This is a genomic window from Mesorhizobium sp. M1078, assembly GCF_040318615.1.
Taxonomy (GTDB): domain Bacteria; phylum Pseudomonadota; class Alphaproteobacteria; order Rhizobiales; family Rhizobiaceae; genus Mesorhizobium.
Genome location: NZ_JAMYMP010000011.1, coordinates 1 through 56,507 on the forward strand (window position 1 = coordinate 1; position 56,507 = coordinate 56,507).

The following is a 56,507-nucleotide window of genomic DNA, read 5'->3' on the forward strand; positions in this document are numbered from 1 at the left end:
GCCTCGTCCATCTCGGCCTCAAGCACCTCCTGCATCACCGCACGGAGCACTTCGTGCAATCCATCCGGGTTCGAAAGCAAAATGTCTTTGACGGCAGCGCTGGCGGTCTAACTTCAGTCTTGGTCATGGTGGCGTTCCTTCGCGGGAATCAGGTGACGTGAACAATCACCAGCCTGCCATGACCGCCCCCTCTCAGCGAATTTGCAGAACTCTCAGCACACTACCCGCTCGTCCTGCAACGCTGGAGATTGCGAAAGCCAGTGTGACGTCCAATCTCCCTCCTTGCGGGGGAGATGGCCGGCAGGCCAGAGGGGGGTGCTGTCCCGCTGGCCTTCGTCTAACTGATATCTCGTCCTGTTCGAAAATGTGAATAGGATTTTTGCGACGGCGCGGCATCAGATAGGATGCCAGCGGAGAGAAGGTCCGCTCGGTTTGCCATTGAGGAGGAACACATGCGCTGGAACATGATGGTCTTGGTGTCTTGCCTGGCAATGACCGGCTGCAGCAGCTCGATGTCGGAGCGGCAGGACCAGGACGTGCAATCGTCGCTGCAATATGACAACGTGCCTTGCGACCAGTTGCTGGCGCAGCGCAACGAACTGGCGCAGCAATACCGTCTGTCGACGGACGCCAAGCCGAGCTTCTCCAATCCGGCGATGGGCTTCGGCCCGTTCACGCCGGATATGCGCTCCAAAAGCAAGCGCGATACTGATCTGGCAAGTGGCAAGATCTACGCCATGAACCGCTCGATCGTCCGCCGCGACTGCGGCAAGCCCAACAAACAGAAGAAGTTCACCCTGCCGAGCTGAACCTGAACTTCCTCAGTACCCCGCCTTGCGGTCGACCACGTTATCAAGCTTTTCGCCGCGCTCGAAGGCATCCATCTGCCGCAACATGCTCGGCGCCAGGTGGACAGGGTCGGAGGTCGCCGCCGCGTGCGGCGTCACGAACACTTTCGGGTGACTCCAAAGCGGACTGGTCTTCGGCAGCGGCTCGACCTCGAACACGTCGAGGCTCGCCTCCTTCAGCGTGCCGTCGTCCAGCGCTCGCAAGATGTCGGCGTCCTTCTGCAGCCGGCCGCGCCCGGCATTGATCAGCACCGAGCCGCCGAGGCCGTTTCGCTTGCGCAATTCCTTCAGCACGCCGTAATTGATGATGCCGTGCGTGTCCGGCGTCAGCGGCAACAGCACCACCAGGATGTCGGTGGCGTTGAGGAAGGGGATCAGCCCGGCCTCTCCGGCATAGGTCGCAACGCCTTTCATGGCCTTGTCGCTCCGCGACCAGCCATTGACGGCAAAGCCGAGCGACAACAGCACCGATGCCGCCGCGCGGCCGAGATTGCCGAGCCCCATAATGCCGACCGAGATGTCACCGGCCGGCCGCTGCGGCGGTTCGTGCCAGGTCTTCTTCGGCTGCTGCGCACGATAGAGCATGCCCTGGCGGTGATGGTCGAGCACGCGCCAGACGACATATTCGGTCATGTACTGCGTCAGGTTCTCGGCGACCACTTTGACGATCGGCACATCGGGCAGGCCGGGATCGGCGAAGATGTGGTCGACGCCGGCGCCGATCGAGAAGATTGCGCGCAGATTGGGCAGCAATTTCAGTAGGTTCGGCTTCTGCTTCCACACCACCGCATAGGTGATCGACGGATCCGAAGCGCCGTCCGGCTCCAGCACCACTTCGCGCTCGGCCGACAGCAGCTCGCGCCAGCGCTGCGGATGAAAGCCGGTGACGGCAAGCAGGATTTTGCCTTTTTCCATTTGCGGATTCTATTCCCTGTTATTCGCTGACGATGCCGACCGGCGCCGTCTCGATCTTGAACGCGGCCGAGATCAGCGCCTTGGTATAGTCGGTCTGCGGCCGTTCGAAAATCTGTTCGGAAGGGCCGGCTTCGACGATCTTGCCATTGCGCATGACGATGACGTCATTGGCAAGGGCGCGAATGACTTTCAGATCGTGGCTGATGAACAGATAGGCAAGGTCGTGCTTGGCCTGCAGATTGCGCAAGAGGTCGACCACCTGTGCCTGCACGCTCATGTCGAGCGCCGAGGTCGGTTCGTCCAGCATGACGAAGCGCGGATTGAGCACCATGGCGCGCGCAATGGCGACGCGCTGGCGCTGGCCGCCGGAGAATTCATGCGGATAGCGGTTCCTGGTCGCCGGATCGAGCCCGACCTCCTTCAGCACGGCGACGACCTTGTCGTCGCGTTGGTCGGGCGACAGCTTCGGCTCGTGGATCTTCAAGCCTTCCTCGATGATCTCCGAGACCGACATGCGCGGGCTGAGCGAGCCGAACGGGTCCTGGAAAACGATCTGCAACTCGCGGCGCAGCGGCCGCATGGCGTTGAAGGAAAGCTGGTTGATGTCGCTGCCATTGAACTGGATGGTGCCGGTCGATGAGATCATCCGCGCCAGCGCCAGCCCGAGCGTCGTCTTGCCGGAGCCGGATTCGCCGACGACGCCTAGCGTCTGGCCGGCGCGTACGGTGACGTCGATGCCGTCAACTGCCTTCACATTGTCGACGGTGGTGCGAAAGAAACCCTTTTTGATCGGGAACCAAACCTTGATGTCCTTGCCGGTCATAACCGGCTTGGCGGCGTCGTTGGCGGCCGGCGGCTTGCCCTTCGGCTCGGCGGCCAGGAGGTGCTTGGTATAAGCGTGCTGCGGGTTGGCGAAGATGTCCCTGGTCGGCCCGGTCTCGACGATCTTGCCTTTGGTCATCACGCAGACGCGGTCGGCGATCTTTCTGACAATGCCGAGATCATGGGTGATGAACAGCATCGACATGCCCTTGCGGCTCTTCAGCCCCGCCAGCAATTCGAGGATCTGCGCCTGGACAGTGACGTCGAGCGCCGTCGTCGGCTCGTCGGCGATCAGCAGTTCAGGCTCGTTGGCCAGCGCCATGGCGATCATGACGCGCTGGCGTTGGCCGCCGGACAGCTGGTGCGGATAGGCGTCGAGCCGCTTTTCCGGTTCGCGAATGCCGACCTCGTTGAGCAGCGCCAGCGTGCGCGCCTTGGCCTGGCGGTCGCCCATGCCCTGATGCAGCGCCAGGATCTCGACGATCTGCTGCTCGATCGTGTGCAGCGGATTGAGCGAGGTCATCGGCTCCTGGAAGACCATGGTGATCTTGTTGCCGCGCACGCTGCGCAACTGCTTTTCGTTCATCGCCAAAAGGTCGGCGCCCTGGAACAGGATCTTGCCCGAGGGATGGCTGGCCGTCGGGTAGGGCAGAAGCTTCAGCACCGACAGCGCCGAGACCGATTTGCCGGAACCGGATTCGCCCACAAGCGCCACCGTCTCGCCCTTGGCGAGATCGAAGGAGATGTGGTCGACGGCGGTCGACTCGTTGCCGCCTTGGGTGAAGGCAACGCTGAGATCGCGGACGGAGAGCAGGAGTTCGCTGCTCATCGGAACGCCTTGCGCGGGTCGAAAGCATCGCGCGTTGCTTCACCGATGAACACCAACAGCGACAGCATCAGCGAGATGACGATGAAGCCCGATATACCGAGCCAGGGGGCATTGAGGTTACTCTGCGCCTGTTTTAGCAGTTCGCCGAGCGACGCGGTGCCGGGCGGCAGGCCGAAGCCGAGATAGTCGAGCGAGGTCAGTGTCGAGATCGAGGCGCTGACCAGAAAAGGCATGAAGGTCAGCGTCGCCACCATGGCATTGGGCAGAAGATGGCGCAGCATGATGGTGCGGTTGGACACACCAAGCGCGCGGGCCGCGTTGACATATTCGAAGTTGCGCGCGCGCAGGAATTCGGCGCGCACCACGCTGACAAGCGACGTCCAGGAGAAGAGCAGCATCAGCCCGAGCAGGATGAAGAAGCCCGGCGGCAGGATGGCGGCGACGATCAGCAGCAGATACAGCAGCGGTATCGCCGACCAGATTTCTATGAAGCGTTGAAAGAGAAGGTCGGTCCAGCCGCCGAAATACCCTTGCAGCGCGCCGGCGGCGACGCCGATAACCGACGAACCCGCGGTCAGGATCAACCCGAACAGCACGGAAATCCTGAACCCGTAGATGATGCGCGCCAGCACGTCGCGCGCCTGGTCATCGGTACCCAGCCAGTTCCAGTTGCCGACAATGCAGTCAGGATCGGCAGCGCCTTGCGGATATTGGCTGCATCGCCTCTGCGCGTCGTATTCCCATGACGGTTTTGCGGGAGCGGCGTCGGGGATCGCATTGTTGACGGTGCGGTAGGAATAGCGGATTGGCGGCCAGATCATCCAGCCATTGGCGTTGATCTCGTCGCGGATGACCGGGTCGCGATAGTCGGTGACGGCGTAGAAGCCGCCGAATTTTTCCTCGGGGTAGGCAACCGCCACCGGGAACAGGATCTCGCCTTTGTAGTAGGCGACGATCGGTCTGTCGTTGGCGATCAGTTCGGCAAACAGCGACAGCACGAACAGAGCGAGGAATATCCACAACGACCAGTAGCCGCGCCTGTTGGCCTTGAAGTTCTGCCAGCGCCGCTTGTTGAGCGGCGACAGCCAGGGGCGGGCGATCCTTGTCGGTGTGATCTCGGCTGCAGCCTGCGTCATCAGACGTCTCTCCGCTCGAAATCGATGCGCGGATCGACCCATGTGTAGATCAGGTCGGACAACAGCGTCACGAACAGGCCAAGCAGCGAAAATATATAGAGGTTGGCGAACACGACCGGATAGTCGCGCGCCAACACGGACCTGAAACCGAGCAGCCCGAGACCGTCGAGGGAAAAGATGTTCTCGATCAAAAGCGAGCCGGTGAAGAAGGCCGAGATGAAGGCCGCTGGAAAGCCGGCAATGACGATCAGCATTGCGTTGCGGAACACATGTCCGTAAAGCACCCGCCGCTCCGACAGGCCCTTGGCACGGGCCGTCACCACATACTGTTTGCGTATCTCTTCCAGGAAGGAGTTCTTGGTCAGCAGCGTCGTCGTCGCGAAGGCCGACAGCACCAGCGCCGTCAGCGGCAAGGTCATGTGCCAGAAATAATCGACGATCTTGTCAGGCCACGACAATTGGTCCCAATTGTCGGAGACGATGCCGCGCAGTGGGAACCAGTCCCAGAACGAGCCGCCGGCGAAAAGCACCATCAGCAATATGCCGAACAGGAAGGCCGGTATGGCATAGCCGACGATGATCACGCCGCTGGTCCAGATGTCGAAGGCGGAGCCGTCCTTGACCGCTTTGCGGATGCCAAGGGGAATCGAAATCAGATAGGAGAGCAGCGTGATCCACAGCCCGAGCGAGATTGAAACCGGCATCTTCTCCAGGATCAGGTTGAGTACCGAAATGTCACGGAAATAGCTGTCGCCGAAATCGAAGCGCGCGTAGTTCCACAGCATCATGCCGAAGCGTTCGAGAGGCGGTTTGTCGAAGCCGAACTGCTTTTCCAGCTTCTTGATGAATTCAGGATCGAGCCCTTGCGCGCCGCGGTACTTCGAACCGACATCGCCGGCCACATCGAAATTGCCGCCACCTCCTGCATCGCCGCCGCCACTGCCGAGCCGATCGTTGCCGCCCTGGTTGGTCAGGCTGGCAATGACCTGCTCGACCGGTCCACCCGGTGCGAATTGAGTGACGACGAAAGCAACCGCCATGATGCCGAACAGGGTCGGTATCATCAGCAGGATACGGCGCAGTATGTAGGCGCCCATCAGCTTTCACCCTCCCCCTTGTGGGGAGGGTCGATCCGCGAAGCGGAGCGGGGTGGGGGTAGTCTCGATCCGGCGTACGCCGTCACACCGCCACCCCGGTTCGCCATTCGTGCTGCGCACGAAGTGCTCACCGACCCTCCCCACGAGGGGGAGGGTAAAGTGCCGCGCAACAGCCTACCCTTTGCCAATTTTTGCCGCCTTGCCCTTGTCGACCCACCACAGCGCTTCGACCGGGAAGTCGAAATCGGGTTTCCGCTCGGGAAAACCGAACATGTCCCAATAGGCGCTTCGATGATTCGCCAGGAACCAACTTGGAATCCAATCCCTCCGTGCACGCAAGACCCGGTCGAGCGCGCGCATGGCAATTGTCAGGCTTTCGCGATCCTCGGCGGCACCTGCGGCGTCAACGAGGGCGTCGATGGCCGGGCTCGACGTTCCCGGCAGATTGCGTGTGCCCGACAGGGTAGCGGTTCGCGAGTGGAAAAACGTTTCGAGGTCGTCGCGGGTCGGTGTCGCCGGAAACCGGGCCGCAACCGAGATAAGATCGTAATCGAACAAATTCTGCCGCAACTGATACTGCGCCGCATCGACCAGCCGGATTGAGGCGTCGATGCCGACCGCCTTCATGTTTTCGATCCAGGGCGAGTAAACCTGTTCGAAGACCTCGTCGTCGACAAGAAACTCTGCCGACAGCCGACCGCCCTTGTCGTTCACGACGAAATTACCGGACCGTTTCCAGCCGGCCTCGGCCAGAAGCTTGGCCGCCTTGCTAAGCATCTGCCGGTCACGGCCGGAGCCGTTCGACACGGCCTGGGTCACGGCTTCGCCGAAAGTCTCGGCGGGAATCTGGTCGCGCAGCGGTTCGAGGAGAGCCAATTCCCTAGGCGAGGGCACGCCTTCGGCGCGAAAATCGGATTGCTCGAAGCAGGATTGCGAGCGCTCATAGGAACCGTAAAAGAAATTGCGCCGCGTCCATTCGAAGTCGAAGCACAGCCCGATCGCCTGCCGCACGCGCGGGTCGCGGAATTGCTCGCGTCGCTGGTTGACGGCGGTGGCCTGCATGGAGGGCATGGTTTCAGCCGGGAATTCGTGTTTCACCACCTTGCCGGCAATGAAAGCGGGGAAGTCATAACCCGTCGCCCAAATGCGAGAGACGGCTTCCTCCTTGTAGAGGATCTCGCCCTTCTTGAACGCCTCGAAGGAAGCGTTGCGGTCCTGATAGAACTCGATCCGGATGCGCCCGAAATTGCTCTGGCCACGATTGACCGGCAGGTCATTGCCCCAATAATCAGCCACACGCTCATATTCGATCCAGGCCCCTGCCGACCAGCGATCGACCTTGTACGCGGCTGACCCCAGCGGCGGGTTCATCTGCGAGGAATCGAACGGGTTGGCCGTATAGAAAGCCTTCGACAGGATCGGGAACGCTACGACGTTGAGGATGGTGCGGCTTGTCTGCTTGCCGGAGAAGTTAAGCTTCAACGTGTGAGCGTCAATGGCGATCGCGTCGTTCAGGTGAGTAAGCGGCAGCGAATAGTCCGGATGGCCCTTGTCCTTCAGCAGCTTGAAGGTAGAGGCGGCGTCCTCAGCCGTCAGCGGCGTGCCGTCATGGAAACGGGCCTGCGGGCGCAGTGAGAAGGTGAAACCGTTGCGGTCGTCGGAAATCGTCACGCCGTCTGCGATCAGCCCGTAGACGGCGTCAGGCTCGTCGAAAGCCCTCACCATCAGTGAATCGAAACACATCTCCATGCGCTGAGGCGAATCGCCCTTGGGGACGAACGAATTCAGCGTGTTGAAGGTCAGCGGCGTCTGGTTGGAGCCCCAGGTGCGCGGCAGGAAGTTGAAGGTGCCGCCTTGCGGCGCATCGACATTGACATAGTCGAAATGAGTGAAGTCCGGCTTGTATTTGAGGTCGCCGAAAGCCGACAGTCCATGCAGTTTCACGCCGGTTGGGCTGGCGGCGAAAGCCTTGCCCGGCAGCAGCGCAGCAACGGCCGCGGCGCCACTGAGGGCCAGGAAATCGCGGCGAGGGAGCCCCGCCATCAATTGCTGCCCTTGTACTTGGCGGCCAGGGCCTTTTCCTTGTCCGCATCGATCCACCAGGAATCGATATCGGCGCCACGGTAGCCGGGCTGCTTTTCCGGGATGCCGAACTTGTTCCAGTAAGCAAGCCACACAACGGCGCGATAGTATTGCGGCACCACATAGTAATTCCACAGCAGCACGCGATCGAGCGCATGGGTGGTGGCGACGAGGTCATCGCGATCCGTGGCAAAAATGATGCGGTCGACAAGGGCGTCAACGACCGGGTTCTTGATGCCGGAATAATTGCGCGATGCCGGTGTGTCGGCGGCCTTGGAGCTCCAGAAATCGCGCTGCTCGTTACCGGGCGATTCCGACTGTTGGAGCTGTCCTGTGATGACGTCGTAATCGAAATTTCTGACGCGGTTGGTGTACTGGCTCGGGTCGACGATGCGCAGTGTCGCATCGACGCCGATCTTGCGCAGATTGGCGATCCAGGGGCTGGAAATGACCTGGTCGGTTTCATTCGAGCCTAGGATTTCAAACTTGAATGGCTCGTCGGTCTTGGCGTTGACCATCTTGCCGCCCTTGATCACCCAGCCGGCCTGGGCGAACAGGTCGACCGCCTGCTTCAGATATTTGCGCTCCGCCTGCGGCGAATCGTAGACCGGCAACTTGAATTCCTGGGTGAATACTTCCGGCGGCAGCTTGTCGCGGTACTTCTCCAGGATCTCCAATTCCTTGCCTTGCGGCAAGCCGCTGGAGGCTAGGTCCGTACCCTGGAAATAGCTGTGGGTGCGAGTGTTGAAACCGAAGAACAGCGTGCGGTTCATCGATTCAAAATCGAAGGGGTAGGTGAGCGCGGCCCTGACCAGACGATCGGCAAACAGCCTATGTCTCTGGTTGAGCATGAAAGCCTGCATCGGCTCGGGCGAGGTGGTCTTGAACTCCTGCTTGATCACATCGCCGGCCTTGATCGCCGCGAAATCATAAAACGTCGCCCAGCGCTTCGAGCTGTTTTCCGGCTTGATATCGTCGAGGCCACCTTTCTTGAACGCCTCCCAGGAGGCGTTGTCGTCAAGAATGTAGGTGAAGTGCTGCGTGTCGAAATTCTCCCGGCCGATCTTCACAGCCAGCTTGGCGCCCCAATAGTCGGGGACGCGCTGCCAGACGATTTCCGACCCCGCCTTGAAGCTGGCGATCTTGTATGCAGCCGAGCCCAGCGGCGGCTCCAGCGTCCCCTTGGTGATGTCGCGCTTCTTGCCATTGGCGTCGGTGCCTTCCCACCAATGCTTGGGCAGCACGACAAGGTCGCCGAGGATCTTGGGCAGTTCGCGATTGCCCTTCTGGTCGAAGTGGAACTCGACCTCACGGTCCGAGACAGCGACGGCGTCGGTGACGTTTTCGAAATAGCGGCTGTACATCGGGCTGTTGGCCTTCAGCACCTGGAACGACCAGATCACGTCGTCAGTGGTGATCGGCTGTCCGTCATGCCATTTCGCCCGTGGGTCGAGCCGGTAGGTGGCCGAGGAATAGTCGGTCGGGTACTTGTAGGCATCGGCGATGAGCGGGTGGCTGACGCTGCCTTCGTCAGTCGCTTGATCCATGAGCGTGTCGTAGAGCAGGCCGCCGCCAAATGGCTGCAGGCCGGCCGCTGGCGATCCCTGAACGATATAGGGATTGAAGCTGTCGAACGTGCCGGAAACGACCGAATTGTAGGTGCCGCCCTTCGGTGCGTCCGGATTCACATAATCGTAGCGCTGGAAACTCTCGCCATATTTGGAGGGGCCGATCAGCGAAGAGGTGGTGTGCCATTCATCCGCGGCTGCTGCTTGCAACCCGGCAGCCACAACGGTTGCTGCCAGCAGGGACCTCAGAAGCGTTCGGCCAACCGTCATACGTTCTCCTCTTCGCGATGCCCGGCAATCCTAAATGATTTGACGCCGGTGAAAACCGCCATGCGGCGGCTTTGTCGCCGCATATGCGATTTTCCTAACAAAAAGCCGGGCTGAACCCGGCTTTTTTGAGATCATGGAGATGACAATTCGGTTATTTGGCGGGCGCCGGTGCCGGCGCCACAGGGGCGGGAGCTCCACCTTCAGCCGGCTTGGCCGGAGCGGCACCCTCGGCCGGCTTGGCCGGCGCCGTTGCATCGGCGGCGGCACCTGGCGTCGGCAGCGGCTTCGGACTATCCGACAGCGTGCGCAGATAGGCGATGACGTTGGCGCGGTCCTCGTCCTTTGGCAGGCCGGCAAAGCCCATCGCCGTGCCCTTCACGAATTTCTTCGGCGAGGTGATGAAGTGGTTGAGGTTGTCATAGGTCCACTTCTCGGCGCCGCCCTTGGAAAACTCCTTCATGCCGGCCGAATAGGCAAAGCCCTCATGCTCGGCGACGGGGCGGTCGACGATGTCCCAGAGATCCGGGCCGACCTTGTTCGGGCCGCCTTTTTCGCCGGAATGGCAGGCCTGGCATTTCTTGAAGACGGCCGCACCTTGCTCGACATTGGCGGTGGCTAAAAGGTCGGAGATCGGCTTGGCCTCTGCCGCGGGTCCGGCGGCCCCGCCTTCGGCAGGCTCCGTCGCCTCGATGGCGAAGCCGGGCTTTTCCGGCGCCGGCGAGGCAAACAGGGCGTCGGACACCAAACCGACCGAGAAGACGACGAAACAGGTTCCAAGCAACCCGGCGAGCAGTTTGTTGACTTCGTTGGAATCCATACGCCCCAGGGCTCCCTTTTCCGGCGGACCTCTCCGTCCACTCCGTCCGTCGGTATCGTGACCCACCCCGTCGAGCCGGTCAAATCGGGCGGAAACTAGGTCTTTTGCTTGGGCGTTGCAACACCTATAAGGGCGCTTCCAGTGAGACCTTTTGCCACTTTCCCCATCCTCTTTCGAACGCCTTGCAACCTTGATGTCCACGCTCATCCTGATCCCGGCCCGCATGGCCTCGACGCGCCTGCCGGGCAAGCCGCTGGCCGACATAGCCGGCGCGCCGATGATCGTCCATGTCGCCCGCCGCGCCGCTGAGGCTGGGCTTGGCCGGGTGGTGGTGGCAACCGACACGCGCAGCGTGGCCGAAGCGGTGCGCGCGCACGGTTTCGAGGCGGTGATGACGCGCACCGACCACGAATCCGGTTCCGACCGTATCTTCGAGGCGCTGACCGCGCTCGACCCCGATCGCAAGGTCGAAACCATCGTCAATGTGCAGGGCGACCTGCCGACCATCGATCCCAAGATCATCGGTGCGGCGCTGAAACCGTTCGAGGAGGCTGCGGTCGACATCGCCACGCTCGGCGTCGAGATCGTCCGCGACGAGGAAAAGGCCAACCCCAACGTCGTCAAGATCGTCGGTTCGCCGTTGTCGGCGACGCGGCTGAAGGCGCTCTATTTCACCCGCGCCACCGCGCCCTGGGGCGAGGGGCCGCTCTATCACCATGTCGGCCTTTACGCCTATCGGCGCTCAGCCCTCGAACGCTTCGTCGCGCTAAAACCGTCGCCGCTCGAACGGCGCGAGCGGCTGGAGCAGTTGCGGGCGGTGGAGGCCGGTATGCGCATCGATGCCGAGATCGTGCAATCGCTGCCGCTCGGCGTCGACACGCCGGAAGACCTCGAACGCGCCCGACAAATTCTTTCCTGAGACCTTCAACCTGAGATATCGGCATGCCTGACAAGACCAACAGAATAGCCTTCCAGGGCGAACCGGGCGCCAATTCCGACACCGCCAGCCGCAACATGTTCCCTTCGATGGAGCCGTTGCCGTGCCCCACCTTCGAGGATGCCTTCAACGCGGTCGAGACCAACAAGGCCGACCTCGCCATGATCCCGATCGAAAACACCATCGCCGGCCGCGTCGCCGACATCCATCATCTCTTGCCGGAATCGAAACTCCACATCGTCGGCGAATATTTCCTGCCGATCCATTTCCAGCTGATGGTGCTGCCCGGCGTCAAACGCGAAGAGATCAAGACCGTGCACAGCCATATCCATGCGCTGGGACAGTGCCGCAAATACATCCGCAAGAACGGTTGGAAACCGGTGATCGCCGGCGACACGGCGGGTTCGGCGAAGCTGGTCTCGGAGCTCAAGGACCGCAGCATGGCCTCGCTGGCGCCTGCGCTCGCCGCAGAACTCTACGGCCTCGACATCATCGAGAAGAATGTCGAGGACACGGACTCGAATGTCACCCGCTTCGTCGTCCTGACCAAGGACAAGCGATTGGCCGAACGGCCCTCGGCCGACACCAAGATGATGACGACCTTCATGTTCCGTGTCCGCAACGTGCCGGCCGCGCTCTACAAGGCGATGGGCGGTTTCGCCACGAACGGCGTCAACATGACGAAGCTGGAGAGCTATCAGTTGGGCGCCTTCACCGCGACGCTGTTCTACGCCGATATCGAGGGCCATCCCGACGATCCGCTGGTCAAGCTGGCGCTGGATGAACTGCGCTTCTTCTCGCGCGAAGTGCGCATCCTGGGTGTCTATCCCGCCAGCGAGTCGCGCGAGCAGTGGAAGGTCGCCGACTAAAGGTTCCCCTAAACCAGCAGGGTCAGCGGCACATAGTCGATTTCCATGAAGGTTTCGACTTCCGGAATCCAGCGGTCGCGCACGAAGGCAACGTGGTCGGGATGCTCGTTATATCTGGTGTAGGCGGCCTGATCGACGAACTCCATCGAGAAGCCGAAGTGATAGTCGTTCTTCGGGCTGACTTGCCGCAGCGGCTCGAAATGGGTGACGCCCTTGATTGCGCTGAGGATGCGCTTGGCATCGGAGAGGAACCGCTTTTCCTCCAGCGAGTACTGCGGGTGCTTCAGGGTGAAAACCACGGTGTGACGGATCATTTTTTGCTCCCGTTAAGCAATTCCAGGAAAAGTGTGAAGCGGTTTTCCGTCCGGAATTGCGTAAAATAACAAGTCTTATTCGCTGTCGACCCAGGCGCGGATCAGATGATGCGCGATCGCGCCTTTCGGCGGCGTGACCAGATTGTCCTTGTGCGTCCTCTCCAGCATGGAACGCACCTCGTCGCGAAAAAACCAGCGGCAATCTTCCAACTCGTTGAGATCGGCCTGGATGTCGTCATTGAGCGGTTCGCCGAAACAGCCAATCATCAGCGAATAGGGGAACGGCCAGGGTTGGCTGGCATGGTAGACGACGCGGCCGAGCCGGATGCCGGCTTCCTCCAGCGTTTCGCGGCGCACCGCCGCCTCGATCGTCTCGCCCGGCTCGATGAAGCCGGCAAGCGCCGAGTACATGCCGGGCCCGAAATGCCGGCCGCGGCCGAGCAGGCATTTTTCCCGCGTCGCCGTCAGCATAATCGCCACCGGATCGGTGCGTGGAAAGTGCTCGGTGCCGCAATTTGGGCAATGGCGCTTGTAGCCGCCGGCCCGCATTTGCGATTCATGGCCGCATTTGCTGCAGAAGCGATGGGTGGCATGCCAGGCAAGCAGGGCGGCGCCTTGCGCCAGCGCGCCCGCTGCCGCCTCGTCGATCAGCCCCTGAATATAGACCGAGCGATAATCGATCGCCTTCATGGTCTCCGGTAGCTGTTCGGGATCGAGGCCGACCGGCACGGCAAGTACCGGGCCGCTCTCGGCAAAGCCAAGCAGCACGCCTTGTGCGAGTGATGGCTGCAGCTTCTGGCTCTCAGCCAGATCGAACCAAGGGTCGAAGCTGCCATCGTGCAATTTCAGATACAGCCGTCCGCCATGCATCGGCAGAAGACGTGCCGAGGGATCGGCCAACGCCCTTTCGACGGAATCGTCGGCGCGGTTCTCGGATTGCCGATCAATCGTGTTTCCGGCGAAGCCGACGAACTGGCTCGGTTCGCGCAAGGGCGCGTCAAAAAGGCGAAAGGTCATGGAAGCTCGAACGTCTAGGAATGGACACAGGCGGCTTATAGCGCCGCCTTGATCTGTTGCGCAAACTGGCGGATGCCTGAACGCTCATAGGGCTCGCGCATGCCGTGCCCCCACACCGGCCCCGGCCAGCCCGGATCGCCTTCCGAGCGGGCGATGACGTGGACATGCAATTGCCGAACGATGTTGCCGAGCGCGCCGGTGTTGATCTTGGTGCAGCCCGTGGTTCTTTTCAGCGCCTGCGCCACCATGTTGGTCTCGAAGGTCAACATCGCCTGGTCGAGCGGCGTCATGTCGTGGATTTCTTCGGCCCCCGGCCGCTGCGGCACCAGGATAAGCCATGGCCAGCGGCTATCGTTCATCACCCTGAGCTCGCACAGGCCGAGCCACATCAGCTGCTCGCTATCCGCCTCCAACCTCGAGTCGAGCGTGAATCCGGCCTTGAGGCCCGGTAGCATTGGCGTTTCCCTTGCGCTTCTCGCATTATTCCCAAACTCATGACGCTAGAGCGGCTGCACGGGGGCTGCAAGCGATTCATTGAGCGGCGGAGTTCAAGGGCATCCGATTCTCAATGCACCCTTGCATTTGATCGCTGAATTGCCGATATGGAACGCGGGAGGTTGGTGGTGGACGATCCACTCGCCAACCGGGTCAGGTCCGGAAGGAAGCAGCCCTAACGAGCCCGGAACGGGTCATTGTTCCAGCCTCCCACCTCATCGGCCCCTCTCGCGACATTGACGACGCATTGCAGCGCGGGCGAGACTATTAGCAGGAATCGGCTACGCTGAGACGCGGCCTTTTGGAGCTTTACGGGCGAATGAGCGAAGCCGGAAATTCGGACCCCGAAACCCTGGAGAAGCAAAAGGCCGTCGCCTATCGCGTGCTGGCGCGCAAATATCGTCCGTCGAATTTCTCCGAACTGATCGGCCAGGAGCCGATGGTCCGCACTTTGACCAACGCTTTCTCCACAGGCCGCATCGCTCAGGCCTGGATGCTGACCGGCGTGCGCGGCGTCGGTAAGACCACGACGGCGCGCATCCTGGCGCGGGCGCTCAACTACAAGACGCCGACGGTCGACCATCCCTCGGTCGACCTCGCCCTCCTGGGCGAGCACTGCCAGGCGATCATGGAAGGCCGCCATGTCGACGTCATCGAGATGGACGCCGCGTCGCATACCGGCATCGACGACATCAGGGACATTATCGAGCGCGTGCGCTATGCCCCGGTGTCGGCGCGCTACAAAGTCTACATCATCGACGAAGTGCACATGCTCTCCACCCAGGCCTTCAACGGCCTGTTGAAGACGCTGGAAGAGCCGCCGCCGCACGTCAAATTCATCTTTGCCACCACCGAAATCCGCAAAGTGCCGATCACCGTGCTGTCGCGCTGCCAGCGTTTCGACCTGAGACGCATCGATGCCGGCGCGCTGGTCGCGCATCTCGCCTCGATTGCCGGCAAGGAAGGCATATCGGTCGACGAGGACGCGCTGGCGATGATCGCGCGCGCCGCCGAAGGCTCGGCCCGCGATTCGCTCTCCATCCTCGACCAGGCAATCGCCCATGGCGGCGGCGCCGTCAGCGCCGAAGCGGTGCGCGCCATGCTGGGTCTCGCCGACCGCGCCCGCATCGTCGACCTGTTCGAACATGTCATGAAAGGCGATGTGGCGGCCGCCCTTGCCGAATTCCGCAACCAGTACGACACCGGCGCCGATCCGGCTGCCGTGCTGACCGATCTGGCCGAATTCAACCACCTCGTCACCCGGCTGCGCTTCGTGCCGACGGCTGCCGACGACGCTTCCCTGTCCGAGGATGAGCGCCGCCGCGGCGCCGACTTCGCCAGCACGCTGTCGGTCAAGGTTCTGTCGCGAACCTGGCAGATGCTCTTGAAAGGCATTCCCGAGGTGCAGTCGTCCAACCGACCGGTCAGCGCCGGCGAGATGGTGCTGATCCGGCTGGCGCATGCCGCCGACCTGCCGACGCTGGACGAGGCGCTGAAATCTCTGGAGAGCGGCGCTCCGGCGTCCGGTGGTGCGTCACGCCCGAATGGTGCGCCGGTAAATGCCGGCAATGGCGGCGGCGCCAGCGCCGTAGCGCAGACCCGGGTGCCGTCCGGGCCAGCCGGTGCGCAAATCATGCGGCTGGTCGACGCGCCCCCGGTCGCCTTTGTCGCGCCTCCGCAGCCGGTCGTGGAGCCGCAATCGCCGCCGCTGAAATCGCTGGCCGATATTGTCGCTCTTGCCGACGCGCAGCGTGACATCGCCTTCAAGGTGCTGGTCAAGAGCTGTATTCGCCTGGTGCGCATCGAGCCCGGCCGTATCGACGTCGGCCTGACCGCCGATGCGCCCAAGATGCTGCTGAACGACTTGACGACGAAGCTGCGGGCCTGGACCGGCCGCAACTGGCTGGTGTCATTGTCGAAGGAAGAGGGCGGCCAAACGCTGGCCGAGATGGAATCGACCAGGCGCGAGACTGCTTTCTCCGACGCGAAAAGCGATCCGGCTGTGGCCGCCATCCTGGCGCGCTTTCCCGGCGCCAAGATCATCGACGTGCGCATTCCCGACGCGCCGGAAGTCGACACCGACAAGGCCGAAGCGCCGGTCGAGCCGCCGTCCGACGACGACGAAACCTGACCATAGCCACGAATCCGCAAAGGACCCGACCATGAAAGATCTTCTCGGCCTGATGGGCAAGGCGAAGGAAATGCAGGCCAAGTTCCAGGCCATGCAGGACGAGATCGCGACGATTGAAGCAAGCGGGCAGGCGGGCGGCGGGCTGGTCAATGTCACGCTGACCGGCAAGTTCGAAATGAAGTCGCTGAAGATCGATCCGTCGCTGTTCAAGGAGGACGAGGTCGAGATTCTCGAAGACCTGCTGCTGGCCGCTCACAATGACGCCAAAAATAAGGTCGAGCAGATTATGCAGGAGAAGACCAAGGCGCTGACGGCAGGCTTGCCGATCCCGCCCGGAATGAAATTGCCGTTCTGAGCCGTCTCCAACCAGTTAATTGATTATGAAGGGAAATCGGCTGCGGAGGCTGTTGTTAAGACTTTCTCCGGCTTTGCTCACGCGGACATATCCGGGCATTTATAAAGTTTTACCTATGCTGCACGAAAGCTAATCCTTTAGCCATCTTTTTGCCTTTAAGAGTCTCATTCTTGCCACATCTCGGGGCGGGCTGGCATCTGGACAATGAGGCATTTTTGTTGATCGCGACGCGATGGAAGACGCCGCTTCTGCTCGGCATCATCTTCTCCCCTATGTTCCTGGCCGGTTGCAGCCAGACCACGTCTTCGCACGGCCTGTCGGTCGCCAGCCTGACCGACGCCATCACGCCCAGTTTCCTTTCGACGCGCGCCTACCGCAACACGCCGAAGGAGAAGGAATGCCTGGAGCGGGCGATGTTCTTCGAGTCCAACCGCTCGAGCCGTGACGGCATGATCGCCGTCGGCACGGTGGTGATGAACCGGCTGCGCTCCGGCAATCATGGCAGCACCATTTGCCAAGTGGTTGGCGAACCGGGCCAGTTCGCGCCCGGCGTGATGACGCGGGCGATGAATTCGAAAGCGATGCCCGATGTCGAGGAGGCCGCCGATGCGGTGCTCAAGGGCGAGCGCAAGGCCAAGCTGAAGAACACGATGTACTTCCACACCGCCGGCCTGAGGTTCCCCTACAAGAACATGCATTACACCATGGTTGCCGGCGGCAACGCCTTCTACGAGAAGCGCGGTCGCAACTGGCAGCCGCTGCCGGATGAATCCACGACCATGGTTGCCTCGGCGCAGCCGCGCGCGCCTGTGCCTGAAGCGCCGTTGCAGGTTGCCTACGCCGAGCCGGTGGTGAAGACCATTGTCCGTCCAGATCCGGCCAAGCAGGCCGCGGCGGTTCGCGCAGCCAAGGCGACACGTGCCCCGGCCGAGCAGACCTATGTGACGGCTTCCGCGGCGCCCGCCAAGAGCGCCCGCGTCGCCGCCAAGCAGACGGAGGTGGCGATGCAGGAGCCGATGGCCGAGCCCGATGCCTCGCGTTTCGGCGGCACGCTGAACGCCCGCTACATCACCTCGGTTCCATCGGCAACGCAGGAAGCGTCGATGGGCTTCCAGTCAACGCCTGAGAATACCGACGCTATCGGCGCGATGATTATCGACCAGACCCGGCCAGCGTCAGCTTACTGACGCCTAAAACAGTTTCCGAGCCCGCCATGGCAGCATGGCGGGCTCGGTGCGTATGCGCATGTTTCAAAGCGCGCGGAAAAATCCTAGATCAGTGCGATGTCGAAGCGAATCGCCGGTCCCGAGATCGAACGCCTGATCCAACTCCTGGCCAAGGTGCCGGGGCTAGGGCCTCGTTCGGCCAGGCGTGCGGCACTGCACCTCATCAAGAAGAAGGAGCAGCTTTTGTCGCCGCTCGCCGCCGCCATGGCTGAAGCCGCCGCCAAGGTGCGCATCTGCACGACCTGCGGCAACGTCGATACCTCCGACCCTTGCATGATCTGCACCGATCCGCGCCGCGATGCCTCGACGCTGATCGTCGTCGAGGATGTCTCCGACCTCTGGGCGCTGGAGCGGGCGGCGGCCATGAATGTGCGCTACCATGTGCTCGGCGGCACGCTGTCGCCGCTCGACGGCATCGGCCCCGACCAGCTCAATGTCCGCTCGCTGGTCGACCGCGTCGCCGGCGGCGAGGTGAAGGAGGTGATCCTCGCCGTCAACGCCACGGTCGAGGGCCAGACGACGGCGCATTATCTCACCGACCAGCTCTCGGGTTTCAAGATCAAGGTCACCAGGCTTGCACATGGCGTGCCGGTCGGCGGCGAACTCGACTATCTGGATGAGGGGACGCTGGCGGCGGCCTTGCGCTCGCGGACGGCGTTTTGACGCAATTGGCGGGCAGGATGTGCGACATGAAAGCTTCGCATTCTTCGAGGTTTGCGCCAAACACCCCCCTCTGTCCTGCCGGACATCTCCCCCTCAAGGGGGGAGATTGGCTGTCGCTTCGGTTTTCGCCTACCACCTGCGTTGAAAGAAGAATGCCGTCCGAGAAGCTGCTGATCTCCCCCCGCGAGGGGGAGATGTCCGGCAGGACAGAGGGGGGTGTGAGGGAACGCAAGCCTCCAAGGCTGCTGCTATTTTCATTCCTTGCGGCTCTGCTCGCCCTCCTCCTCATCTCCCCCGCCTCCGCCGCCAAAATCGACGACCAGTTCCGCGCCTGGCTGCAAACCGATCTCTGGCCGGAAGCCCAGACCAAAGGCATCTCCAAATCCACCTTCGACGCCGCTTTCAACGGCGTGAAGCCGAACCTCAAATTGCCCGACCTCGTCCTGCCCGGCGAGAAACCCAAAACCCCGCAAAAACAGCATCAGGCCGAGTTCGGTTCGCCCGGCGCCTATTTCGCCGAAAAGACGGTGCGCGCCGTCACGTCAGGTGGGCGCACGCGCGAGGCGGCCAACGCCAAGACGCTGGCTGCGATCGAAAAGCGCTACGGTGTCCCGGGCGAGATACTGTTGGCGATCTGGGGCCGCGAGACCGGCTTCGGCGCGGCGAAAATGCCCTACGACGCCTTCGAGGTTCTCGGCACCAAGGCGTTCATGTCGACCAAGAAGGACTTCTTCCGCACCGAGGTACTGGCGGCGCTCGAGATCGTCGAGCATGGGTTGGCGCCGGTCGGCGCCATGAAATCGTCCTGGGCCGGCGCGCTCGGCCAGCCGCAATTCATGCCGACCTCGTTCCTGAAGCACGCCGTCGACTACGACGGTGATGGGCACCCGGACATCTGGAATTCGACGCCGGACGTGCTGGCCTCGATCGCCAACTATCTCGTCCACTATGGCTGGGTGAAGGGGCGTGGCTGGGGTTTCGAGGTGACGGTTCCGGAAAGCGTTTCCTGCTCGCTCGAAGGTCCCGACCAAGGCAAGAAGATCTCAGCCTGGGTGGCGATGGGAATCAGCCGCGTCGGCGGCAAAGCCTTTCCGGCCAACGAACTGAAGGCGGAAGGGTTCCTTTTGATGCCGGCCGGACGCAGCGGTCCGGCCTTCATCGCCACGACGAATTTCTACGTGCTGAAGCAATACAACACCAGCGACCTCTACGCCCTGTTCATCGGCCATGGCGCTGACCGCATCGCCCATGGCGATGCTGATTTCGTCGGCAGCTGGGGTGCGGTCGGCGGCCTGCATCGTTCCGACATCGCCGCGCTGCAACGGGCGCTGGAGGCCAAGGGCTACGATGTCGGCAGCGCCGACGGCCTGCCCGGCTTCAAGACCCGCCGCTCGATCGGCTCCTGGCAGGAAAAGAACGGCCGCCCCGCCACCTGCTTCCCCGACGCCGATCTGGTTGCTGCCGTCAAGTAGCACCGAAAAGAGCAGATTTTTCCCCATCGGCGGCTGCAATTGGCTCGCCCATGCTTCGACGCGCACAGCATATTCCGGTCCAGTATGCCGGCTCGCAAAATGCCCGTTGCCGGTTGGAGGGCTGCCGGATAGGTGTTGACCAACTGGAAAAAAATCAACACGGTATGTGTCTAACGGTCGTCCTCCGGCCGCGAAAAAGATTACTGCAGCCCTGAGCCGGGAACTCGGGGTCAACAATCAACAAAACAGGGAACAATCATCATGATGATGGAAAAGTTTGCTCTACGTTCGCGCGTCTGGCTCGCAGGTGCAGCCATGTCCGCTCTGCTCATTGGCGTTGCGCCCGCCTTCGCCGTGACGCCCGCCGACACGCTGGTCGAAGGTTTTGCCATCGACGACATCATATCCATGGATCCGGGCGAGGCCTTCGAACTGTCGACCGCAGAGGTCACCGGCAACACCTATGATCTGCTGGTCCGCCTCGATCTCAGCGACACCTCCAAGGTCAAGGGCGACCTTGCCGATAGCTGGACCGTCTCCGACGACGGCCTGGTCTATACGTTCAAGCTCAAGCCCGGCCTAAAGTTCGCTTCGGGCAATCCACTGACGGCCGCCGATGTCGCCTATTCCTTCGAGCGCGCCATCAAGCTGGACAAGCCGCCGGCATTCATCATCAACCAGTTCGGCATCAGCGGCGACAATGTTGCCGACAAGGCCAAGGCCGTCGACGATACCACCTTCCAGTTCACCGTCGACAAGGCCTATGCGCCGAGCTTCGTGTTAAACTGCCTGTCGGCAACGGTCGCTTCGGTCGTCGACGCAAAGCTGGTGAAGGAACATGTCGCCGCGGTGACACCGAGTGCCGACTACAAATGGGACAACGATTTCGGCAACGCCTTCCTGAAGACCGGTTATGCCGGCTCCGGCGCCTACAAGCTGCGCGAATGGCGGGCCAATGAGGTCGTCGTGCTCGAGCGCAACGACAATTACAATGGCGAGAAGGCCAAGCTCGCCCGCGTCATCTACCGCAACATGAAGGAAAGCTCCGCACAGCGCCTGGCGCTCGAAGCAGGCGACATCGACGTTGCCCGCAACCTCGAGCCGAACGATCTCGACGCCATCGCCAAGAATGCCGATCTCACCACGACCAGCGCGCCGAAGGGCACGGTCTTTTACATCAGTCTCAACCAGAAGAATCCGAACCTCGCCAAGCCCGAGGTTCGCCAGGCGTTCAAATATCTGGTCGACTACGATGCGCTGAGCACGACCATCCTCAAGGGCATTGGCGAGATTCACCAGACCTTCCTGCCCAAGGGCGTGCTGGGCGAACTGGACGAAAATCCGTTCAAGTTCGACGTCGCCAAGGCCAAGGAACTGCTGACCAAGGCCGGCCTGGCCGACGGCTTCAGCGTAACCATGGACGTACGCACGGGACAGCCGACAACGGGCATGGCGGAATCGATCCAGCAGACGCTTGGCCAGGCCGGCATCAAGCTGGAAATTGTCCCGGGCGACGGCAAGCAGACGCTGACCAAATACCGCGCCCGCAATCATGACATCTATATCGGCCAGTGGGGCCAGGACTATTTCGATCCGAACTCCAACGCCCAGACCTTTGCCTCAAACCCGGACAATTCGGATGAAGGCAAGACCAAGACGCTGGCCTGGCGCAATGCCTGGGACATCCCGGACCTGACAAAGCAGACCGAAGCAGCCTTGCTGGAGAAGGATGCCGGCAAGCGCGCCGATATGTACAAGAGCCTTGAAAAGACGATCCTCGACACCAGCCCCTTCGTCATCATCCACCAGCAATTGGAAGTGGCAGGCCTGCGCAAAAACCTGAAAGGCTTTGCGCTCGGTCCGAGCTTCGACACCAACTTCGTCGGCCCGGTCTCCAAGGAATAGCGCCGGCGGACGCGCCCTGATGAGCGCGATTGAAAACCAGGCGACGGCGGGGCAGAAAAGCGCCCGCGCCGTCGCTATCTTGTTGGCGATCGGCCGCTTCCTGGTCATCGCCGTCACCACCTATCTCGGCCTGCTCGCGGTGACCTTTTTCATCGGCCGCGTCATCCCGATCGATCCGGTGCTGGCGGTGCTCGGCGACCGCGCACCGGCCAATGTCGTCGAGCGCACCCGCCGCGAGATGGGGCTCGATCTTCCGTTGATCGAGCAATTCTATATCTATCTCAAGCATGCGCTGAACGGTGATTTCGGCACCTCTGTGCTGACCACCAATCCTGTGATGACCGACATCCGCCGTGCCTTTCCGGCAACGATCGAACTGGCGACTTTGGGCACTCTGATAGGCTCGTTGATCGGCGTGCCACTCGGCGTGCTGGCAGCGGTAAAACGCGGCAGTCTCATCGACCAGATCGTTCGCATTGTCGGCCTGATTGGCTATTCCGTGCCTATCTTCTGGATCGGGCTTTTGGGGCTTGTCCTATTCTACGCCAAGCTCCAATGGGTGGCTTTTCCCGGCCGCCTCGACATCGTCTACGAGTACACATTCACACCGATCACCGGCTTCTACCTGCTCGACGCCGCGCTGCAGGGCCAGTGGGATGTCTTCTACGACGCTTACCGCCACATCATCCTGCCGGCAGGGCTGCTGGGCTATTTCTCGCTCGCCTATATCAGCCGAATGACGCGCTCCTTCATGCTGAATGAGCTGTCGCAGGAATACATCGTCGCCGCGCGCGCCAAGGGCCTGTCTGAAACGCGAATCATCTGGGGCCATGCGCTGCGCAACGCCGCGGTGCCGATGGTCACGGTGATCGCGCTGTCCTATGCCGGGCTGCTCGAAGGTTCGGTGCTGACCGAGACGGTGTTCTCCTGGCCCGGCATCGGCCTCTACATCACCAATTCGCTGCAGAACGCCGACATGAACGCCGTGCTCGGCGGCACCATCGTCATCGGTTCGGTGTTCATCGGCATCAATCTCCTGTCCGACGTTCTCTACAAGGTGCTCGATCCGAGGACGAAGACAGGATGAGCGCCGAAGCAATCCAAACGCGCCGCGATTGGCTGCTCAGCGATCGGCCGGCCTCGCGCATGCAGGCACGGCTCGGCCGCGCCTACGTCGCTTGGCGGCGCTTTTCCGCCAACCGGCTGGCGTTTCTCGGCCTGCTCATCATCATCGCGCTGCTGCTGGTCGCCGCCTTTGCCGATGTGCTGGCGCCCTATTCGCCGACTATCGGCGATCTCAAGAATGCCCGGCTTTTGGCGCCGAGTGCGGCGCATTGGTTCGGCACCGACGATCTCGGCCGCGATATCTATTCGCGCATTCTTTTCGGCTCGCGCTGGACCCTCTATGTCGTCATTCTCGTCGCTGTCATAGCGGCCCCCATCGGCCTTTTGGTCGGCACCGTCGCCGGCTATGCCGGCGGCTGGACCGATGCCATTCTGATGCGCATTACCGATATCTTCCTCGCCTTCCCCAAGCTGATCCTGGCACTGGCCTTTGTCGCCGCCCTTGGCCCCGGGATCGAAAACGCGGTGCTGGCCATCGCCATCACCTCGTGGCCGCCTTACGCCCGAATTGCGCGGGCCGAGACGATGACCGTGCGCAATTCGGATTACATCAAGGCGGTGCAATTGATGGGCGCCTCTCCGTTCCGCATCGTGCTGCGCCACATCATGCCGCTCTGCATCTCTTCGCTCATCATCCGGGTGACGCTCGATATGGCCGGCATCATCCTCACCGCCGCCGGCCTCGGATTCCTCGGCCTGGGCGCCCAGCCGCCGCTGCCGGAATGGGGCACGATGATCGCGTCCGGCCGCCGCTTCGTGCTCGACCAATGGTGGGTGGCCGGCGCGCCGGGCTTCGCCATCCTCATCGTCAGCCTCGGCTTCAACCTGCTTGGCGACGGCCTGCGCGATGCGCTCGATCCCCGGAGTGGCGACCAATGAGTGGTGACCAATGAGCGGTGCACTTCTCGATGTCGACGACCTGCGCGTCACCTTCCCGACTCGGACCGGCCTCATCCAGGCGGTGCGCGGCGTCACTTTTTCGCTTGGCCGAGAGCGGCTGGGCATTGTCGGCGAAAGCGGCTCCGGCAAGTCGCAGACCGGCCGCGCCATCATGGGCCTGACGCCGCCGCAGGCGCTAGTGTCGGCCAAGAAGCTCGCCCTCGACGGCATCGACCTTCTGGCCATACCGGCCCGTCAGCGCCGGGCGCTGCGCGGCAAACGCATCGCCATGATCCTGCAGGATCCGAAATATTCGCTCGACCCCGTGATGAGCATCGGCCGCCAGATCGTCGAGACGCTGCGCACGCATGAAAAGGTCTCCAAGGCCGAAGCGCGCGAGCGGGCGCTGGCCATGCTGGAAGCTGTGCAGATCCGCGATCCCTCGCGTGTCTTCGACCTGCATCCGCACGAGGTGTCCGGCGGGATGGGCCAGCGCGCCATGATCGCAATGATGCTGATCGCCGGACCGGAACTGATGATCGCCGACGAGCCGACCTCGGCGCTCGACGTCACCGTGCAGCTCGATGTGCTCGGCATCCTCGACCGCTTGGTCAGTGAGCGCGGCATGGGCCTGATCTTCATCTCGCACGATCTGCGGCTGGTCGCCTCCTTCTGCGACCGCGTCATCGTCATGTATGCCGGCAAGGTGGTCGAGCAGCTCAAGGCGTCGGAGCTGCGCGACGCCCAGCATCCCTACACGCGCGGCCTGCTCAACTGCATGCCCAGGATCGGTTACGAACGCCACCCGCTGCCGGTGCTCGACCGCAAGCCGGAGTGGGCGGCATGACGCCAGCCATTTCGATTGAAGGGCTGGAGGTGGTGTTCGACCGTTTTCGCGCGCTGAAAGGGGCGAACCTCGAGGTGAAGTCCGGCGAATCCTTCGGCCTGGTCGGCGAGAGCGGTTCCGGCAAGTCGACGCTGCTCAAAGCCATTGCCGGCCTGGTGCCGGCCAAATCCGGCACTATCACGGTCAACGGCAAGACGCTGGGAGCGCGCCGCGACAAGGCTTTTTATCGCGAAGTGCAGATGGTCTTCCAGGACCCGTATGGTTCGCTGCACCCGCGCCAGACCGTAGACCGCCTGCTACAGGAACCGCTCGCCATTCACGGCTTTGCCGATGGCGAGCAACGCATCCAGCGCGCCCTTGACGAGGTCGGATTAGGCAACGGTTTCCGTTTCCGCTACGCGCACCAGCTCTCCGGAGGTCAGCGTCAGCGCGTGGCGATCGCGCGGGCGCTCATCCTCGAACCGTCGATACTGCTGCTCGACGAACCGACATCGGCGCTCGACGCTTCGGTGCAGGCCGAAGTGCTCAACCTGCTCGAAGAAATTCGCCGGCGGCGCAAGCTGACCTTCCTGATGGTCAGCCACGACCTCGCCATCATCACCCATATGTGCGAGCGCCTGATGGTGATGCAGAATGGCGAAGCGGTGGAAAATCTCACCGCGGGCCAGCTGATCGGGCATCGGGTGGAGAAGGATTATACGCGCAATCTGTTGAGGGCGAGCGAGGGGTTTGTGCGGACCGCTTGAATCTGGGGTTTCCTATGGCGGAATGGAAGTTCGAAGACCCACCCAACGTCGCGGTGTTGTCGGACACAAGCATATTTAAACGTGGTGACTGGATCGCATACGTTGTGCACGAAGCTGATGACGACGATAACCACAACGATGAGGGTGGCAGTTGGCAATTTCATAGCAGCGACAAGAAAAATCGAGATGAACCCGAGATAATGCTCGTCAGCCTCCAGAATGTGGTTCAGCGGGATGAGAGCATCCTGGAATTGGCCGATTTGCCAAAAGGCTGGCATGCTTGGCGCGATTCAAAATTGTCCCCCTGGCAGCGCGCTAAATCACTCCCTGTACCCTCCAACGACAACGAGTGATGCAGCAGGGCTAAGTCGAGCTTTGCGCCAGTTCGCCGTTCTCCGGAACAGATGGTTCGTCCCCCTGCTTAGGCTCCTTGATCCTGAACCACGTCACATAAAGCGCCGGCAGGAACAGCAGCGTGATCGCCGTGCCGGCGATGATGCCGCCCATCATGGCGTAGGCCATCGGGCCCCAGAACACTTCGCGCGCGATCGGGATCAGCGCTAGGCTGGCGGCCGCGGCCGTCAGCGCGATCGGCCGCATGCGGTGCTCGGTCGCTTCGATCACGGCTTCCCAGCGGTCTTGGCCCTCGGCCACCAGATCCTCGATCTGCACGATCAGGATCACCTGAGTTGCGGATCAGGATGCCGATCAGCGCCAGGACGCCCAGAATGGCGACGAAGCCGAGCGGTGCGCCGCTCGGCACCAGGGCCGCGACCACGCCGATCAGGCCGAGCGGCGCCACCGCCACGACCAGGAACAGGCGCTGAAAACTTTGCAACTGGATCATCAGGATGGTCGCCATCACGAACAGCATCAGCGGCACCACCGCTGCGATCGGTCCCTGGCTTTTGGCGCTTTCCTCGACCGAGCCGGCGGTTGCAACGGAATAGCCGGGCGGCAGTTTGGCGATGAAGGCGTCGACCGACGGCTTCAATTCGTTGACGACGGTGGCCGGCAGCACGTCGCCAACGAGGCCTGCGCGAACGGTGATCATCGGGATGCGGTTGCGCCGCCACACCGTCGGCTGTTCGAGGTCGTAGCGGAAGTTCGCCACCGCGGCGAGCGGGATCGCTTCGCCGTTCCCGGTGACGGGTGAGCTGTCACGGACTGCCCCGTACGTGTATCGGTCGGCTGGTTAAGACCGGTCTGTCGAAGTGGCCCGCATCGACGACAGGCCCAATCGCCCGGCGGCGGTGCCAACTTGAGGAAAACGTGAAATAAGGTCAGAAGAGGCCTTGGCATTCATCTAACGAGAACGGGCGTCGGCCCGATGAGGGACGAAATGAAGAACGCAGCCATTTCTGAGCGCAAGAACCAGTCGATCTCGCGCGGCGTCGGCATGACGACGCAGATCTATGCCGACCGCGCCGAGAATTCGGAGATCTGGGATGTAGAAGGCCGCCGATACATCGATTTCTCCTCGGGCATCGCCGTCGTCAACACCGGCCACCGCCATCCCAGGGTGATCGAGGCGGTCAAGGTACAGCTCGACCGCTTCACCCATACCTGCCACCAGGTCGTGCCCTATGAGAGCTATGTGCGGCTGGCCGAACGGCTGAACGGCATGCTGCCCGGCAAGTTCGAGAAGAAGACCATCTTCGTCACCACGGGCGCTGAAGCCGTCGAGAACGCCATCAAGATCGCCCGCAACGCCACTGGCCGCCAAGCCGTCATCGCCTTTGCCGGCGGCTTCCACGGCCGCACCTTCATGGGCATGGCGCTGACCGGCAAGGTCGTGCCCTACAAGGTCGGCTTCGGCGCCATGCCGGGCGACGTCTACCACGCGCCGTTTCCGGTGCCGCTGCACGGCGTGTCTACAGCCGATTCGCTGGCCGCACTCGACAAACTGTTCAAGGCCGATGTCGATCCGGCTCGCGTTGCCGCCATCATCATCGAGCCGGTCCAGGGCGAGGGCGGCTTCTACGACGCGCCGCGCGAATTCCTGACGGCGCTGCGCAAGCTCTGCGACCAGCACGGCATGCTGCTGATCGCCGATGAGGTGCAGACCGGCTTTGCCCGCACCGGCAAGATGTTCGCCATGGATCATCATGAGGTCGCGGCCGACATTACCACCATGGCGAAAAGCCTGGCCGGCGGCTTCCCGCTGGCGGCGGTCACCGGCCGCGCCGACATCATGGATGCGCCCGGTCCTGGCGGGCTCGGCGGCACCTATGGCGGCAGCCCGATCGGTGTCGCCGCAGCACACGCCGTGCTTGACGTCATCGAGGACGAAAAGCTGTGCGACCGCGCCAATACGCTGGGCGCCCGGCTGAAGCAGCGGCTGCAGTCGATCCGCGACGACGTGCCCGAGATTGTCGACATCAGGGGTCTCGGCTTCATGAACGCGGTCGAGTTCAACGACGTCAAGAAGGGCCTGCCGTCGGCCGAGATCGCCAATGCGATCCGGCTGAAGGCGCTCGACAAGGGGCTGATCCTGCTGACCTGCGGCGTCTACGGCAACGTCATCCGTTTCCTGGCTCCGATCACCATCCAGGACAATGTCATGAACGAGGCGCTCGACATTCTGGAAAGCTCGATCCGCGAAGTCTGCGCTGCCTAGTGCAAACCCCTACCTCGCCCTTGTGGGGAGGTCGGACCGCAGGTCCGGGTGGGGGCCTCGCGCCGACCCCAACCCCGCTGCTTCGCACTTACCCTCCCCACAAGGGGGAGGGTAAGTGCGTCTAGCCCGCAGCCCGTGCCGGCTCATCCTGCTGGAACGCGGCCAGCGCCGCCTTCAGCCCATCAGGCCCTTCCGCAACAGTCTGCGCCATCGGCGAAAACCCGGCCCCGAGCATCTTGCGGCCCAGCATATGGTCGCCCGGCCTGTTGACGGATTCGATGCCGAGCAGCCGGCTTCCAGCATAGTGGTAGATCGAGAACTTGTTCTCAGCGAGGTCGCCCAGCACGACATGGCTGTCGCCGCCCGAGGTCAGCCCGACCATCTGCAGTTTCATGTCGCCGATGTCAGACCAGAACCACGGCACCGCCGCATAGGCGTCCGTATGGCCGGTGATCGTGCGTGCGGCAAGCCGCGCCTGGTCGGTGGCGTTCTGCACCGATTCCAGCCGCACGTCGCCGCCGGTCGACCAGTGGCGGTAGGAAGCGGCGTCGCCGATGGCCAGAATATCAGGCACTGAGGTGCGCATCTGTTGGTCGACGCGGATGCCATTGGCGACAGTCAGTCCGGCAGCCTGAGCAAGTTCGACATTCGGCACGGCGCCGATGCCGACGATGACCATGCGCGCGGGCAGCCTTTCGTCGGTGGAGGTGATGGCAGCGCAGACATGGCCGTTTTCCCCTTCCAGCCTGGCAATGGTGGTGCCGGTGAGGATACGCACGCCGATCGCCTCCAGCCGTTGGCGGACATGGCTCGCCACCACCGGCGCCACGGCGCGGCCAAGCAGCCGGTCGACAGCCTCGACCAGGGTGACGTTGCGGCCGGCGGCCCTCAGCGTAGCCGCGATCTCCAGCCCGATGAAGCCGCCGCCGAGGATGACCACGTCTTCGCTTTGGGCGCTGAGCTGGCGGATCAGCCGCGCATCGGCGATCGAGCGCAGCGACAGCACGCCCGAGAGGTCGGCGCCCGGCAGCGGCAGGAGCCGCGGCCGCGAACCGGTGGCCAGGATGAGCCGGTCGAACGGCAGCACGCCGCCGCCTGCTATGTCCAGCTTGCGGCCTGCCGTATCGATGCTGTCGATTCGGACGCCCGGCCTGAAGTCGATGGCGCTGCCGGTGTAAAAGGCCTCGCCGCGCAAGGGTTGCGGCTTGGCATCGGCGTCCTTGATGAAGGTCTTCGACAGCGGTGGCTTGTGATAGGGCAGATCGGTTTCGTCGCCGATCAGTACGACAGGCCCGTCATAGCCTTCCTCGCGCAGGCTGGCGGCCGCTTGCACGCCCGCATGACCCGCACCGAGAATGACGACCCCGTTCTTCATCGCAAACCGAATTCCTGTTTCAAATCTGGAGCATGATGCCGAAAGTGTGAAGCGGTTTTCGGACGACATCATGCTTTGATTGTGAGCCGTTCCGCCAGATGGCGATTGTCTGCCGCCGTCGCAAGAGCCCCGGTCCGGGTCGCACCCGGAACGGTCGCTTGTCAATCGCGCCGTCTCTCATCTTGGCTGCTGGCTATACGATTTAAAGTTGACAGTCCTAGTTTAGAATAATTCTAAACTGTTGTTTCAATTGAATTTTCTAGGGTTCACCAGTTGACTTCCGGCCTCGCCATCGTTTTATGGAGGCTCGCGCGTCAGCGCATCCCTTTGATGTTTGGGCCTTGAACCCGTTCGATTGGAGGCATTTGGTGTCTTTCTCCCGTGAGCCGCAGAGCGGCGCGGCATCTGTGGTGTCCTACGGCATGCCTATGTCCCGGCACCGTTTGGCACGCGCGCCTTTTACCGAATCCCCTTTGAACTGGAGACTGATGATGACAGCGCGATATGGCGGCAGACTGGCTGCGATCGGTGCCACGGCTATGTTGACGGCGGCGGTTTTCATCCTGCCGGCCAAGGCGGCGGAGATCGATGCCAAGGCGGTCATCAAGACCTATTCCGACATCGCGCTGGCCAAGTACGAGGATTCGCTGACCACGGCGCAGGCGCTCGACAAGGCTGTCGACGCGCTGCTTGCCAACCCGTCGGCGGACACGCTGAATGCCGCCCGCGATGCCTGGAAGGCGTCGCGCGTGCCCTACCAGCAGACCGAGGTCTACCGCTTCGGCAACAAGATCGTCGACGACTGGGAAGGCAAGGTGAACTCCTGGCCGCTGGACGAAGGGCTGATCGACTACGTCGCCAAGAGCTACGGCACCGAGTCCGACGCCAACGCGCTCTACACCGCCAATGTCATCGCCAACAAGGAAATCGAGATCAACGGCAAGAAGGTCGACGCCTCCAGGCTGACGCCGGAATTCCTCTCCGGCACGCTGCAGGAGGCCGGCGGCATCGAGGCCAATGTCGCCACCGGCTATCACGCCATCGAATTCCTGCTCTGGGGCCAGGATTTGCACGGCACCGGCCCGGGCGCCGGCGAGCGTCCGTACACCGACTATGACCTCAAGAACTGCACCGGCGGCAATTGCGATCGCCGGGCCGAGTATCTGAAGTCGGCCAGCGATCTTCTGGTCTCCGACCTGCAGGAGATGGTCGGCAACTGGAAGGAAGACGGCGCCGCCCGCAAGAACCTCGTCGATGGCCAGCCGAACACCGCTATCTCGGTGATCTTCACCGGCATGGGCTCGCTGTCCTACGGCGAACTGGCCGGGGAGCGCATGAAACTCGGCCTGCTGCTGCACGATCCCGAAGAGGAGCACGACTGCTTCTCGGATAATACCTACAACTCGCATCTCTATGACGCCATCGGCATCCGCACCGCCTATCTCGCCAGCTACACGCGCATCGACGGCACCGTCGTTTCAGGCCCGTCGGTGCACGATATGGTCAAGGCGGCCGATCCGGCGATCGACAAGGAACTGTCCGACAAGCTCGATGTCTCGGTCGCCAAGATGGAGGCGATCAAGGCGCGGGGAGTGGCCGGCGAGGCCTACGACCAGCAGATCGCCGAGGGCAACACCGAAGGCAATGCTACCGTGCAAGCGGCAATCGACGCGCTGGTCGACCAGACCAAGTCGATCGAACGCGCCGTCGGCGCGCTGAAGCTGAACAACATAGCCTTCGAGGGGTCCGACAGCCTCGACGCACCGGACAAGGTGTTCAAGTAGCACCCCAACCAACCACCAGCCAAACGGCGCGGAGGGGCGCCGTCAGCCAGAGCCAATCCATGCTGATCTGCCATTGCAACATCATCACCGAAAAGGAGATTGAGCAGACGATCGTCGATCTGCTGGATCAGGACCCCTGGCAACTGATCGTGCCGGCGAAGGTCTATCACACGATGCAAAAGCGCGGTCGCTGTTGCGGCTGCTTCCCAAATGTGGTCGAAACGATCATTCGGGTCACCGAAAATTACCACGCCCGTTCGGAGGCGAGCGGCGTGGACATCGTTTCACACCTGGATCGCGTCAGAGGCCTGCGCGTCCAATATGGGAGCAGAATCCATGAAAGGCGAACCGCAGATCATCGAGCGGCTTAACGAGGCTCTGTTCCTGGAGCTTGGCGCCGTCAATCAATACTGGGTGCATTTCCGCCTGCTCGAAGATTGGGGATATGCCAAGCTGGCAAAGAAGGAACGCGCCGAATCGATCGAGGAGATGCACCATGCCGACCGGCTGGTGGCCCGTATCATCTTCCTCGAAGGGCATCCCAATTTGCAGTCCGTGGCGCCGTTGCGCATCGGCCAGAACGTCAAGGAAGTGCTCGAATCCGATCTCGCCGGCGAATATGACGCACGCACCGCCTACAAGCGTTCGCGCGAGATCTGCAACGAAGCCGGCGACTACGTGACGATGAAGCTGTTCGAGGAATTGCTGGCGGATGAGGAAGGTCACATCGACTTCCTCGAGACGCAGCTCGACCTCCTTGCCTCGATCGGTGAGGAAAAATACGGCCAGCTCAACGCCGCATCGGCGGACGAGGCGGAATAGGACCATGCAGGAATGCGGCGCCCCCTAGATATTCTGCGCCGCTTGCGGCGGGCCGCCGGCCCGCTGCTCCTCAAAAACCCGCGATATCAGGCCTTTCGCGGGCTTTCGGTTGTAACCCTGGCGGCAATTTTGGCCCCGGCCCTGGCCGGATCGTCGGAACCGGTCGGCCTCGCCACGAGCCGCACCGACCTGACGCCGAAGGACCGGTCCCGCGTCCTTGCCGTTACCAGGCCAACCCAGGATTTCTCCAAGCCCGAATCCTTCGAAACGATGCAAGGCGGCGCCGGCACGTCGCGCAAGCAGGTCAACCGCGACGCCTTCTCGCAACCCTCTGAAAACATCACCTTCGAGGAACAGGGCAATTTCAAGCTCGGCAATGCGCTTTTCCGCAAGAACTGGGTGTCGTCGCCATCGTCGACCCAGGCCTCGGATGGTCTCGGACCGCTGTTCAACGAGCGCGCCTGCCAGAATTGCCATTTGAAGGATGGCCGCGGCCGACCGCCGGCCGCCGACCGCCGCACCACGTCGATGTTCCTGCGGCTGGCGCGCGATGCGAGCACGGCCGAGGAAAAAGCCGAGATTGCCGTGCACAAGGTGCTGAACTTCCCCGATCCGGTCTACGGCGCGCAGTTGCAGGAACTGGCGGTGCCCGGCCTCAAGGGCGAAGGCCGCATGTATGTCGATTATCGCGAGGAAAAGGTCACGCTCGGCGACGGTAGCATCGTTTCGCTGCGCAAGCCGAGCTATTCGCTCGACGGGCTTGGCTACGGCCCGCTTGACCCGCGCACCACGCTGTCGCCACGTCTGACCCCGCCCATGATCGGCCTTGGCCTGATCGAACAGATCGCGCCGGCCGACATCCTTGCCCATGCCGATCCCGACGACCGCGATGGCATTTCCGGCAAGGCAAACATGGTGCGCGATGTCACCACCGACGCCCTGACGCTTGGCCGCTTCGGCTGGAAGGCCCAGACAGCATCGATCCGCCAGCAGGCGGCGGACGCCTTTGCCGGCGACATCGGCATTTCGACGCCGGAAGAGCCCAGTCACTGGGGCGATTGCACCTCCGCAGAAAAGGCCTGCCTCGACATGCCCAATGGCGTGCAGAAGCGGCTCGGCCCGGTCGAGGCGCCACCACCGGTGATGGACCTCGTCACCTTCTATTCGCAGAACCTTGCGGTGCCGGCGCGGCGCGATGTCGGCGCACCCGCCGTGCTCGCCGGCAAGAAGCTGTTCTACGAGATGGGCTGCATTGCCTGCCATACGCCGAAATTCGTCACCATGCGCGGGAACAAGGCGCAGGCGTTCCAACTGATCTGGCCCTATTCCGACTTTCTGCTGCACGACATGGGGCCTGGCCTTGCCGACGGCCAGGCGGTGGGCGATGCCACGGGCAGTGAATGGCGCACCCCGCCGCTATGGGGCATCGGCCTGACAAAGACCGTCAACGGCAACGCTTTCTTCCTGCATGACGGGCGTGCGCGCACGCTTGCCGAAGCGATCCTGTGGCATGGCGGCGAGGGGCAGAAGGCGCGCGATCGCTTTGCCGCCGCCAATACGGCCGACCGCGATGCTCTCATCAAATTCCTGGAGTCATTCTGATGCTCAAGCGGGTTTTGCCTGTTCTACTCCTCCCATTGGCTCTGTTCGGTGCGTCCCCGGCATCGGCCTCGGTGAAAGCCTCCGATGTCATTCAAAGAGCGATCGACGGATTTGTCCGCCCCGCCTATGCCAGCCTGCATGGCCATGCCGGCACCTTGGCGAAGGCCATGGACGCGCTCTGCCAGGCGCCGTCGCAGGGCAACCTCGATGCCGCGCATGCCGGATTCTCGGCCACGGTCGCGGCCTGGTCGTCGGCTGAAATCATCGGCTTCGGGCCAATCAAGGAGAACAACCGGCTGGAGCGCATGCTCTACTGGCCGGACCGAAAGAGCATCGGCCTGAAGCAGGTGCAGGCGGCGCTGGCCGGCAAGGATCCGACCGCCACCGATCCGGCGCAGCTGGCGGGCAAGAGTGTCGCGATGCAGGGATTAGGGGCGCTTGAGTTCGTGCTTTACGGCGATGGCGCCGAGACGCTCGTCGGCAAGGACGAGCCCTATCGCTGCGCCTATGGCGCGGCAGTCGCCAAGAACATCGAGACCATGGCGGCCGATGTCGACGCGGCCTGGAAAAAACCGGACGGTTTTGCAGCCTTGTGGGCTAATCCTGGACCCGACAATGCGCTTTACCGCGACGGCACCGAAGCGGTGACCGAACTGGTCGGCGTCTTCATCAACGAGCTGGAAATGGTCCGCGACGTGCGCCTCAAAGGTTTTCTCGGCGCCAAACCGCAGGGTGACAAGCTGAGGCAAGCGATCTACTGGCGCTCGCAAAACACCGGCCTTTCATTAGCCGGCAACCTCTCCGGCATTGATTCGCTGTTCCAGGCCTCGAAGCTCGGCGACGCGCTGCCCGAGGATAGCAGATGGATGGCGGAATCCATCCATGTCCAGCTCATCAATGGCGTTGCCACTGCCAAATCCATCCAGGGTCGGATCGACAAGACGCTCGCCGATCCCGCGGAGCGCGGAAAACTCGAACATTTCGCGCTGATCACCTCCAGCCTGTCGGGCTTGATCGGCACCCGGCTAACCGCCGAGTTCGGCCTGACCGCCGGCTTTTCGTCACTGGACGGGGACTGACCAATGGTTGCGACACGCACGCCGCTGATGGACCGCCGCGATTTTCTCAGAGCTGCCGGCGCCGGCTTCGTCGCGTCAATGGCGCCGCGGGCCTGGGCGGACACGCTTGCCGCCGATGCCGTCTTTGCCACCGCCTTCGTCAAGCGCGACGGCAGCTTTGGCGCCGCTGTGTTGTCGGAAGCCGGAAAAGTATTGCATGCGATCGACCTGCCCGACCGTGGCCACGACGTCACCTTCGATCCGGTCTCGAAGCGCTCCGTGGTCTTCGCCCGGCAACCCGGCACCTTCGCCGTGGTCTTCGACCATGCCGGCCGCGAGCCGCCGCTGACCATCGCCAGCATCACCGGTCGGCATTTCTTCGGCCACGGTGTGTTTTCCACCGACGGCGCGCTGCTTTACGCCACCGAAAACAATTTCGACAATGCCGCCGGCGTCGTCGGGATCTACGACGCACGGGCCAAGTTCAGCCGCATCGGCGAGTTTCCGACCTATGGCATGGGGCCGCATGAGCTCTTGCTGCTCGGAGACGGCCGGACGATCGCCATCGCCAATGGCGGCATCGAGACCCATCCCGACTATGGCCGCGCCGAGCTCAACATCGCCACCATGAAGCCGTCCTATGTGCTGGTCGATCGCACAACCGGCGATCTCATCGAAAAGCACGAACTGCCGCCGGCTCTGCACCAGCTGTCGATTCGCCACATGGATGCCGACCCCACAGGCACCATCTGGTTCGGCTGCCAGTACCGCGGGCCGGGCACCGAGCGGCCACCGCTGGTCGGCCGCGCCACGCGCGGCAAGGGGCTGCAGCTGCTCGACATGCCGCAGGACGTGCTATCCGGCTTCCGGAATTACATCGGCTCGGTCGCCGCCAACCCGATTGCCGGCACGGTCGCGGTGTCTTCGCCGGAAGGCAATTCGCTGGCCGTCATCGACGCCGCCAGCGGCAAGATCGTCGCCACCAAGGCGCTGGTCGAGGTCTGCGGCCTGGCGCCCGACGGCCCGGGCTTCATGGCAACCACGGGTGCCGGCGAAATCATCGAAGGCAGCGGCGCGACGCGCTCCGAGCCCGACTATGTCTGGGACAACCACATGCTGCGCATCGCGCCGGCGGCGTAAGCCGTCCGGCCTGCACCGAAGCGAAGCCGCTTAACAATTTACGCGCTGGCTCTTGCGGCGGCGCGCCGTGGCGGGCAGAGGGAGACTGTTTTTCGAACCGGTCGCCCATGAAACTGCTCGCCATCGACTGTGCCGCCAATCTCTGCGCCGCTTGCGTCTATGACGCATCGGGCGGCAGAGAGCTCGGCCGCTCGGTACTCGATCTCGGCAAAGGCCACGCCGAACACCTGATGGCTGTCATTGACGAAGCGTTGAAAGCGGACGGCACCGATTATGCCGGCCTTGGCGCCGTTGCGGTCTCCATCGGTCCGGGTTCCTTCACCGGCCTGCGGGTGGGCGTCTCGGCGGCGCGCGGCCTGGCGCTGGCGCTGAAGATCCCGGCGATCGGGGTAACGACACTGGAGGCGCTGGCGGCCGAGGCGAGGGCGGCATTTCCCGGCCGCCCGATCCTGGCCGCTCTCGATGCAGGCCGCGAGGAGATCCATGCCGCGTTTTACGATGCGGAAGCGATTTTGCGCTATGGTCCGGCTGTGACCACACTTGCCCAAGCCGCGGGAATGGCGGCGGACAATCGTCCGGTGCTTGCCGGCACGGCCGCCGTGCAGATCGCAGCCGCGGCCGGTCGCGATTTCGATATCGGCCCGACGGCTGCCACCGCCGACATTGCCGTCTACGCCCGGCTCGCCGCTGCAAAAGGTGAGGGCGACAAGCCGAAGCCACTCTATCTGCGCGGCGCCGATGCCAAGGCGCAGGCCGGGTTCATCCTGTTGAGGCAGGAAAAGTGATGCGCATCCCTTTCCTCCAGCCGCGCCGCAGGGACTATGCGCTCGAGCCGCTGACCATCGCCGACAGCCCGGCAGCGTCGGTGCTGCATCGCGAGGATTTCGTCCGGCCCTGGACCGATGGCGAGTTCGCCGCGTTGCTCGAACAGGAAACCGTGTTCGGCTATGCCGCGCGCGAAATCGGCCAGGGCGCCAAGCCGCCGGTCGGCTTCGTGCTGGCCAGGCTTGCAGCCGGCGAGGGCGAGATTCTGACCGTGGCGGTGGCGCGCTCGCATCGCCGCCAGGGGCTCGGCTGGCAATTGATGGACGCCGTGCTGCGCGAATTGCATGCGCAGCGCGCCGAGGCGCTGTTCCTTGAGGTCGACGAGACCAATGTCGCTGCCATCGCCCTCTACCGGCGGCTCGGCTTCCGCCAGGTGGGCCACCGCGCCAATTATTACCGCTCGACCGAACATGGTCCTACCGGCGCGCTTGTCATGCGCCGCGATCTTCGCTAGCCAAAGTTTTGGGGCAGGGCCAAGCTGCATGATCGGAAAAATCAGGATTTTCCTGGCGCTGAGCCTCGTTGTCGTCGGTTCGCTGGTCCTTGTGCCTTTGCAGCTGCTGTCGATGAAGACCGGAATTTGGCGCGAGACGGTCATTCTGAAGGTCTGGCACAGCCTCATCGTCCGGACGCTCGGCCTGCGCATCCATGTCAAAGGCGCACTGTCCAGCCAGCGCCCGCTGCTGGTCGCCTCGAACCATATCTCCTGGACCGACATCATGGTGCTCGGCTCCTTTGCCGATGTGACATTCATCGCCCGGGCGGACATGGAGGGATGGCCGCTGATCGGCTGGCTGTCGAAACTGCAGCGTACGGTCTTCATCGAACGCGAGCGCAAGCGGACAGCTGGCGACCAGGCCAGCGAGATCGCCAGCCGCATGGCCAAGGGCGACGCCATGGTGCTGTTTGCCGAGGGCTCTACCGGCGACGGCAACACCATCCTGCCGTTCAAGAGCACCTTGTTCGGCGCCGCCTCGATGGCGATTTCGGAAGGCGCGGCCGAGCAGGTCTTCATCCAGCCGCTGGCGATTGCCTACACGCGGGTGCACGGCGTGCCTCTCGGCCGTCGCCACCGGCCGCTCGCTGCCTGGATCGGCGATCAGGACCTGATGCCGCATCTCAAGGTGCTGATGGCCGAAGGCGCCATTGACGTCGAGGTGCATTTCGGCGAGCCCATCGCCTTTTCCAAGGGCTCGAACCGCAAGGAAACGTCGAGGATGATGGAAAGCCAGGTGCGCGCCATGATGCAGGCCGCGCTCGCCGATCCCCGACCGAGCCGCTAGCGCAGGCCGAGCGCCTACAGGCCGATGCCCGAGAATCGTCTGTTTTTTGTCACGGAAAGGCGTTAGAAGCCGCCGGATGGATTTGAACACGATAGAGCGGAACGAAACCGACAGCGCCTCGCAAAGCGCTGCTGCGGCGTCCGCCCCGGCCAAAAAGGTCTTCGTCAAGACCTATGGCTGCCAGATGAATGTCTATGACTCACAGCGCATGACCGATGCGCTGGCCGCCGACGGCTACACCGCGACCGATGTCATCGCCGACGCCGACCTGGTGCTGCTCAACACCTGCCATATCAGGGAGAAGGCGGCGGAAAAGGTCTATTCCGAGCTCGGCCGCATCCGCGACATGAAGGCTGAACGCGCAGCAGTTGGGCGCGAAATGCTGATCGGCGTCGCCGGTTGCGTCGCGCAGGCCGAAGGCGCGGAAATCATCCGCCGTTCGCCTGCTGTCGATCTGGTCATCGGCCCGCAGACCTATCACCGGCTGCCCGATGTGCTGGCCCGGGTGCGTGGCGGCGAGAAGATCGTCGAGACAGAATACGCCATCGAGGACAAGTTCGAGCATCTGCCGAAGCCGAAGCGTGCCGAAATGATCAAGCGCGGCGTCACCGCCTTCCTCACGGTACAGGAAGGCTGCGACAAATTCTGCACCTTCTGCGTCGTGCCCTATACCAGGGGCTCGGAAGTGTCGCGGCCGGTGGCGCAGATCGTCGCCGAAGCCGAGCGGCTGGCCGATGCCGGTGTGCGCGAGGTGACGCTGCTGGGGCAGAACGTCAATGCATGGCACGGCAAGGGTGAGGATGGCATGGAATGGGGGCTTGGTCGCCTGCTGTTCCGGCTGGCCGAAATTCCTGGCCTGGCGCGGCTGCGCTACACCACCAGCCATCCGCGCGACATGGACGACGAATTGATCGCTGCCCATCGCGATCTCCCGGCTTTGATGCCTTATCTGCACCTGCCGGTGCAATCCGGGTCAGACCGCATCCTCAAGGCGATGAACCGCAGGCACACGGCCAAGGACTATCTGGCGCTGCTCGAGCGCATCCGCGCTGCACGCGGCGACATCGCGCTGTCCGGTGACTTCATCGTCGGCTTCCCCGGCGAAACCGAGGCGGATTTCGAGGCGACGATGGGTCTGGTGGGCCAGGTGAACTACGCCTCGGCCTTCTCGTTCAAATATTCGCCGCGTCCCGGCACGCCGGGCGCCGATATGCCCGATCACGTGCCGGAAGCGGTCAAGGATGAACGTTTGCAACAGCTGCAGGCATTGTTGCTCAAGCAGCAGCAGGATTTCGGCCTGGGCCTGGTCGGCAGCACCATCGACACGCTGATCGAGAAGCCCGGCCGTCAGGCCGGCCAGAAGGTCGGCCGCTCGCCCTGGCTGCAGCCGGTTATTGTTGATGAAAAGGCCGGCGAAATCGGTGACATTATCCGGGTGCGAATCACGAAGACGGGCTACAATAGCCTGTTCGCCGAGTTGGCTTGATGGCCTCGGCAGATGAGGAGAGACGGTTGAGCGCTGCTGAAGTGAAGACTCTGCCCCAGAACCAGACATCCGGGGCCTCTGACATGGCGCACATCGTTCTGACTTTCGACAACAACAAGCTTGCCAGCGCCCTGTACGGTCAGTTCGACGAGAATTTGGCCCGGCTTGAGCAGAAGCTCGGCGTCGACATCCGCTCGCGCGGCAACCAGTTGACCATCAAGGGCTCGGCCTCGGCGGCCGAGCAGGCGCGCCGCGCGCTCGACAATCTCTACGGCATTCTCCAGAAAGGCACCGATATCGGCCAGTCCGACGTCGATGGCGCCGTGCGCATGGCGATTGCCGCCGACGACCAGCTGACGCTGCCGACGCTGGAACGCAAGGGCAAAGTTTCGGCCGCCCAGATCTCCACCCGCAAGAAGACGATCTATGCCCGTTCGCTCAATCAGGACGCCTATATGCGGGCACTGGAGCGTTCGGAACTTGTCTTCGGCATTGGCCCCGCCGGCACCGGCAAGACCTATCTGGCGGTGGCGCATGCGGCGATGCTGCTCGAACGCGGCATGGTCGAGCGCATCATCCTGTCACGGCCAGCGGTCGAGGCCGGCGAGCGGCTGGGTTTTCTGCCCGGCGATATGAAGGAAAAGGTCGATCCGTACCTGCGGCCCCTCTATGACGCGCTCTACGGCATGATGCCGGCCGACAAGGTCGAGCGCGCCATTGCCGCCGAGGTCATCGAGATCGCGCCGCTGGCCTTCATGCGCGGCCGCACGCTGGCGCATGCCGCCGTCATCCTCGACGAGGCGCAGAACACCACGCCGATGCAGATGAAGATGTTTTTGACCCGCCTCGGCGAGAATTCGCGCATGATCGTCACCGGCGATCCGACGCAGATCGATCTGCCTCCAAGCACCAAGTCGGGCCTCGTCGAAGCCTTGCGTGTCCTTGACGGCGTGGCCGGCGCGGTGACCGTGCGCTTCAACGATGTCGACGTTGTGCGCCACCCGCTGGTGGCCGAAATCGTCAGGGCCTATGACCGCGACGCCAAGCTGGCGCGCGGCCTCGGCGCCGAGAGCTGATGTGACGATGCGGGCTCATGCCTGAAGACATAAGACCTGGCGGCGGGGATAGTTCGGTTCCCGTCGAGATCGATATGTCGGTCGGGGCCGGCGACTGGCCCGATGAGGCGGCGCTGACGCGTCTGGTCGATCGCGCCGTGTCGGCTGCCTTTGCCGAAACCGCTGCTGCCGGTCCTTCCGAACTCAGCATCGTCTTTTCCAACGATGCCCATATCCGTACCCTCAATGCCGGCTGGCGCGGCAAGGACAAGGCGACCAACGTCTTGTCCTTCCCTGCTTTTCCGTTCCCCAGGGGTGGCAAGCTGCCGCCCATGCTGGGTGACATCGTGCTGGCCGCCGAGACGGTGGCGCGCGAAGCAGCCCTGGAAGACAAGCCCTTCGAGAACCATATCACCCATCTCGTCATCCACGGCCTGCTGCATTTGCTGGGCTACGATCACGAGACCGATGCAGAGGCCGAGGAGATGGAAGCCATCGAGCGCTCAGCGCTCGCAAGGCTTGCCATTCCCGATCCCTACACGTAATGACAAAAGACCAATTGACCGGACGACGATGAACGACAAACCAGAAACTGCCGCCCGCCCCGAGGCTGGCAGTGCGACAAAGCCTTCCGATACGACGGAAGAGGGATCGAGTCCGAGTCCCAGTTCCGGCAGCCCCGCTTCTGGTAGTATTGCCAGCGAGCCATCGCCTGCCGGTCCGTCCCTGTTCGACCGCGTCTTGGGCCTTTTCAGGCAGCGGAACGGCACCAGCCTGCGCGAGGAAATCGCCGGCGCGCTTGCCGAAACGACCAGCGATGCCGGGTCTTTCTCGCCTGGCGAACGCGCCATGCTCAACAACATATTGCGCCTGCGCGAGGTACGCGTCGAGGACGTCATGGTGCCGCGCGCCGATATTGAGGCCGTCGAGATCACCACGACGTTGGGCGATCTGCTCGGTCTGTTCGAGCAGTCCGGCCATTCCCGCATGCCGGTCTATTCCGAGACGCTCGACGATCCGCGCGGCATGGTTCACATCCGCGACGTGCTGGCCCACATCACCAAGGTTGCCCGCGTCAAGAAGGGCAGAACATCCAGGAAGACGCCGGCAACGACGCTTCTCGACCTCGCCCAGGTCGATCTCGGCCGCACCATCGGCGACCTCAATCTGATCCGCCCGGTGCTTTTCGTGCCGCCATCGATGCTTGCCTCCGACCTGATGGGTCATATGCAGACGACGCGAACCCAGATGGCGCTGGTCATCGACGAATATGGCGGCACCGATGGTCTCGCCTCGCTGGAAGACATCGTCGAGATGGTCGTCGGCGATATCGAGGACGAGCATGACGAGGACGAGCCGCTGATCACCCAGACCGGCGAGGGCGTATTCGTCGTCGACGGCAAGGCCGAGATCGACGAGGTCGCCAAGATGATCGGCGAGGACTTTACCGCCGGCGAGCATGGCGAGTATGTCGACACGATCGGCGGCATGATCTTCAACACGCTGGGCCGCGTGCCCGCGCGTGGTGAGGTTGTGCAAGCCATCCCCGGCTTCGAATTCCACGTGCTCGACGCCGATCCGCGCCGCGTCAAGCGGGTGCGCATCGTCCAGAACCAGAAGGGCGAGCGTCGCCGCCGCGCTACCGCTCGCACCGAGCAGGCCTAGAGCAGAACGTCGCTCGGTACATGACGATCGACGATCCCTTCAAGCACTCAACCTTTGGCTCCGGTGTCTTCTACAAGGACCGCGAGCCGCATTGAAATGGCTCGAAACGGCCTTCGGCTTCGAGCCGAGCATGGTGGTCAGCGATGCCGACGGACGGCTGGTCCATGCCGAAATGCGTTTTGGCGACGGCTATATCATCGTCGATTCCGAATGGGCCGATCATATTGCCAGTCCGGTAAGCGTCGGCGGCAAGAACACTCAGTCGGTCTGTGTGCGTCTGAAAGACGGCCTGGACGTGCATTGTGAGCGGGCAATGGCGGCTGGAGCCCAAATCGTCGAGGAGCCTGCCGACCATTTCTACGGCGAACGGCAGTATCGGGCGCGCGACCCCGAAGGCCACTCTGGACCTTCTCCCAGACCTTGCGCACCGTGCCGCGCGAGGAGGCCGAGCAACTGAGCGGGCTAACCATCGAGGGATGGCACCGATAGCGCAGCGATCGGCCGGTTCGCGTTTCAATAAATCTGATAAATCTTGGCTCTTGATTCGCGCGACCTGGGAAGTCTGTATGGAGCGCCTTGCCGGCCGGATAATTCTGCTTTGGGGCTGGCGGCGCGCGCTGGTGGCGTTTCTTGCCGGGGCGCTGGCGGTGCTCGCCCAGGCGCCTTACGATTTCTTCGCCGTCTGTTTCGTCTCGTTTCCACTGCTGGTCTGGCTGCTCGACGGCGCCACCGGCGAGGCTTCCGACGGCTGGCTCAGGCGCCTGCGGCCGGCCTTTGCCATTGGCTGGTGGTTCGGCTTCGGCTATTTCCTCGCCGGCCTGTGGTGGATCGGTGAGGCGCTTCTGGTCGAGGCCGACAGTTTCGCCTGGGCCTTACCCTTCGCGGTCGTCGGCATTCCTTTGGCGCTGGCATTTTTCTACGGCTTCGCCACCGTCGTCGCGCGGCTGTTATGGACCAACGACATTGGCCGCATTGCCGCCCTTGCCTTTGCTTTTGGCCTGACGGAATGGCTGCGCGGCTTCCTGTTCACCGGCTTTCCCTGGAATGCCGTCGGGTATGCGGCGATGCCCGTGCCGCTGTTGATGCAAAGCGTGTCGGTGACCGGCATGGTCGGCATGAACGCGCTGGCGGTCTTTGTCTTCGCCATGCCGGCCTTGCTTGCAGCACGCCGGCATGTCCGTCTCGGTGTGGTCCTGCTTGCCATTCTCGTCGCCGCCCATGCCGGCTTCGGCTATGTCAGGCTCGCGACCCCCGACAAGCCGGCAACCCGCACTCTCGATGTCCGTATCGTGCAACCGGATGTCGACCTCAGCGAAAAATGGGACGCCTCGGTGCGCGACCGCATCTTCGCCACGATGATGGGCCTGTCGGCCGCAGCGCCCGATCCCGGTCATGACAAACCGCAACTTATCCTGTGGCCGGAGACCTCGGTACCGTTCCTGTTCACCGAGCGTCCGGACGCGCTGACCGCGCTCGGCGACATGCTGCAGCCTGGTCAGATGCTGATTGCCGGCGTCGTGCGCGAGGAGCGCGGATCCGGGGCGGATGCCGACAGCCGCTACTACAATTCGGTGGTGGCGATCGACGACAAGGGTGAAATCGCTGATGCCGTCGACAAGGTCCATCTGGTGCCGTTCGGCGAGTATCTGCCGTTTTCCGGTCTGCTCAGCCGCTTCGGCATCGGACAGTTCGTCGCCGGGCCGATGAACTTCGCCGCCGGCAACGAGCGCCATCCGATCGCTCTGCCCGGCGGCATCAGCGCCTTGCCGTTTATTTGCTACGAGGTGATCTTTCCTGATCTGGTGGCTGTTGACGCAACGTCATCCCAGCTTATTGTAAACGTCACCAACGACGCATGGTTCGGCGACACGCCCGGGCCGTACCAGCATTTCAGGCAGGCTCAGATTCGCGCGGTGGAAAACGGATTGCCGCTGTTGCGCGCCGCCAACAACGGCATTTCCGCCGTTGTCGATACGCGCGGACGCATCGTCGACGCATTGGCGGTCGATGCACGTGGCGCCATCGACGTGCGGGTGCCGATCTCCGGCCAAGCCTTCATCTCCGCCGCGGGGCGGCGCATTAACGGAATGCTGATCATGTTGGTGTTTGCCGCAATCGCCCTCAGCTTGAACGTAAGGCAACGGCTACGGGTGAATTGACAGTCGACACATTAGAAACTCATACTGTTACCGCCTAATTTTCTCGAAGTCGGTTGGTGTTTCTGTTGGGGCAGTTGGCTCCGGCTTCGTTTGGGCGAGAAAAATAGAAAAGGCCGGAAAAATTCGGCGAGGAAAAAATGACAGAAGAAAACAAGAAGAAACCGAATCCGATCGACATCCATGTCGGAAGTCGCGTCCGCCTTCGGCGCAATATGCTTGGAATGAGCCAGGAAAAGCTCGGTGAAAATCTCGGTATTACGTTTCAGCAGATCCAAAAATATGAAAAAGGAACGAACCGCGTCGGCGCCAGCCGTCTGCAGGCAATAGCCTCGATACTCAGCGTGCCTGTTGCCTTCTTTTTCGAGGATGCGCCAGGGCAGGAGCCGGTGGGTAATAGAGGATTTGCCGAGGACACTTCGATGGCTTTCGCCGTCGAATTCTGCGGCAGTCCGGAAGGGCTTCAGCTCAACCGCGCGTTCGTCAAGATCGCGGATGTGAAGGTGCGCCGCCGGATTATCGACCTTGTGAAGTCCCTTTCTGCCGAAGATGCCGAGTGATTCGGTGGTTCGATTGACCCATTGGCCCCAGTAATCCCCCGGGCCCGAGTAGCCCAGAGGCTCGACTGCCGGAGGCGCCAAGCCGCCGGTGGTACAAGATATATTGCTGCGACACTCATGCCAGAACCGCGGCACCGCTTGACGAGCGGCGCCCGGCACCGTTAACACGTGGCGCGCCAAAATCGGCAGCCCTGCCGATCGTTTTTTCAAGAGGGGACACCCGTGACGCGGCAGAACTACTTCTTCACCTCGGAATCCGTGGCCGAGGGTCATCCGGATAAAGTCTGTGACCGCATCTCGGACGAGATCGTCGATCTGGTCTATCGCGAGGCCAAGAAGACCGGCATGGACCCGTGGAAAGTCCGCGTCGCCTGCGAGACGCTCGCCACCACCAACCGCGTCGTCATCGCCGGCGAAGTAAGGGTTCCCGATACTCTGCTGAAGCGGGACAAAGCCGGCAACATCCTCAAGGACGCCGCCGGGCATTCGGTCGTCAACCCGGCCAAGTTCAAGTCGGTCGCCCGCAAGGCGATCCGCGAAATCGGCTACGAGCAGGCCGGCTTCCACTGGAAGACGGCAAAGATCGAGGTTCTGCTGCACGGCCAGTCGCCCGACATCGGCCAGGGCGTCGACAGCGCCGCCGACCGCCAGGGCGAAGAGGGTGCCGGCGACCAGGGCATCATGTTCGGCTATGCCTGCCGCGAGACCCCGGATCTGATGCCGGCGCCGATCTATTACAGCCACAAGATTCTCGAACTGCTCGCCGCTGCCCGTCACGAAAACAACGGCGAAGCCGGCAAGCTCGGACCCGACGCCAAGAGCCAGGTCACCGTTCGCTATGTCGATGGCAAAGCCGCCGAAGCGACGCAGATCGTGCTGTCGACGCAGCATCTCGACGCGACCTGGGATTCCAAGAAGGTCCGCAAGGTCGTTGAGCCTTACATCCGTGAGGCGCTCGGCGACCTCAAGATCGCCGACGATTGCATGTGGTACATCAACCCGACGGGCAAGTTCGTCATCGGTGGACCGGACGGCGACGCCGGCCTGACCGGCCGCAAGATCATCGTCGACACCTACGGTGGTGCTGCCCCGCACGGCGGCGGCGCCTTCTCCGGCAAGGACACCACCAAGGTCGACCGCTCCGCCGCCTATGCGGCGCGCTATCTCGCCAAAAATGTAGTGGCGGCCAAGCTCGCCGACCGCTGCACCATCCAGCTGTCCTACGCCATCGGCGTTGCCCAGCCGCTGTCGGTCTATGTCGACCTGCACGGCACCGGCAAGGTCGACGAGGCCAAGCTCGAGGAAGCGCTGCGCACGGTGATGGATTTGTCGCCATCCGGCATCCGCAGGCATCTCGACCTCAACAAGCCGATCTACGCAAAGACCTCGTCCTACGGCCATTTCGGCCGCAAGGCCGGCCGAGACGGGTCCTTCTCCTGGGAAAAGACCGATCTGGCCAAGGCGCTCAAGGACGCGATCGCTGCTTAGGCATGATTCCAAAAAGTGGGTACCGGTTTTTTGGAAAAGATCATGCTCCAACAAAGGATTAGATTGAGATGAGATTTCAGCCAAATCTCATCTCAATCCCAAATCTCATCTCAATCTAAGCGCGGCGCGCGACCAGGCCATGGATCCACAGGACAGGCGGAGCCGGGCGACCGAAGGGTTCTTCGGCCGCCGGCACGGCAAGACCATTCGCCCGCAGCAGGCGGCGGCGCTGGAAAGCGGTCTTGGGGCCTATGGCCTCGACCTCTCCGTCCAGGCACCGGCAGAATTGCGCGCGCTATTCTCAGCGGATGTTTCAACGGTTCGGCTGGAAATCGGCTTCGGCGGCGGTGAGCATCTGCTGCACCGTGCCACGGAGGCACCGGCGACCGGCTTCATCGGTGTCGAGCCGTTCGTCAACGGCATGGCCAAGCTGATGATGGCGGTGCGGGAAAAGCCGCTTGCCAATCTTCGCGTTTATGACGACGACGCCACGCGCCTGCTCGATTGGTTGCCGCAGGCGTCGCTCGACGGCATCGATCTGCTCTACCCCGATCCCTGGCCGAAGAAAAAGCACTGGAAGCGGCGTTTCGTCAGCCCGCTCAACCTCGATCGGTTCGCGCGCGTGCTGAAGCCGGGCGGAAAATTCCGCTTCGCATCCGACATCGACACCTATGTGAACTGGACCTTGTTGCACTGTCGGGCGCATGGCGGGCTCCTCTGGCAGGTGCAAGATGGGGCCGACTGGCATCGGCCCTATGAAGGCTGGCCGGGCACACGCTACGAGGCAAAAGCCATTCGCGAGGGCCGACGGCCGGCCTATCTCACCTTCATCAGAAAATAGTTCGATGCGGGAAAGTGTCCCGCATCGACAGCCGGTCTGGCTTCAGAAACGGCCGATCTTGCCGAAAGCGGTCGGGTCCATGCCGAGCCGGCGCAGATCGTTGGCGCGCGGCTTGCGGCCGGCTTCGACGGCCCGCGAGGCGGCAACGGCGCTGCCGAACAGGGCAAAGGCGTCGCCTATGGCGGAAAACACGGTACGGTTGCTCATTGTCTTGACCTTTCGCGCGCCACCGCGCGCTCATCTTTGATTTGTGCAGTGCAACATAGATAGGGATGTGAAATCCGGGATCACAGGGCCGTTACCGCATAGCCGGCATGCGCCGCGCGCAATCCTGCCAGCCGTCCCCGGCTGCACTCTGCCCGGCCCGTCAACAGACTTGAAACACCGGCCGGGATCGTCTATATCAGCCTCAAATTCTTGGTCGGTATGACGAAGAGTGGGTCCACCCGGTCCCGCTCTTTTTTATTACCTGCCGGTCAGCCATCAGCAAAGAGATGGTTCGGGACGACGATCATCCTGATCCAGAGAACGACAGGAACCGCATGACTGCAACGGCAAGCGAAGCCGACGACCGCATCATCCGCGAAAGCGGTATCGATGCGCGCATCGCGCTGATCGTCCAGCCGGTGTTGCGAGGCATTGGCTTCCGCCTCGTGCGGGTGCATCTGTCGGGCCAGAACGGCCTGACGCTGCAGATCATGGCCGAACGCGAGGACGGCACAATGACCGTCGAGGATTGCGAAGAGGTCAGCCGTGCTGTGTCGCCGGCGCTCGACGTCGATGACCCGATCGAGAAGGCCTATCATCTCGAAGTGTCGTCGCCGGGCATCGACCGGCCGCTGGTACGCAAGTCGGATTTCGTCACCTGGACCGGCCATCTGGTGAAGATGGAAACCTCGGTGCCGGTCGCCGACCGCAAGCGCTTCAAAGGCAAGATCGCCGAAGCCGGCGAAGACGACATGCTGCTCGAGCGCGACAAGGCCGCCTACGGCGAAGAGCCGACGGTTCGCATTCCTTATGACGCGATCGCCGATGTGCGGCTGATCCTCACCGACGACCTTATTCGCGATGCCCTGTCGAAGGACAACCGGGAACGCAAGGAAGCCAAGAAACGCCGCGGCGAAGCTGATGATGCACCCGAAGGTGCTGAAGGCGGCGCGGAAGACGAAATCGAACAGGAACTATGATGAGCGGCCGGGCCTAAAAGCTCGGCAACAAGCTCGGGAGAAATAAGATGGTTGTAAGCGCCAACAGACTTGAACTGCTGCAGATCGCCGACGCGGTGGCGCGTGAAAAGTCGATCGACAAGTCGATCGTCATTGCCGCCATGGCTGATGCGATCCAGAAGGCCGCGCGCTCGCGCTACGGCCAGGAAACCAACATCCGCGCCGACATCAACGCCAACACCGGCGAGATGAAGCTGCAGCGGCTGATGGAAGTGGTCGAGAAGGTCGACGACTACGCCACCCAGATCGCCATTTCCTCGGCCCGCGAGCGCAATCCGGACGCCCAGCTTGGCGACTTCATCGCCGAACAGCTGCCGCCAATGGATTTCGGCCGCATCGCCGCCCAGTCAGCCAAGCAGGTCATCGTGCAGAAAGTGCGCGAGGCCGAGCGCGACCGCCAGTATGACGAATACAAGGACCGCATCGGCGAGATCGTCAACGGCACCGTCAAGCGCGTCGAATATGGCAACGTCATCGTCGATCTCGGCCGTGGCGAGGCGATTATCCGCCGCGACGAGCTGATCCCGCGCGAAAACTACAAGTACGGCGACCGCGTCCGCGCCTATGTCTACGACGTGCGCCGCGAACAGCGCGGCCCGCAGATATTCCTGTCGCGCACCCATCCGCAGTTCATGGCCAAGCTCTTCACCATGGAAGTGCCGGAAATCTATGACGGCATCATCGAGATCAAGTCGGTCGCCCGCGACCCAGGCTCGCGCGCCAAGATCGCCGTCATTTCGCGTGACTCGTCGATCGATCCGGTCGGCGCCTGCGTCGGTATGCGCGGCAGCCGCGTCCAGGCCGTGGTCGGCGAATTGCAGGGCGAAAAGATCGACATCATTCCGTGGTCGCCTTCGGCCGCCTCCTTCATCGTCAACGCGCTGCAGCCGGCGGAAGTCGCCAAGGTGGTGCTCGACGAGGATGCCGAGCGCATCGAAGTGGTGGTTCCCGACGACCAGCTGTCGCTGGCCATCGGCCGTCGCGGCCAGAACGTGCGTCTTGCCTCGCAGCTCACCGGCTGGGACATCGACATCCTGACCGAGGCCGAGGAGTCCGAGCGCCGCCAGAAGGAATTCGTCGAACGCTCGTCGCTGTTCATGGAAGCCCTTGATGTCGACGAGATGGTCGGCCAGGTGTTGGCCTCCGAAGGCTTCACCAGCGTCGAGGAAGTTGCCTATGTCGATTCGGGCGAGATCGCCTCGATCGACGGTTTCGACGAAGACACCGCTTCGGAGATCCAGACCCGCGCCCGCGAATATCTGGAGAAGATCGAAGCCGAGCATGACGACAAGCGCAAGGCGCTGGGCGTCACCGACGAACTGCGCGAGATCCCTGGCGTCACCACCGCCATGATGGTGACGCTCGGCGAGGATGGCGTGAAGACGATCGAGGATTTCGCCGGCTATGCCGCCGACGACCTGACCGGCTGGAAGGAACGCAAGGACGGCGAGACCAAGGTATTCCCGGGTGTGCTCGCCAATCACGGCGTGTCGCGCGCCGACGCCGAGCAGATGGTTCTGGCAGCCCGCCTCAAGGCCGGCTGGATCACCGAAGACGAGCTTGCAGCCGAACAGGTCCCGGCTGACGAAGCCGTTGGTGCGTGAGGTGAAACCGCATCGCACACAACCCGCCCCAGGACGAGATGAACGATCGCACCTGCATCGTCACGCACAAGCAAGCCGAGCCGGATGAGCTGATCCGTTTCGTCGTCGGCCCGGATTCGGCCGTCGTTCCTGACCTGAAGAGAAATCTGCCCGGCCGTGGTTGTTGGGTGAGCGCCGACCGCCTACATATCGACAAGGCGGCGGCGAAGAACCTGTTTGCCCGCGCCTTCAAGGCGCAGGTCGTCGTGCCGCCCGATCTCGGCGGCATGGTCGACGGACTGCTTGCACGATCCGCTTTGGGTATGCTTGGCCTTGCCCGCAAGGCTGGCTCGATCGCACTCGGCGCAACCAAGGTCGAGAGCGCGGTGCGCTCGGGGTTGGCGCTTTTCGTGCTCCACGCGACCGAGGCATCCGACGATGGCGTGCGCAAGATCAGTCAGGCGCGGCGGGCAACTGTCCACCTCGGCGGGCCGGCAGTCCTTGCCTACAAACTTTTCTCCGAGGCCGAGTTGAGCTTGGCATTGGGGGGTACAAATGTGATACATGCTGCCGTTCTCGCGGGAGACGCGGGCAAGGCGGTTGAGAGGCGCATGGTTGCGCTCGACCGATATCGGGGCGGAACCCCCGACGATCTCGCAATGCTTGCGGCCGTTGCTGACGAAGATGATGCTGCAGAGGATATGGAATGAGCGATACGAAATCGGGCGACGACAAGACGTTGAGTGTTACACCGAAGAAGACCTTGACGCTGAAGCGCCCCGGTACCGAGCAGAGCGTCGTGCGCCAGAATTTCTCGCATGGCCGCACCAAGCAGGTCCAGGTCGAGATCAAGAAGCGCAAATTCTCCATGCCCGGCGACAAGCCGGAGCCGGTGGCTGCACCCGTATTTACGCCCAAGCCTGCGGTAGTGGCAGCCCCCGTCGTGCAGGAAGCGCCCAAGGCGCCGCCTCCGCCGCCCCCGGCCGAACGCGGCGGCATGGTGCTGAACGAACTGTCGCGCAATGAAATGGAAGCGCGCCGCAGGGCGCTCGAAGGCTCCAAGGTTCGCGACGTCGAGGACCGCCAACGCGCCATCGAAGAGGCCAAGCGCCGCAACGAGGATGAGGAACGCCGCAAGCGCGAGCGCGAGGAATCCGCGCGCCGTCAGGCCGAGGAAGAAGCCCGCCTGCAGACCGAGGCCGAGTCCCGCCGCCGCGCCGAGGAAGAAGCGCGCCGCCGCGCCCCGCAGGCTGCCGAGCTTGTGGCATCGGACGACGAGGAAGAGGTCAAGCCGAAGCGCACCGCCGCCGGCGCCCCGGTACGCCGTCCGGTTACGCCCGAAGTGGCGCGCCCGGCCAAGCCGACCAAGGCCGAGGAAGACCGTCGTCGCGGCAAGCTGACCCTCAACACGGCTCTTTCCGACGAGGACGCGCGCGCCCGCTCGCTGTCGTCGATGCGTCGCCGCCAGGAAAAATTCAAGCGCGCGATGCACAATGAGCCGCGCGAGAAGGTTATGCGCGAAGTGATCCTGCCTGAAACCATCACCATCCAGGAACTGGCGCAGCGCATGTCCGAGCGCGCTGTCGATGTGGTCAAGTACTTCATGAAGCAGGGCCAGATCCTGAAGCCGGGCGACATCATCGACGCCGACACGGCCGAGCTGGTCGCCACCGAATTCGGCCACACGGTCCGCCGCGTCGCCGAGTCCGACATCGAGGAAGGCCTGTTCAACATTGCCGACAATGCCGAGGACCTGGTGTCGCGGCCGCCTGTCGTGACCATCATGGGCCATGTCGACCACGGCAAGACCTCGCTGCTCGACGCAATCCGCAATGCCAATGTCGTCTCCGGCGAAGCCGGCGGCATCACCCAGCATATCGGCGCCTACCAGGTCGAGAAGAACGGGCAGAAGATCACCTTCATCGACACGCCCGGTCACGCCGCCTTCACGGCGATGCGCGCCCGCGGCGCTCAGGCGACCGACATCGCCATCCTGGTGGTGGCGGCCGACGACAGCGTCATGCCGCAGACCATCGAATCGATCAGCCATGCCAAGGCGGCCGGCGTTCCGATCATCGTGGCGATCAACAAGATCGACAAGCATGATGCCGATCCGCAGAAGGTGCGGTCGGAACTGCTGCGCCATGAGGTGTTCGTCGAATCGATGGGCGGTGAAGTGCTGGACGTCGAAGTGTCGGCGACCAAGGGCACCAACCTCGACAAGCTGTTGGAAGCGATCCTGCTGCAGGCCGAAATCCTCGACCTCAAGGCCAATCCGGACCGTACTGCCGAGGGCGTGGTCATCGAAGCCCAGCTCGACAAGGGCCGTGGCCCCGTCGCCACCGTACTGGTGCAGACCGGCACTTTGATGCCGGGCGACATCCTCGTCGCCGGCAACGAATGGGGCCGGGTGCGCGCGCTGGTCAATGACCGTGGCGAGCAGATCAAGGAGGCTCCGCCGGCAATGCCGGTCGAGGTGCTCGGCCTGCAAGGCACGCCGCAAGCCGGCGACCGCTTCGCTGTCGTCAACAACGAGGCCCGCGCCCGCGAGATCACCGAATATCGCCAGCGTCTGGCGCGCGAGAAGGCAGTGGCTCGCCATGCCGGCCAGCGCGGCTCGCTCGAACAGATGATGTCGCAGCTGCAGACGAGCGGGTTGAAGGAATTCCCGCTGGTCATCAAGGGCGACGTGCAGGGTTCGATCGAGGCGATCAACGCCGCTCTCGACAAGCTTGGCACCGACGAGGTGCGTGCGCGCATCGTTCATGCCGGCGCCGGCGCCATCACCGAAAGCGACGTGTCGCTGGCGGAGACCTCGGGGGCCGCGATCATCGGCTTCAACGTCCGTGCCAACGTGCAGGCACGTGCGGCCGCGGCGGCCGCGGGCATCGAAATCCGCTACTACTCGATCATCTACAACCTCGTCGACGATGTGAAGGCAGCACTTTCCGGCCTGCTGTCGCCGGAACGCCGCGAGACCTTCATCGGCAATGCCGAGATCCTCGAGATCTTCGACATCACCAAGGTCGGCAAGATCGCCGGCTGCCGTGTCACCGAAGGCAAGGTCGAGCGTGGAGCGGGCGTGCGCCTGATCCGCGACAACGTCGTCATCCACGAAGGTACGCTGAAGACCCTCAAGCGCTTCAAGGATGAAGTCGCGGAAGTTCCGGGCGGCCAGGAGTGCGGCATGGCCTTCCAGAACTACGAGGACATGCGCGTCGGCGACATCATCGAGTGCTTCCGCGTCGAGATGGTGACCCGGACGCTCTGAGTTCGTATACCGTCGATACGACCGGGCGGTGGTCGAAAGACCGCCGCCCTAACTTTAATGCCTGTCGCCCAAAAGTGCGGGATAAACGACATGCATAGAACAAATATGAGACATGGCGGCACGGTCCCATCCCGCGCCTCACGCTTTCCGGATTGAGAAAAATGCCCCGTCCAACCGCCTCCAGCCCATCCCAGCGCATGCTTCGCGTCGCCGAACAGGTGCGCCATGCGCTGTCGGAAACCTTGCAGCGCGGCGAGATTATCGACCCGCTGATCGAGAACACCGTGGTTTCGGTCTCGGAAGTGCGCATGTCGACCGATCTGAGGGTCGCCACTGCCTTCGTTTCGCCGCTCGGCGCCAAGGACACGGGTGCGGTCATCGACGCGCTCAACAAGCACGCGAAGTTCGTGCGTGGCCGCGTCTCCGGCGCGCTCCGCCAGATGAAATTCATGCCGGAGTTCCGCTTCAAGCTCGATACGTCCTTCGACAATTTCGCCAGGATCAACGATCTGCTGAAATCGCCCGAAGTCGCGCGAGACTTGGGTACCGATGGCGAAGATAGAGATAAGGACGAGAAATAGTGGGGCGCCGCGGCAAGAAGAAGGGCCGGCCGATCTCCGGCTGGGTGGTGCTGGATAAGCCGGTTGGCATGGGTTCGACCGAAGCCGTCTCCAAGATCAAATGGCTTTTCCAGGCCGAAAAGGCCGGCCATGCCGGCACGCTCGACCCGCTGGCCTCTGGCATGCTGCCGATCGCGCTCGGCGAGGCAACCAAGACCGTGCCTTATGTGCAGGACGGCGCCAAAATCTACCGGTTCACCGTCGCCTGGGGCGAGGAGCGTTCGACCGACGATCTCGAAGGCCCGGTGACGCAAAGTTCCGACCGCCGTCCGGCGGAAAACGATGTCAGGGCGCTGCTGCCGAACTACACCGGCGTCATCATGCAGACACCGCCGCAATTCTCGGCCATCAAGATATCAGGCGAACGCGCCTACGATCTCGCCCGTGGGGGCGAGACAGTCGACATCCCCGCGCGCGAGATCGAGATCGGCCGTCTGGACATCGTCGAGCACGCTGCCGGCCACACCTTGTTCGAGGTCGAATGCGGCAAAGGCACCTATGTGCGCTCGCTGGCCCGCGACATGGGCCGCGACCTCGGCTGCTTCGGCCACATCGCTGAACTACGCCGGGTTGAGGTCGAGCCGTTCACCCAGGAGGATTTCGTCACCGTCGCCGAACTGGAAGCCGCCCGTTTCGGCGAACAGCGCGAAGCTGACGGAGAGGGCGACGCCGATGTTGCCGATGCGCCGATCGACTTTGGCGCCATCGATGCGCTGCTTGTCGACACGGCTGCCGCGCTCGACTGCCTGCCCCAGATCGCCATCAGCGACGAAGCGGCGACCAAGATCCGCCTTGGCAATCCCGTCATCATCCGCGGCCGCGACGCGCCCGTGGAAGCCGAGGAAGCCTGCGCCACCGCGCGCGGCAAGCTTGTCGCCATCGGCGCCATCGAGCAAGGCATGTTCAAGCCGAAGCGGGTCTTTGTCGGCTGACCACTCTCGTCTAGTCTTACGTCGACGTCACATCCGAGGGGCACATGGCAAAGGCTGAGGCGGTGAAGAAGCGGGCGCCGGTGACAACGCGCCGGCCGCCGGTTGGCGCCTCGCCCGGCACGCTGATCGCCGATCCGGCGGCGCGACGGTCCGAGCTGCGGCTGACGCTGATTTCGCCTGAAAAATTCAAGACCATCAACGATGCCAGCATCGACGATCTCAACACCCATTGCGACAACTGGCCGGTCGTCTGGTTGGACTGCACCGGTCTCGCCAACATCCAGCTGATCGAGGAGATCGGCCGGATCTTCAACCTGCATCCACTGGCTCTGGAAGATGTCGTCAACACCGGCCAGCGGCCGAAGGTCGACTTCTTCGAGGACCACGCCTTCGTCGTCATGCGCATGATCGACGACGTCAAGGTGCATCGCTATGAGCAGATCGCGGTGTTCTTCGGCAAGAAATTCGTCGTCACCTTCCAGGAGCGCGAAGGCGATCCGTTCGACCCCGTACGCAAGCGCATCGCGGCAGCGTTGCCCAACCGCTTGCGGATGCGCGGCGCCGACTATCTGGCCTATGCGCTCATCGACTCCATCGTCGACAGCTATTTCCCGCCGATTGAGGCCGCTAGCGAGGAGGTCGATGGCATCGAGGACGAGATGCTCAACACGCCTCACAAGCATCAGATGCGCCAGCTGCACGAATTGCGGCGCGACGCCAATGTGCTCAAGGGCGTGCTGTGGCCGATGCGCGACGCGCTGGCGACGCTGATCCGCAACGACGTGCCCTATGTGAAGCCGGAGACGAAAATCTTCTTCAACGACACGCTCGACCACGCATTGCGGCTGATCGAGCTGGTCGAGAACCAGCGTGATATGCTGACCGGCTTGATCGAAATGCATTTGTCGCTGAGCCAGGCGCGCACCAACGATGTGATCTCTTATCTCACCATCGTCTCGGTGATTTTCATGCCGCTAACCTTCCTGGTCGGTATCTGGGGGATGAATTTCGATCCCGAGAGCTCGCCGTGGAACATGCCGGAACTGAAAGCCTACTATGGCTACCCGGCTTCGCTGCTGTTCATGCTGGCCGTTGCTGTCGGGCTGATCGTCTTCTTCAAAAGCAAGAAGTGGCTGTAAGCTTCAGGTGTCAGGGGGATCCTGGATTCCTGAGCAAAGGGCTGCGACGAGCCGGCTTTATGAATGGGCTGGTGTTTTCCAGGGAATTGCCTTATATGCGCCGCAGCATCGCGCCATGTCGCTTTGCTTGCACCGGCCCCTGCTGGACGACATCCCGGCTGAGGGCGACCCGTTTCCTCAAACAGATAAGGAAAAACACGATGTCGATTACTGCCGAGCGCAAACAGGAATTGATGGGTGAATTCGCAACCGCCAAGGGCGATACCGGGTCTCCGGAAGTCCAGGTGGCCATCCTTTCCGAGCGCATCAAGAACCTGACCGACCACTTCAAGGACCACAAGAAGGATAACCATTCCCGCCGTGGTCTGCTCGCTCTCGTCTCCCAGCGCCGCAGCCTGCTTGATTATCTCAAGCGCAAGGATGACGCGCGCTATCAGACGTTGATCGAGAAGCTCGGTCTGCGCCGTTGACGAATTGACCGGCGGGCTTTCGAAGGAGAGCCCGCCGGTCGCGCATTCTGCCAGTCGCATCGATTGGCCAGACCCGGTTTCGAGCGTGCAGAGGCCACTCGAAACCGCCCATGGACGGTCATGGGGCAGGATTGCAGGACG

At 62.8% G+C, this 56,507-nt stretch carries 52 protein-coding genes, 1 other RNA gene and 3 pseudogenes; 42 read left to right on the top strand and 14 right to left on the bottom strand.

The window, feature by feature from the left end; translation table 11 throughout:
• Positions 1-127: pseudogene (locus tag NKH38_RS16200) on the bottom strand (transposase); the annotation flags it as partial.
• Between the two features lie 325 nt (positions 128-452).
• Here NKH38_RS16200 and NKH38_RS16205 point away from each other — a divergent pair.
• Positions 453-809, top strand: a complete 357-nt coding sequence (locus tag NKH38_RS16205) for a hypothetical protein (protein WP_352762009.1) — start codon at positions 453-455, stop codon at positions 807-809.
• Between the two features lie 12 nt (positions 810-821).
• Here NKH38_RS16205 and NKH38_RS16210 read toward each other — a convergent pair whose 3' ends face one another.
• From NKH38_RS16210 to NKH38_RS16240, 7 genes are all read right to left on the bottom strand, one after another.
• Positions 822-1,763 carry a 2-hydroxyacid dehydrogenase gene (locus NKH38_RS16210; RefSeq protein WP_352762008.1) on the bottom strand — a complete coding sequence of 314 codons (942 nt, stop codon included), beginning with the start codon at positions 1,761-1,763 and terminating at the stop codon, positions 822-824.
• Positions 1,764-1,782: 19 nt separating this feature from the next.
• Positions 1,783-3,414: an ABC transporter ATP-binding protein gene (locus NKH38_RS16215; RefSeq protein ID WP_352762007.1), complete on the bottom strand. Its 1,632-nt coding sequence runs from the start codon at positions 3,412-3,414 to the stop codon at positions 1,783-1,785.
• Entirely contained in the window at positions 3,411-4,550 is a 1,140-nt protein-coding gene (locus NKH38_RS16220; RefSeq protein WP_023682037.1) for an ABC transporter permease, read from the bottom strand. The genes NKH38_RS16215 and NKH38_RS16220 overlap by 4 nt, the downstream gene beginning before the upstream one ends.
• On the bottom strand, positions 4,550-5,647 hold the full coding sequence (locus tag NKH38_RS16225; protein ID WP_023688770.1) for a microcin C ABC transporter permease YejB: 1,098 nt from the start codon (positions 5,645-5,647) through the stop codon (positions 4,550-4,552). Before NKH38_RS16225 ends, NKH38_RS16220 begins: the two co-directional genes overlap by 1 nt.
• A 174-nt stretch (positions 5,648-5,821) precedes the next feature.
• The gene (locus tag NKH38_RS16230) at positions 5,822-7,690 is read right to left on the bottom strand and encodes an extracellular solute-binding protein (RefSeq protein ID WP_352762006.1); all 1,869 of its coding nucleotides are present in this window, start codon (positions 7,688-7,690) and stop codon (positions 5,822-5,824) included.
• Complete coding sequence (locus tag NKH38_RS16235) at positions 7,690-9,567, bottom strand: extracellular solute-binding protein (RefSeq protein ID WP_352762005.1); 1,878 nt, start codon at positions 9,565-9,567, stop codon at positions 7,690-7,692. The genes NKH38_RS16230 and NKH38_RS16235 overlap by 1 nt, the downstream gene beginning before the upstream one ends.
• Before the next feature lie 151 nt (positions 9,568-9,718).
• A complete protein-coding gene (locus NKH38_RS16240) occupies positions 9,719-10,384 on the bottom strand; it encodes a c-type cytochrome (protein WP_352762004.1) in 666 nt (221 codons plus the stop codon).
• A 193-nt stretch (positions 10,385-10,577) separates the two neighbouring features.
• Here NKH38_RS16240 and NKH38_RS16245 point away from each other — a divergent pair, with 193 nt between their 5' ends.
• Positions 10,578-11,303: a 3-deoxy-manno-octulosonate cytidylyltransferase gene (locus NKH38_RS16245; RefSeq protein ID WP_352762003.1), complete on the top strand. Its 726-nt coding sequence runs from the start codon at positions 10,578-10,580 to the stop codon at positions 11,301-11,303.
• Between the two features lie 23 nt (positions 11,304-11,326).
• Positions 11,327-12,190, top strand: coding sequence for a prephenate dehydratase (locus tag NKH38_RS16250; protein ID WP_023696750.1), 864 nt, complete (start codon positions 11,327-11,329; stop codon positions 12,188-12,190).
• Between the two features lie 8 nt (positions 12,191-12,198).
• Here NKH38_RS16250 and NKH38_RS16255 read toward each other — a convergent pair whose 3' ends face one another.
• From NKH38_RS16255 to NKH38_RS16265, 3 genes are all read right to left on the bottom strand, one after another.
• A complete protein-coding gene (locus NKH38_RS16255) occupies positions 12,199-12,504 on the bottom strand; it encodes a Dabb family protein (protein WP_023669515.1) in 306 nt (101 codons plus the stop codon).
• 75 nt (positions 12,505-12,579) lie between these two features.
• Positions 12,580-13,521 carry an NAD(+) diphosphatase gene (gene nudC, locus NKH38_RS16260; RefSeq protein ID WP_023715298.1) on the bottom strand — a complete coding sequence of 314 codons (942 nt, stop codon included), beginning with the start codon at positions 13,519-13,521 and terminating at the stop codon, positions 12,580-12,582.
• A gap of 35 nt (positions 13,522-13,556) precedes the next feature.
• Positions 13,557-13,976: an HIT domain-containing protein gene (locus NKH38_RS16265; protein WP_023823776.1), complete on the bottom strand. Its 420-nt coding sequence runs from the start codon at positions 13,974-13,976 to the stop codon at positions 13,557-13,559.
• 157 nt (positions 13,977-14,133) lie between these two features.
• Between NKH38_RS16265 and ffs the strand changes: the two genes are divergently transcribed.
• The 12 genes from ffs (at position 14,134) to NKH38_RS16325 (ending at position 25,718) form a co-directional block, all read left to right on the top strand.
• Positions 14,134-14,230: signal recognition particle sRNA small type (ffs, locus tag NKH38_RS16270), an RNA gene on the top strand.
• A 105-nt stretch (positions 14,231-14,335) separates the two neighbouring features.
• A complete protein-coding gene (locus NKH38_RS16275; protein WP_352762002.1) occupies positions 14,336-16,147 on the top strand; it encodes a DNA polymerase III subunit gamma/tau in 1,812 nt (603 codons plus the stop codon).
• A 31-nt stretch (positions 16,148-16,178) separates the two neighbouring features.
• A complete protein-coding gene (locus tag NKH38_RS16280) occupies positions 16,179-16,502 on the top strand; it encodes a YbaB/EbfC family nucleoid-associated protein (protein ID WP_023669519.1) in 324 nt (107 codons plus the stop codon).
• A 218-nt stretch (positions 16,503-16,720) separates the two neighbouring features.
• Complete coding sequence (locus NKH38_RS16285; RefSeq protein WP_023725787.1) at positions 16,721-17,689, top strand: cell wall hydrolase; 969 nt, start codon at positions 16,721-16,723, stop codon at positions 17,687-17,689.
• A 96-nt stretch (positions 17,690-17,785) separates the two neighbouring features.
• Positions 17,786-18,391 carry a recombination mediator RecR gene (gene recR, locus NKH38_RS16290; RefSeq protein ID WP_352762001.1) on the top strand — a complete coding sequence of 202 codons (606 nt, stop codon included), beginning with the start codon at positions 17,786-17,788 and terminating at the stop codon, positions 18,389-18,391.
• A 194-nt stretch (positions 18,392-18,585) separates the two neighbouring features.
• Complete coding sequence (locus tag NKH38_RS16295; RefSeq protein WP_352762013.1) at positions 18,586-19,863, top strand: lytic murein transglycosylase; 1,278 nt, start codon at positions 18,586-18,588, stop codon at positions 19,861-19,863.
• 261 nt (positions 19,864-20,124) lie between these two features.
• The gene (locus NKH38_RS16300; protein ID WP_352762000.1) at positions 20,125-21,768 is read left to right on the top strand and encodes an ABC transporter substrate-binding protein; all 1,644 of its coding nucleotides are present in this window, start codon (positions 20,125-20,127) and stop codon (positions 21,766-21,768) included.
• 19 nt (positions 21,769-21,787) lie between these two features.
• Positions 21,788-22,855: an ABC transporter permease gene (locus NKH38_RS16305; RefSeq protein WP_352761999.1), complete on the top strand. Its 1,068-nt coding sequence runs from the start codon at positions 21,788-21,790 to the stop codon at positions 22,853-22,855.
• Positions 22,852-23,772, top strand: coding sequence for a nickel transporter permease (gene nikC, locus NKH38_RS16310; protein ID WP_023682024.1), 921 nt, complete (start codon positions 22,852-22,854; stop codon positions 23,770-23,772). The genes NKH38_RS16305 and nikC overlap by 4 nt, the downstream gene beginning before the upstream one ends.
• 10 nt (positions 23,773-23,782) lie before the next feature.
• Entirely contained in the window at positions 23,783-24,619 is an 837-nt protein-coding gene (locus NKH38_RS16315) for an ABC transporter ATP-binding protein (RefSeq protein WP_023682023.1), read from the top strand.
• Positions 24,616-25,365 (top strand): ABC transporter ATP-binding protein, encoded by a 750-nt coding sequence (locus NKH38_RS16320; protein WP_023688757.1) that lies wholly within the window; start codon positions 24,616-24,618, stop codon positions 25,363-25,365. Before NKH38_RS16315 ends, NKH38_RS16320 begins: the two co-directional genes overlap by 4 nt.
• A gap of 14 nt (positions 25,366-25,379) precedes the next feature.
• Positions 25,380-25,718 carry a DUF2185 domain-containing protein gene (locus NKH38_RS16325; protein WP_023755172.1) on the top strand — a complete coding sequence of 113 codons (339 nt, stop codon included), beginning with the start codon at positions 25,380-25,382 and terminating at the stop codon, positions 25,716-25,718.
• A 10-nt stretch (positions 25,719-25,728) separates the two neighbouring features.
• Here the strand turns inward: NKH38_RS16325 and NKH38_RS16330 are convergent.
• Positions 25,729-26,512, bottom strand: a pseudogene (locus NKH38_RS16330) (efflux RND transporter permease subunit); the annotation flags it as partial.
• A gap of 195 nt (positions 26,513-26,707) precedes the next feature.
• On the opposite strand from NKH38_RS16330, the gene NKH38_RS16335 reads away from it, so the two are divergent.
• The gene (locus NKH38_RS16335; protein ID WP_023703491.1) at positions 26,708-27,985 is read left to right on the top strand and encodes a 4-aminobutyrate--2-oxoglutarate transaminase; all 1,278 of its coding nucleotides are present in this window, start codon (positions 26,708-26,710) and stop codon (positions 27,983-27,985) included.
• A gap of 121 nt (positions 27,986-28,106) precedes the next feature.
• Here the strand turns inward: NKH38_RS16335 and NKH38_RS16340 are convergent, their stop codons facing one another.
• Entirely contained in the window at positions 28,107-29,360 is a 1,254-nt protein-coding gene (locus tag NKH38_RS16340) for an NAD(P)/FAD-dependent oxidoreductase (RefSeq protein WP_286461320.1), read from the bottom strand.
• Positions 29,361-29,851: 491 nt separating this feature from the next.
• On the opposite strand from NKH38_RS16340, the gene NKH38_RS16345 reads away from it, so the two are divergent.
• The 18 genes and pseudogenes from NKH38_RS16345 (at position 29,852) to trmB (ending at position 47,125) form a co-directional block, all read left to right on the top strand.
• Positions 29,852-31,144 carry an imelysin family protein gene (locus NKH38_RS16345; RefSeq protein ID WP_352762012.1) on the top strand — a complete coding sequence of 431 codons (1,293 nt, stop codon included), beginning with the start codon at positions 29,852-29,854 and terminating at the stop codon, positions 31,142-31,144.
• Positions 31,145-31,203: 59 nt separating this feature from the next.
• The gene (locus tag NKH38_RS16350; RefSeq protein WP_023751927.1) at positions 31,204-31,515 is read left to right on the top strand and encodes a (2Fe-2S)-binding protein; all 312 of its coding nucleotides are present in this window, start codon (positions 31,204-31,206) and stop codon (positions 31,513-31,515) included.
• On the top strand, positions 31,481-31,966 hold the full coding sequence (gene bfr / locus NKH38_RS16355; protein WP_023669537.1) for a bacterioferritin: 486 nt from the start codon (positions 31,481-31,483) through the stop codon (positions 31,964-31,966). Before NKH38_RS16350 ends, bfr begins: the two co-directional genes overlap by 35 nt.
• A gap of 12 nt (positions 31,967-31,978) precedes the next feature.
• Complete coding sequence (locus NKH38_RS16360; protein ID WP_352761998.1) at positions 31,979-33,568, top strand: di-heme oxidoreductase family protein; 1,590 nt, start codon at positions 31,979-31,981, stop codon at positions 33,566-33,568.
• Entirely contained in the window at positions 33,568-34,647 is a 1,080-nt protein-coding gene (locus NKH38_RS16365) for an imelysin family protein (RefSeq protein WP_023751929.1), read from the top strand. Before NKH38_RS16360 ends, NKH38_RS16365 begins: the two co-directional genes overlap by 1 nt.
• 3 nt (positions 34,648-34,650) lie before the next feature.
• Entirely contained in the window at positions 34,651-35,766 is a 1,116-nt protein-coding gene (locus NKH38_RS16370) for a DUF1513 domain-containing protein (RefSeq protein WP_023699452.1), read from the top strand.
• A 107-nt stretch (positions 35,767-35,873) separates the two neighbouring features.
• Entirely contained in the window at positions 35,874-36,551 is a 678-nt protein-coding gene (gene tsaB / locus NKH38_RS16375; protein ID WP_023682015.1) for a tRNA (adenosine(37)-N6)-threonylcarbamoyltransferase complex dimerization subunit type 1 TsaB, read from the top strand.
• A complete protein-coding gene (rimI, locus tag NKH38_RS16380) occupies positions 36,551-37,045 on the top strand; it encodes a ribosomal protein S18-alanine N-acetyltransferase (protein ID WP_023669542.1) in 495 nt (164 codons plus the stop codon). The genes tsaB and rimI overlap by 1 nt, the downstream gene beginning before the upstream one ends.
• Positions 37,046-37,073: 28 nt before the next feature.
• Positions 37,074-37,874 carry a lyso-ornithine lipid O-acyltransferase gene (olsA, locus tag NKH38_RS16385; protein ID WP_023682014.1) on the top strand — a complete coding sequence of 267 codons (801 nt, stop codon included), beginning with the start codon at positions 37,074-37,076 and terminating at the stop codon, positions 37,872-37,874.
• A 76-nt stretch (positions 37,875-37,950) separates the two neighbouring features.
• Positions 37,951-39,360 (top strand): tRNA (N6-isopentenyl adenosine(37)-C2)-methylthiotransferase MiaB, encoded by a 1,410-nt coding sequence (gene miaB / locus NKH38_RS16390; RefSeq protein ID WP_352761997.1) that lies wholly within the window; start codon positions 37,951-37,953, stop codon positions 39,358-39,360.
• Positions 39,361-39,443: 83 nt separating this feature from the next.
• Positions 39,444-40,436 carry a PhoH family protein gene (locus NKH38_RS16395; protein ID WP_502896604.1) on the top strand — a complete coding sequence of 331 codons (993 nt, stop codon included), beginning with the start codon at positions 39,444-39,446 and terminating at the stop codon, positions 40,434-40,436.
• 17 nt (positions 40,437-40,453) lie between these two features.
• A complete protein-coding gene (ybeY, locus tag NKH38_RS16400; protein WP_352761995.1) occupies positions 40,454-40,960 on the top strand; it encodes an rRNA maturation RNase YbeY in 507 nt (168 codons plus the stop codon).
• 28 nt (positions 40,961-40,988) lie between these two features.
• Positions 40,989-42,080 (top strand): hemolysin family protein, encoded by a 1,092-nt coding sequence (locus tag NKH38_RS16405; RefSeq protein WP_023711439.1) that lies wholly within the window; start codon positions 40,989-40,991, stop codon positions 42,078-42,080.
• A 20-nt stretch (positions 42,081-42,100) separates the two neighbouring features.
• Positions 42,101-42,569, top strand: a pseudogene (locus NKH38_RS16410) (VOC family protein).
• A 77-nt stretch (positions 42,570-42,646) separates the two neighbouring features.
• Positions 42,647-44,239, top strand: a complete 1,593-nt coding sequence (gene lnt, locus NKH38_RS16415; RefSeq protein WP_023713467.1) for an apolipoprotein N-acyltransferase — start codon at positions 42,647-42,649, stop codon at positions 44,237-44,239.
• 137 nt (positions 44,240-44,376) lie between these two features.
• Positions 44,377-44,796, top strand: a complete 420-nt coding sequence (locus NKH38_RS16420) for a helix-turn-helix domain-containing protein (RefSeq protein ID WP_023669550.1) — start codon at positions 44,377-44,379, stop codon at positions 44,794-44,796.
• 222 nt (positions 44,797-45,018) lie between these two features.
• Positions 45,019-46,284: a methionine adenosyltransferase gene (gene metK, locus NKH38_RS16425; RefSeq protein ID WP_023826825.1), complete on the top strand. Its 1,266-nt coding sequence runs from the start codon at positions 45,019-45,021 to the stop codon at positions 46,282-46,284.
• Positions 46,285-46,423: 139 nt separating this feature from the next.
• On the top strand, positions 46,424-47,125 hold the full coding sequence (gene trmB / locus NKH38_RS16430) for a tRNA (guanine(46)-N(7))-methyltransferase TrmB (protein WP_023699459.1): 702 nt from the start codon (positions 46,424-46,426) through the stop codon (positions 47,123-47,125).
• 42 nt (positions 47,126-47,167) lie between these two features.
• Here trmB and NKH38_RS16435 read toward each other — a convergent pair whose 3' ends face one another.
• Positions 47,168-47,332 (bottom strand): hypothetical protein, encoded by a 165-nt coding sequence (locus NKH38_RS16435; RefSeq protein ID WP_023669553.1) that lies wholly within the window; start codon positions 47,330-47,332, stop codon positions 47,168-47,170.
• 335 nt (positions 47,333-47,667) lie between these two features.
• Between NKH38_RS16435 and rimP the strand changes: the two genes are divergently transcribed.
• The 8 genes from rimP to rpsO all read left to right on the top strand — a co-directional run bounded on the left by rimP (position 47,668) and on the right by rpsO (position 56,366).
• Positions 47,668-48,312 (top strand): ribosome maturation factor RimP, encoded by a 645-nt coding sequence (gene rimP / locus NKH38_RS16440; RefSeq protein WP_023669554.1) that lies wholly within the window; start codon positions 47,668-47,670, stop codon positions 48,310-48,312.
• A gap of 47 nt (positions 48,313-48,359) precedes the next feature.
• A complete protein-coding gene (gene nusA, locus NKH38_RS16445) occupies positions 48,360-49,955 on the top strand; it encodes a transcription termination factor NusA (protein WP_023669555.1) in 1,596 nt (531 codons plus the stop codon).
• Between the two features lie 38 nt (positions 49,956-49,993).
• A complete protein-coding gene (locus tag NKH38_RS16450; protein ID WP_352761994.1) occupies positions 49,994-50,644 on the top strand; it encodes an RNA-binding protein in 651 nt (216 codons plus the stop codon).
• The gene (infB, locus tag NKH38_RS16455; protein WP_023669557.1) at positions 50,641-53,205 is read left to right on the top strand and encodes a translation initiation factor IF-2; all 2,565 of its coding nucleotides are present in this window, start codon (positions 50,641-50,643) and stop codon (positions 53,203-53,205) included. Before NKH38_RS16450 ends, infB begins: the two co-directional genes overlap by 4 nt.
• Positions 53,206-53,366: 161 nt before the next feature.
• Positions 53,367-53,786: a 30S ribosome-binding factor RbfA gene (rbfA, locus tag NKH38_RS16460; RefSeq protein WP_352638653.1), complete on the top strand. Its 420-nt coding sequence runs from the start codon at positions 53,367-53,369 to the stop codon at positions 53,784-53,786.
• The gene (gene truB / locus NKH38_RS16465; RefSeq protein WP_352761993.1) at positions 53,786-54,757 is read left to right on the top strand and encodes a tRNA pseudouridine(55) synthase TruB; all 972 of its coding nucleotides are present in this window, start codon (positions 53,786-53,788) and stop codon (positions 54,755-54,757) included. Before rbfA ends, truB begins: the two co-directional genes overlap by 1 nt.
• 44 nt (positions 54,758-54,801) lie before the next feature.
• Entirely contained in the window at positions 54,802-55,896 is a 1,095-nt protein-coding gene (gene corA, locus NKH38_RS16470) for a magnesium/cobalt transporter CorA (protein WP_023682006.1), read from the top strand.
• 95 nt (positions 55,897-55,991) lie between these two features.
• Positions 55,992-56,366: a 30S ribosomal protein S15 gene (rpsO, locus tag NKH38_RS16475; protein WP_280790898.1), complete on the top strand. Its 375-nt coding sequence runs from the start codon at positions 55,992-55,994 to the stop codon at positions 56,364-56,366.
• Positions 56,367-56,507 lie beyond the last annotated feature (141 nt).

What these genes read in the sequence shown, in the direction of transcription:
- NKH38_RS16205 (WP_352762009.1), top strand. Translation starts at nt 453, where the DNA reads ATGCGCTGGAACATGATGGTCTTGGTGTCTTGCCTGGCAATGACCGGC.
- NKH38_RS16210 (WP_352762008.1), bottom strand. Translation starts at nt 1,763, where the DNA reads ATGGAAAAAGGCAAAATCCTGCTTGCCGTCACCGGCTTTCATCCGCAG.
- NKH38_RS16215 (WP_352762007.1), bottom strand. Translation starts at nt 3,414, where the DNA reads ATGAGCAGCGAACTCCTGCTCTCCGTCCGCGATCTCAGCGTTGCCTTC.
- NKH38_RS16220 (WP_023682037.1), bottom strand. Translation starts at nt 4,550, where the DNA reads ATGACGCAGGCTGCAGCCGAGATCACACCGACAAGGATCGCCCGCCCC.
- NKH38_RS16225 (WP_023688770.1), bottom strand. Translation starts at nt 5,647, where the DNA reads ATGGGCGCCTACATACTGCGCCGTATCCTGCTGATGATACCGACCCTG.
- NKH38_RS16230 (WP_352762006.1), bottom strand. Translation starts at nt 7,690, where the DNA reads ATGGCGGGGCTCCCTCGCCGCGATTTCCTGGCCCTCAGTGGCGCCGCG.
- NKH38_RS16235 (WP_352762005.1), bottom strand. Translation starts at nt 9,567, where the DNA reads ATGACGGTTGGCCGAACGCTTCTGAGGTCCCTGCTGGCAGCAACCGTT.
- NKH38_RS16240 (WP_352762004.1), bottom strand. Translation starts at nt 10,384, where the DNA reads ATGGATTCCAACGAAGTCAACAAACTGCTCGCCGGGTTGCTTGGAACC.
- NKH38_RS16245 (WP_352762003.1), top strand. Translation starts at nt 10,578, where the DNA reads ATGTCCACGCTCATCCTGATCCCGGCCCGCATGGCCTCGACGCGCCTG.
- NKH38_RS16250 (WP_023696750.1), top strand. Translation starts at nt 11,327, where the DNA reads ATGCCTGACAAGACCAACAGAATAGCCTTCCAGGGCGAACCGGGCGCC.
- NKH38_RS16255 (WP_023669515.1), bottom strand. Translation starts at nt 12,504, where the DNA reads ATGATCCGTCACACCGTGGTTTTCACCCTGAAGCACCCGCAGTACTCG.
- nudC (WP_023715298.1), bottom strand. Translation starts at nt 13,521, where the DNA reads ATGACCTTTCGCCTTTTTGACGCGCCCTTGCGCGAACCGAGCCAGTTC.
- NKH38_RS16265 (WP_023823776.1), bottom strand. Translation starts at nt 13,976, where the DNA reads ATGCTACCGGGCCTCAAGGCCGGATTCACGCTCGACTCGAGGTTGGAG.
- NKH38_RS16275 (WP_352762002.1), top strand. Translation starts at nt 14,336, where the DNA reads ATGAGCGAAGCCGGAAATTCGGACCCCGAAACCCTGGAGAAGCAAAAG.
- NKH38_RS16280 (WP_023669519.1), top strand. Translation starts at nt 16,179, where the DNA reads ATGAAAGATCTTCTCGGCCTGATGGGCAAGGCGAAGGAAATGCAGGCC.
- recR (WP_352762001.1), top strand. Translation starts at nt 17,786, where the DNA reads ATGTCGAAGCGAATCGCCGGTCCCGAGATCGAACGCCTGATCCAACTC.
- NKH38_RS16295 (WP_352762013.1), top strand. Translation starts at nt 18,586, where the DNA reads ATGTCCGGCAGGACAGAGGGGGGTGTGAGGGAACGCAAGCCTCCAAGG.
- NKH38_RS16300 (WP_352762000.1), top strand. Translation starts at nt 20,125, where the DNA reads ATGATGATGGAAAAGTTTGCTCTACGTTCGCGCGTCTGGCTCGCAGGT.
- NKH38_RS16305 (WP_352761999.1), top strand. Translation starts at nt 21,788, where the DNA reads ATGAGCGCGATTGAAAACCAGGCGACGGCGGGGCAGAAAAGCGCCCGC.
- nikC (WP_023682024.1), top strand. Translation starts at nt 22,852, where the DNA reads ATGAGCGCCGAAGCAATCCAAACGCGCCGCGATTGGCTGCTCAGCGAT.
- NKH38_RS16315 (WP_023682023.1), top strand. Translation starts at nt 23,783, where the DNA reads ATGAGCGGTGCACTTCTCGATGTCGACGACCTGCGCGTCACCTTCCCG.
- NKH38_RS16320 (WP_023688757.1), top strand. Translation starts at nt 24,616, where the DNA reads ATGACGCCAGCCATTTCGATTGAAGGGCTGGAGGTGGTGTTCGACCGT.
- NKH38_RS16325 (WP_023755172.1), top strand. Translation starts at nt 25,380, where the DNA reads ATGGCGGAATGGAAGTTCGAAGACCCACCCAACGTCGCGGTGTTGTCG.
- NKH38_RS16335 (WP_023703491.1), top strand. Translation starts at nt 26,708, where the DNA reads ATGAAGAACGCAGCCATTTCTGAGCGCAAGAACCAGTCGATCTCGCGC.
- NKH38_RS16340 (WP_286461320.1), bottom strand. Translation starts at nt 29,360, where the DNA reads ATGAAGAACGGGGTCGTCATTCTCGGTGCGGGTCATGCGGGCGTGCAA.
- NKH38_RS16345 (WP_352762012.1), top strand. Translation starts at nt 29,852, where the DNA reads ATGACAGCGCGATATGGCGGCAGACTGGCTGCGATCGGTGCCACGGCT.
- NKH38_RS16350 (WP_023751927.1), top strand. Translation starts at nt 31,204, where the DNA reads ATGCTGATCTGCCATTGCAACATCATCACCGAAAAGGAGATTGAGCAG.
- bfr (WP_023669537.1), top strand. Translation starts at nt 31,481, where the DNA reads ATGAAAGGCGAACCGCAGATCATCGAGCGGCTTAACGAGGCTCTGTTC.
- NKH38_RS16360 (WP_352761998.1), top strand. Translation starts at nt 31,979, where the DNA reads ATGCGGCGCCCCCTAGATATTCTGCGCCGCTTGCGGCGGGCCGCCGGC.
- NKH38_RS16365 (WP_023751929.1), top strand. Translation starts at nt 33,568, where the DNA reads ATGCTCAAGCGGGTTTTGCCTGTTCTACTCCTCCCATTGGCTCTGTTC.
- NKH38_RS16370 (WP_023699452.1), top strand. Translation starts at nt 34,651, where the DNA reads ATGGTTGCGACACGCACGCCGCTGATGGACCGCCGCGATTTTCTCAGA.
- tsaB (WP_023682015.1), top strand. Translation starts at nt 35,874, where the DNA reads ATGAAACTGCTCGCCATCGACTGTGCCGCCAATCTCTGCGCCGCTTGC.
- rimI (WP_023669542.1), top strand. Translation starts at nt 36,551, where the DNA reads ATGCGCATCCCTTTCCTCCAGCCGCGCCGCAGGGACTATGCGCTCGAG.
- olsA (WP_023682014.1), top strand. Translation starts at nt 37,074, where the DNA reads ATGATCGGAAAAATCAGGATTTTCCTGGCGCTGAGCCTCGTTGTCGTC.
- miaB (WP_352761997.1), top strand. Translation starts at nt 37,951, where the DNA reads ATGGATTTGAACACGATAGAGCGGAACGAAACCGACAGCGCCTCGCAA.
- NKH38_RS16395 (WP_502896604.1), top strand. Translation starts at nt 39,444, where the DNA reads ATGGCGCACATCGTTCTGACTTTCGACAACAACAAGCTTGCCAGCGCC.
- ybeY (WP_352761995.1), top strand. Translation starts at nt 40,454, where the DNA reads ATGCCTGAAGACATAAGACCTGGCGGCGGGGATAGTTCGGTTCCCGTC.
- NKH38_RS16405 (WP_023711439.1), top strand. Translation starts at nt 40,989, where the DNA reads ATGAACGACAAACCAGAAACTGCCGCCCGCCCCGAGGCTGGCAGTGCG.
- lnt (WP_023713467.1), top strand. Translation starts at nt 42,647, where the DNA reads ATGGAGCGCCTTGCCGGCCGGATAATTCTGCTTTGGGGCTGGCGGCGC.
- NKH38_RS16420 (WP_023669550.1), top strand. Translation starts at nt 44,377, where the DNA reads ATGACAGAAGAAAACAAGAAGAAACCGAATCCGATCGACATCCATGTC.
- trmB (WP_023699459.1), top strand. Translation starts at nt 46,424, where the DNA reads ATGGATCCACAGGACAGGCGGAGCCGGGCGACCGAAGGGTTCTTCGGC.
- NKH38_RS16435 (WP_023669553.1), bottom strand. Translation starts at nt 47,332, where the DNA reads ATGAGCAACCGTACCGTGTTTTCCGCCATAGGCGACGCCTTTGCCCTG.
- rimP (WP_023669554.1), top strand. Translation starts at nt 47,668, where the DNA reads ATGACTGCAACGGCAAGCGAAGCCGACGACCGCATCATCCGCGAAAGC.
- nusA (WP_023669555.1), top strand. Translation starts at nt 48,360, where the DNA reads ATGGTTGTAAGCGCCAACAGACTTGAACTGCTGCAGATCGCCGACGCG.
- NKH38_RS16450 (WP_352761994.1), top strand. Translation starts at nt 49,994, where the DNA reads ATGAACGATCGCACCTGCATCGTCACGCACAAGCAAGCCGAGCCGGAT.
- infB (WP_023669557.1), top strand. Translation starts at nt 50,641, where the DNA reads ATGAGCGATACGAAATCGGGCGACGACAAGACGTTGAGTGTTACACCG.
- rbfA (WP_352638653.1), top strand. Translation starts at nt 53,367, where the DNA reads ATGCCCCGTCCAACCGCCTCCAGCCCATCCCAGCGCATGCTTCGCGTC.
- corA (WP_023682006.1), top strand. Translation starts at nt 54,802, where the DNA reads ATGGCAAAGGCTGAGGCGGTGAAGAAGCGGGCGCCGGTGACAACGCGC.
- rpsO (WP_280790898.1), top strand. Translation starts at nt 55,992, where the DNA reads ATGCGCCGCAGCATCGCGCCATGTCGCTTTGCTTGCACCGGCCCCTGC.